Below are 57,555 nucleotides of genomic sequence, written 5' to 3' on the forward strand. Positions count from 1 at the left end.
CGTGTCGCCCTGGACGAGGTACTCGACCGTCCCCGCGCCGTAATAGCCTGCTTCGCGGCAGATCTGCTTCGCCGACTCGTGGATCTTGGACCGCACGGAATCGGACAGGAAGGGTGCGGGGGCTTCCTCCACGAGCTTCTGGAAGCGGCGCTGCAGCGAGCAGTCACGAGTACCGGCGACGACCACATTGCCGTGCTGGTCGGCGATGACCTGGGCCTCGACATGGCGGGCCTTGTCCAGGTACTGCTCCACGAAGCACTCACCACGACCGAACGCCGCGATCGCCTCACGAGTCGCGGACTCGAACAGCTCCGGGATCTCCTCGATGGTGTGCGCGACCTTCATGCCACGACCACCACCACCGAACGCGGCCTTGATGGCCACCGGCACACCGAACTCCTTGGCGAACGCCACGACCTCGTCGGCGTTCTTCACCGGGTCCTTGGTACCCGCGGCCATCGGCGCCTGCGCACGCTCGGCGATATGACGGGCGGTGACCTTGTCACCCAGATCCCGAATCGACTGCGGCGACGGACCGATCCAGATCAGACCCGCGTCGATCACGGCCTGCGCGAAATCGGCGTTCTCCGACAGGAACCCATAGCCGGGGTGGATCGCATCGGCGCCTGACTTGGCGGCGGCATCAAGAATCTTGTCGAACACCAGATAGGACTCCGCCGAAGTCTGCCCACCCAAGGCGAAGGCTTCGTCGGCGAGCTTCACGAACGGCGCATCGGCGTCGGGCTCGGCATACACCGCGACGCTGGAGATTCCGGCGTCCTTGGCGGCCCGGATCACGCGCACGGCGATCTCGCCTCGGTTGGCTACGAGGACCTTTGTGATCTGCGCGTTGGCATGGTTGGGCACTGAGCCTCCTGTGCTCTGGATACTTTCGTCTGTCGGCAGTGTAGGCATCGTGCCAACAATGACCGAACCCGGCTAGGGCTACCAATGAGTAGGCCCAGAGAGTGGGCATGCGACTCTCGAGGCCTAATTTTTAGAACCTGTTCTACCAGACTCCGCTGAAGCCTCCACCGGTAATCCCCCGAAGGGGGTTCGGGCGTTACGAGCTTGCCACGACCGAGGGCGTCACGCCGGGTTCTTCACCGATCACGATGGGCGCCCCCACGGCATTGGCCCACTCGGTCCACGAGCCGTCGTAATTGCGCACCCCGTCCACGCCCAGCAGGTAGGTCAGGACGTACCAGGTCAGCGCCGACCGCTCCCCCACCCGCGAGTAGACCAGCGGCGCGACACCCTCGATCACCCCGCCGTAGATGACGTTCAGCTCGACCCGGGGCCGGAAACGGGCGTCCGCGCCCACCGACGAGGTCCAGGGGATGTTGACCGCGGTCGGAATGTGACCCGCCCGCAGCGCCTGCTCCTCGGGACGGTCCAGCACCACCAGATCGCCGGTGTACTCCTCGAACGCGCGCGAGTCGATGAGCGGCCCGCCCAGGTGCGCCACCACGTCCTGCCGGAAGGCGCGCGCGGACTTGTCGTCGCGATCGGCCACCGGGTACTCGCCCAGCCCGGCCGCGGGCACCTCGAAGGTGGTGTCGCGGGCCTCGGAGATCCAGGCGTCGCGGCCACCGTCCAGCAGGCGCACGTCCTCGTGTCCGAAGAGGGAGAACACCCACAGGGTGGCGGCCGCGGTGCCATTGGATTTATCGCCGTAGACGACCACGGTGTCGCCGCGTTCGATGCCCTTGGCCCGCATAAGGTTGGCGAAGGTCGCGCCGTCGACGACATCGCGGGTACGCGGATCGATCAGCTCGGTACGCCAGTCGATCTTGATGGCACCCGGGACATGGCCGATGTCGTATAGCAATATGTCTTCGTTGGACTCGATGATCTTGAGTCCCGGCGTGCCGATGTTTGCCGACAGCCACTCGGTGGTTACTAGTCGGTGAGGATGTGCGTAGGAGCCGAATGAGTGATGCGGATCCGGAGCGACAGGCACGTTGTGGTCCTTCACGCGTGGTGGGTTAGGTATTGGCTGTTCGATTCTCTGCACCGATCGTAGGCATGTGGCGGTTACGAAACTCGTTTCAGATCACGAATCGGATGATTGGGCGAATTAAGCGCAGCTTCATCCGATAAAGTCTCTCGGAGAGGAGGGGTGAGCTATGTCCGATTCTTGGCCGCGACGGCGACTGCTTGCGATCCTACGTGGCGCCAGCGAGCCTCTCGATGCCCAGGAACTCGCGCGCGTCACCGGACAGCATGTGACAACGGTGCGTTTCCATTTGGATGTGCTGACCCGGGAATCGCTGGTCCGCCAATTCCAGCAGCCGCCGCGCGGCCGCGGCCGCCCGCGCATCGGCTATACCGCTGTACAGCGATCGGTGGGTTATCAGGAATTGGCGCAAGTGCTGGCCGATCAGCTCGGCAGCGACCCGCGCCGCCGCTCGGAAGCCGCGATCAGCGCCGGCCGGGCCTGGGGCTCGAAACTCGAAGCCGCCGACCAGCCCATCGAAACGCTCGAGGACGCCAAGGACCTCACCGTCACCCTGATGTCGGAACTCGGCTTCGCGCCCGAACGCGACCAGGCCGGCGAGACCGAAGAATCCGCCATGATCCGCATGACGGCGTGCCCACTGCGCGAACTCGCCCGCACCCACTCCGAGGTGGTGTGCGGTGTACACCTGGGCCTGATGCGTGAAGCCCTGGACCGCAACGGCGGCCGGGAGAACGTGAACGTGCGCCTGCACCCGTTCGTGGAGCCCGAATTGTGCGTGGCGCGACTGGAATTGCTCCAGGGCCGCCCCGGCGAGGACGCGCGCGAGGGTCAGGCCGAGACCGGCGAGCCCGGATCAGCCACCGGCGAGCCCAGATTGGCGCCCTCGGCCGGGCGGATCGCGCCGCAACTACGCGCGGCCACCGATCCACAGCCGCGCAATGCCGACACCCACCTCGGCAAGCAGTCGACGAACCAGTGGTAGTCCGATACCGATGACGCTCGACGGGTCGCCGTCGATCTTGTCCACGAACCAGCCGCCCATGCCGTCCAGCGTGAAGGATCCGGCCACCTGCAGCGGCTCCCCCGTCGCGATGTACGCGTCGAGTTCCTCCGGCTCGGGTTTGGCGAAATGCACCGTGGTGGAACTGCAGTCGGCGGCCTCGCCGACGATCTCTCCGGCATTCAGCCGCAGCACACAGTGACCGGTCAGCAGATCAGCGCTGCGTCCGGCCATCTCGGCCCAGCGCGCGCGGGCGACCTCGGGAGTCAGGGGCTTGCCCTGCAGAACGCCGTCGACGAGCAGCATCGAATCGCAGCCCACGACAACGGAATCGGTGAAGGCGGGATCACCCGCCAGTTGCCCGGCCACCTCCAGCGCCTTGGCGCGGGCCAGCTCGATCACCACTCGATCGGGTGGGGTGTCCGGGGGAAGAGCCTCGGCCACGGCGTCCTCGTCCACGTGGGACACCCGGACGACCGGCTCGACGCCCGCGTTGCGCAGGACGCCGAGCCGAGCCGGAGATTGTGACGCCAGTACGAAGACGGTCACAAGCCGTCAGTCGCGCAGGTGCGAGAGGGCCGGAAAGGCGTAGGGGGAGAACGGCGAACTGCCGCGGTGCAGCAGGGTCGGGCGACCCCACATGTCCGCCGGGCCACGGTCGGCCGGGGCGGCGGCGGGGGGCCCCCCCGCCGCCCACACCCCCCCCCCCGCGGCGGGGCCGGGCCGCCCCCCCCGGGGCCCCCGCCCGGCCCCTTTCGCATGCCCGCACGCGGGGGCGGTGTGTGAGGTGAAAAGAGGGCGCGCGGTTGCGTTCAGGGCGGATACGTGCTGGTCAGGGGGGTCTCAGGCGATAGCGTCCGGATCGGCGCCCCAGTTGTGTGGGGTGCCCCCTTCCAAGGACATCGTTCCGGACCCCGGCCCTCGGGGCCCGGTTCGAGCTCCTGAACGGGCCGTTCCACCGGGCATGGGCGGCGCTGTGCAAGGGGGCGCCCATGGGACGCCATCGCAAGCCCACCCGCTGGGACCGGATCCGTCTTCGGATGGTCCAGTTCAAGAGGAGGTGGATCTTGCGACTTTTCGGATGGTGAGCGGCCGCCCCCAAACACAGTAGGGGCGGACACTCCGTGATCCATCCAGGAGCCTGCCGCAGTGCCTTCTGCGGTGGGCTCCACCTGCTTCGTACGGTACCGGGGGGATGTGGCCGTCGCCAGTGATTCCGGGGGTGACGCGTCCGTGCGCCCCCTTCACAACCGGTGCGCCGCCCCCGTCGGGGTGGCTCCTCGGGTGTCCAGGAGCAGTTGTGCCTTCACCGACAGGCCCTGGAGGTCGTACACGCGGTGTTGCTGGAGGAGGATCGTGAGGTCGGCGTCGGCGGCTGCTTCGTAGAGGGACTCGGCGCGGGGGACCGGGCGGTCGAGGACGCTCCAGGAGGGGACGTGCGGGTCGTGGTAGCTGACCGCGGCGCCGAGCTCCGTCAGGCGGATCGCGATCTCGCGCGCGGGGGTGTTCTGCCGGTCGGCGAGGTCGGGTTTGTAGGTGACGCCGAGGAGCAGGACGCGCGCCCCGCGGGCGGACTTGCCGTGCTCGTTGAGGAGGGCGGCGGCGCGCTGGACGACGTAGCGGGGCATGCGGCTGTTGACCTGCTCGGCCAGTTCCACCATCCGCAGCGGGCTGCCGAGGTGACCGGTGCGGTTCAGCGGCACGGAGTGGCCGCCGACGCCGGGGCCGGGGCGGAAGGCGTGGAAGCCGAAGGGCTTGGTCTCGGCGCAGCGGACGACGTCCCAGAGGTCGACGCCGAGGTCGTGGCAGAGGACGGCCATCTCGTTGACGAGGGCCATGTTGACGTGCCGGAAGTTGGTCTCCAGCAGATGCACGGTCTCCGCCTCGCGCAGCCCACGCGCGCGTACCACCTTGTCGGTGAGGCGGCCGTAGAACGCGGCGGCCGACTCGGTGCAGGCGGGGGTGAGGCCGCCGATGACCTTGGGGGTGTTGACGGGGGTGAAGTCACGGCGGCCGGGGTCGACTCGGCTGGGGGAGTACGCGAGGTGGAAGTCGCGGCCCGCGCGCAGACCGGACGTCTCCTCCAGCAGCGGCCGCAGGAACTCCTCAGTCGTCCCCGGGTAGACGGGGGACTCCAGGATCACGGTGGTGTGCGGGCGCAGATGCCCGGCGAGGGTGCGGGCGGCCGCCTCGACCTGGCTCAGGTCGAGCCCGCCGTCCGCGTCGCGCGGGGTGGGTGCGCAGATGACGGCGGTGCGCACCCTGCCGAGCAGCGCGGGATCGGTCGCGGGCCGGAAGCCCCCCGAGAGCATCCGGCGCAGTTCGGCGGGGCTGATGGAGCCCGCCTCGGGGCCGGTGCGGTAGCCGAGCGTGGGGATGCCGGCGGCCACGGCGGCTTGGGCCAGGGGCAGGCCGAGCGGCCCGAGTCCGATCACGGCGAGGTCTGCGGGCATGGCGTGAGGCGTCCTTCCCAGTAACCGAAGCGGGCCAGGTGCGCAAGCCCTGTGGACAGGACGAGCGAACCCAATGTCACACTAGGAGTAAATATGACCGATATGCGGGATTGGTCGGCTGTGTTCGGTGGTGTTTCCCGAGTTTTCGGGCACTCGGCGACGGTCCCGCAGGGGTTGTCCACAGGCTGGGGGTGCGTGGTGGCCGAAGTCGGACGATCCGGCCAGAATCTGGGCATGGGGACAAGGGACGCGGCCTCGCCCTGACGGCGCGGCCCATGCGAGGCGACAGCGGGAGGCAGCGGTGAGGACAGCGACACTGGGACCGGCGCAGCGAGCGCGGTCACTGGCGGCCATGGCCGAGCGCGAGCTGGACGTGCTGGTCGTGGGAGGCGGAGTGGTCGGCGCGGGCACCGCGCTCGACGCCGTCACCCGGGGCCTGTCGACCGGCCTGGTCGAGGCGCGGGACTGGGCGTCGGGCACCTCCAGCAGGTCCAGCAAGCTGATCCACGGCGGCCTGCGCTATCTGGAGATGCTCGACTTCGCCCTCGTCCGCGAGGCGCTAAAGGAGCGCGGCCTGCTGCTGGAGCGGCTCGCGCCCCACCTGGTCAAACCCGTGCCGTTCCTCTACCCGCTCCAGCACAAGGGCTGGGAGCGGCTCTACGCCGGTTCGGGCGTCGCCCTCTACGACGCCATGTCCATGGCCCGCGGCCACGGCCGGGGCCTGCCGATGCACCGGCACCTGAGCCGCCGTCACGCCCTGCGCGTCGCCCCCGCCCTGAAGAAGGACGCCCTGGTCGGCGCCCTCCAGTACTACGACGCCCAGATGGACGACGCCCGCTTCGTCGCCACCCTGGTGCGCACCGCGGCGGCGTACGGCGCGCAGACGGCCAACCGGGCGCGGGTGACGGCCTTCCTGCGCGAGGGCGAACGGGTCGTCGGCGCGCGCGTGCAGGACGTCGAGGGCGGCGGCGAGTACGAGGTGCGCGCCCGCCAGGTCGTCAACGCCACCGGCGTGTGGACGGACGACACCCAGGCGATGGTGGGCGAGCGCGGGCAGTTCCACGTCCGCGCCTCCAAGGGCATCCACCTCGTCGTCCCCCGGGACCGCATCCACTCCACCACCGGGCTGATCCTGCGCACCGAGAAGTCGGTGCTGTTCGTCATCCCCTGGGGCCGGCACTGGATCGTCGGCACCACCGACACCGGCTGGGACCTCGACAAGGCCCATCCGGCGGCCTCCAGCGCCGACATCGACTACCTGCTGGAACACGTCAACTCCGTCCTCGCGGTGCCCCTCACCCGCGACGACGTCGAGGGCGTCTACGCCGGTCTGCGCCCTCTCCTCGCGGGCGAGTCCGACGCCACCAGCAAGCTGTCGCGCGAGCACACCGTCGCCCACCCCGTGCCCGGCCTGGTCGTGGTGGCCGGCGGCAAGTACACGACGTACCGAGTGATGGCCAAGGACGCCGTCGACGCCGCCGTGCACGGGCTGGACCTGCGGGTCGCCGACTGCGTCACCGAGGAGGTGCCCCTGCTCGGCGCGGAGGGCTACCAGGCCCTGTGGAACGCGCGGGCGCGCACCGCCGCCCGGACCGGACTGCACGTGGTGAGGGTCGAACACCTCCTCAACCGGTACGGCTCGATGGCCGGGGAACTCCTCGACCTCGTCGCGGACGACCCGTCGCTGGGCGAACCGCTCCAGTCCGCCGACGACTACCTGCGCGCCGAGATCGTCTACGCCGCCTCCCACGAGGGCGCCCGGCACCTCGACGACGTGCTGACCCGGCGCACCCGCATCTCCATAGAGACCTTCGACCGGGGCACGCGCAGCGCGCGGGAGGCGGCCGAGCTGATGGCGCCCGTCCTCGGCTGGGACAAGGACCAGATCGAGCGCGAGGTCCAGCACTACGAGAAGCGTGTGGAGGCCGAGCGGGAGTCCCAGCGCCAGCCCGACGACCTGACGGCGGACGCGGCACGGCTCGGGGCGCCGGACATCGTCCCGCTGTGACCGGCCCGGAGCCTGTCCGGAACTCGGCGGCGGGCGGGGCGGGTTCGGGGAGGCGCGGATCCGCACCGCGCCTTCTGGCCGGAACACGCCGGCGCTCATGTGCCGTCAGGGGCCCCCTGGGCGTCGGGCACTTGTCGGGTAGGGGACAATGGAGGCTCTGTCAGGGCGGGTTGCATGAGGGGACGCATGTCGGAGGCGGAGCGGGCGGGGACATCCCGTCAGGACAAGAGTGCACGTCTCCTCGCCGGGCGGTACCGGCTGGGAGACGTACTCGGCCGCGGCGGCATGGGGACGGTGTGGCGCGCGGAGGACGAGACCCTCGGACGCACGGTCGCCGTCAAGGAGCTGCGGTTCCCGTCGAACATCGACGAGGAGGAGAAGCGCCGGCTCATCACGCGGACGCTGCGCGAGGCCAAGGCCATCGCCCGTATCCGCAACAACAGCGCGGTGACCGTCTTCGACGTCGTCGACGAGGACGACCGGCCGTGGATCGTGATGGAGCTCGTCGAGGGCAAGTCGCTCGCCGAGGTCATCCGTGAGGACGGCGTGCTGCGGCCGAGGCGCGCCGCGGAGGTCGGACTCGCGATCCTCGACGTGCTGCGCTCGGCGCACCGCGAGGGCATCCTGCACCGCGACGTGAAGCCGTCGAACGTGCTGATCGCGGAGGACGGCCGGGTCGTCCTCACCGACTTCGGCATCGCGCAGGTCGAGGGCGACCCGTCCATCACCTCCACCGGCATGCTCGTCGGCGCGCCCTCCTACATCTCCCCCGAGCGCGCCCGCGGCCACAAGCCCGGACCGGCCGCCGACCTGTGGTCGCTCGGCGGTCTGCTGTACGCGTCGGTCGAGGGCAGCCCCCCGTACGACAAGGGCTCCGCGATCGCGACGCTCACCGCGGTGATGACCGAGCAGCTGGAGGAGCCGAAGAACGCCGGCCCGCTGAAGGACGTCATCTACGGTCTGCTCACCAAGGACCCCGAGCGCCGGCTCGACGACGCCGGGGCGCGGGCGATGCTCAACGCGGTGATCCACGCGCCCGACCCGGACGACGAACCGGCCGACGCGACCAAGCTCGTGCCGCTGCCGATCCAGCCGGACGGCCCGGACGGCAGGGGCGGTTCGGGCGGCTCCGGCGGTGCGGAGGCGGCCGAGAAGCTGCGCGGGGCGTTCCGCTCCGTGCGCAAGGCCGCCGTCGCGGCCGGGGCGGCCACCTCGGCGGCCGCGGCGCGCGCCAAGTCGGCCAACGGGTCGGCGGGGTCCGGCGGTTCGGCGGGTTCGTCGGGCGCGACCGGTTCGGCCGGTTCGTCCGGCTCGGGAGCCGTGCGGGCCGGTGACTCCACGAAGGGCGGCGAAGGGGCCGGTTCCGGTTCAGCTTCCCGTTTCGACTCCGGTTCCGGTTCGGGTGCCGGATCTCGTTCCGGTTCGAAATTCGGCTCGGGGTCCCGTTCCGGGGCCGCCGGGTCCGTGCCCTCTGCCGCGGCTGCCTCGTCGGCGGCTGCCGCGCCGCGGTCCGAGGCCGGTGCGCGGACCGGCGCGGCCACGGCCACGGCGGCGTCCGGATCCGCGTCCGCCCCGGTGTCAGGATCCTCCGGGACGGCTGCCGGCGGTACGGGCGACGGCCGGACGGGCGGCCGCAGTTCCGGGTGGCCCGTGATGACGCCGCCGGACCTTCCGCCGCGGCCCGTGCCCAGGGCGCCGATCACCGACGTGGTGCCGAAGCGGACGCTGGTCATCATCGCCGTGGTGGTCGTGCTGGCGGTGCTCGGCACCGTGCTGGCCGTCGTCCTCAGCGGGGACGACAAGCCGAACGGCGCGAAGGCCGGCGGCTCCCCGGCCGGTGTGAGCGCCGGCGAGTCGACGGGCAGGAGCCCGAGTCCCGACACCAAGGGCGACGAGGCCGACGGCACCCGAACCGACGGCGCGACGGGCCGGCCCGCGTCCAGCGGCACGGGTTCCGCGGCCGCCCCCAGCGGCGCCGCCGGGACCGGCGCCTCCGGCGGCGCGAGCCGGGCGGTGTCGACCCACAACGGCTCCCAGGGCTACTCCATAGGCCTGCCCGCCGGGTGGAAGTACCAGGAGGCGAGCGACGCCGGCGACCGGTTCACCGGGCCCGACGGACAGAAGCTGCTCGTCGCCTGGACGACCACGCCCAAGGACGACCCGGTCGCGGACTGGAAGAACCAGGAGCGCTCCATGAAGCGCTCGCAGTACCAGAAGATCCGCATAGAGAAGGTCGCCTACCGCGGCTGGAACACGGCCGACTGGGAGTGGACCTACACGGCGGACGGCACCGGCTACCGCACGATCGACCGCGGGTTCGTCGTCAGCGCCAGTCAGGGATACGCACTGATGTACACGGCGAAGTCCGCCTCCTGGGAAGGCGAGCTGCGCCGGAGCACCTGGACCACGCTGACGGAGACGTTCCAGCCGAAGAAGTAGGACGCGGGTCCGCCGTGTGCGGTGCGTGAGATCTGGGCATCCCTCCTTGCGAGTTGCCTCCGGCACGTATCGTGAGTGGCTGCGGACCGTACGCATCCGGCTGTTCGGCCGGATCCGGCCGGAACGGACCGCGGGACGAACGGAATTGATCGACCGGGCGGCCGGGGGAGGCATCGTGGACGACTATGCGGGACGGGTGCTCGCCGACCGCTACCGCCTGCCGCTGCCGCCCTCCGACGAGTACGAACTCGCCGAGACCCGCGCCTTCGACACCTACAGCGGCCAGGAAGTCCTGGTCAGGCAGGTGCCGTTGCCCGAGGTCGTCGAGGCGGAGGTGCTCGACGCGGACGGGCTGCCCGACGGGTTCACGGCGCGTACGCCCGGCGCGCGACGGCCTGTGGGGCGCGCGGGGGCCAGTACGCGCCGGCCCGCCGATCCGGTCGTACGGCGCGCGGTGGACGCGGCGCAGGCCGCGGCGGGCATCCCCGACCACCCCCGGCTCGACCAGGTCTTCGACGTGTTCGCCGAGGGCGGCTCGCTGTGGGTGGTGAGCGAGCTGGTGGCGGCGCGACCGCTCGCGGCGCTGCTCGCCGAGAGGCCGCTGACGCCGTACCGGGCCGCCGAGGTCGCCTCCGACGTGCTGATGGCGCTGCGGGTGCTGCACGCGCACGGCTGGGTGCACCGCAACATCACCGCACGCACCGTCCTCGTGTGCGACGACGGCCGGGTGATGCTGACCGGCCTGGCGGTCGGCGCGGCGGAGGAGGCGCTGTGCGGGTACGACCCGGTGCCGCAGGAGGAGACCGAGGACACCGGAACGGGGCCGGACGCTCTGCCGGGTGGGAGGCCGGGACCCGATCGAGGCCCGGGCGCCGGTCCGGCCGGCCCGGGAGGGCACGCGAGGCCGCTTCCGGGCGGGCACCGGGCGGGTGAGCTCGCGGGCGGCGCCGACGCGGGCGACCCCGAGGCCGCGCGCCGGGCGGCGATCGAGGCGCGGGCGGCCGGAGGGCTGCCGCCGGCCGGCCTGGAGCGGGCCGACGCCGACGGGGTGTCCGGCGGACCGGCCCCCGCGCCACCGGAGACCGGCGGGGACATCCGCGCCGCGCGGGCCGGGGCGATCGCCGCGTACCGGGCGGGCGCGCGGGCCGCGGCCCGGGTCCAGGAGGCCCAGCAGAGCGGGCGGGCGGCGCTGCCGGGAGCGCGTACGTCGTCCGAGGGCAACACCCAGGCGGCCGGCGCGCCGTACGCCCTCGGAACCGGCCGGGAGCAGTCACCCGGAGGTCCGGGGCAGATCGCCGCCCCCTACGGGACGCGCGGGGCGCACGCTCCGGGCGCGGCGGCGATCGGGCCGGTTCCCGTGCCGCCGCAGGGCGTCGCGGCCGGGGGCGAGGGTCTCGCCGGCGCGCGCTGGGACGAGCCGGCGGCAGGGGCCGGGGCGCGGCGGGGGCCCGCCACCGCGCTGGCCGCCGAACGGGCACGGCAGGCGCGGATGGCCGTCGTCGGCCCCGTGACCGAACGCTGGGCGCCGGAACAGGCCGGCCCCGTGCACGAGAACTGGCAGCTGGCAGCCCCCATCGGGCCCGCGACCGATCTGTGGGCGCTCGGCGCGCTCCTCTTCAGGTCCGTCCAGGGGCATGCTCCGTACCCGGAGGACTCGACGGCGGAACTGGTGCAGTTGGTGTGCGCCGAACCGCCCGCGTTCGCCGAGGAGTGCGGCCCGCTCCGTCCGGTCGTGGAGTCGTTGCTGCGTCAGGACCCCACCGAGCGGCCCGAATTCGAGGAGCTGAGCGGCTGGCTGCGCTCGCTGGTGCGCTCGGCCCCCGAGCCCGAGGCGGGCACGTACGTGGTCGCCGCGCCGCCCCGCGACCCGCGCCGGCTGCCGATCGTCCGCCGCAGGGGCGAGCTGGTGCGCAGGCGGCGCGCCGGTCTGCCCGCGACCAGCGGACGGCACAAGCGGGCCCGCGAGGAGACCGGCCGGTCGCCCCGCAGCCTGGGCCGCACGCTGCTGCTGCTGATACTGCTGGCGATGGCCGCGGCGATCGCGTACGCCGTGCTGTTCATGCCGAAGGCCGGCGAGAAGAACGCGGGAGGCTCGCCCGGGGCCGACCGCACCGGGGCCGCCGGCCGGGCCGAACAGGCGCCCGACGCGAGCAGCGCGCCCCGGCCCGACGAGAACTCGCCGTCGGCCGACGAGAGCGCCTCCGGCCCGGCCTCCGCAGGCTCGGGCGGGTCCGGAGGGACGGCGACGCAGTCCGGTCCGGGAGGGTCCGCGGCGGGCGCCGCCCAGGGCTTCACCGTGCGCAAGGACGCGGAGGGGTTCCAGGTCGCCGTCGCCAACGGCTGGGACCGTGCGCCCAGGAACGGGCGCGGTCAAGTGGTGTACTCGCACGGGAGTTTCGAGCTGATCCTCGTCCCCGGCCGGGACACCGCCGCCCGGTTCGGCGGCGACCCGATGGTCTACCAGCGGGAGAAGGAGAGCGAACTCCAGCCGTACCGCGACTCCAGCTGGGCCACCGCGTCGGGACTGCGGACCATCCAGGTGGGCGGACGGACCATGGCCGAGGGCCAGTTCACCTGGACGGGGGCCGGCGGACGCGAGCTGTTCGTGCGCAACCTCGCGCTGCTCCTCGACGGGCGCTACCACGTCGTCCAGGTGCGCGGCCCGGCGGCCGAGCGCGACGAGGTGACCCGACTGTTCGAGCAGGCGTCGGCGACGTACCGGTACACCGGCTGAGCCGGACGGGACTTTTGAAACAGGCCGAGGCCCGATCGGTTCCCGTTCCGGCCAGGAAGCGACAACCGTCACAGTGCGGTTTCCTTGCCACCCCGCTTGTTCCCCGAATGGGTGACGGTCTTTACGCTGACCCTGTCAAGAACATTGCGGGGCAACGTGAATCAGATGCAGGGCTCGCTCATCGCGGGCCGCTACCGGCTCGCCGACGCGATCGGCAGCGGCGGCATGGGCCGTGTGTGGCGTGCGCACGACGAGCTGCTGCACCGTGCCGTCGCCATCAAGGAACTGACCGCCGCGCTGTACGTCTCCGAGAGCGACCAGGCCGTCCTGCTGGCGCGCACCCGGGCCGAGGCCCGCGCGGCCGCACGGATCAACCACTCGGCCGTCGTCACCGTGCACGACGTGCTCGAACACGACGGCCGTCCCTGGATCGTGATGGAGCTGGTCGAGGGTCGCTCGCTGGCCGACGCGGTCAAGGAGGACGGGCGCGTGGAGCCCGCCGAGGCCGCGCGGATCGGCCTGTGGGTGCTGCGCGCGCTGCGCGCCGCGCACACCGCCGGCGTGCTCCACCGTGACGTCAAGCCCGGCAACGTGCTCCTCGCCCACGACCGGCGGGTCCTGCTCACCGACTTCGGCATCGCCCAGATCGAGGGCGACACGACCATCACCCGCACGGGAGAGGTCGTCGGATCCGTCGACTATCTCGCGCCCGAGCGGGTCCGCGGCCAGGACCCCGGCCCGTCCTCCGACCTGTGGGCGCTCGCCGCGACGCTCTACACGGCGGTCGAGGGCCGCTCGCCGTTCCGCCGCACCTCGCCGCTGACCACCCTGCAGGCGGTAGTCGAGGAGGAGGCCGAGGAGCCGCGCCACGCGGGCCCGCTCGAACCCGTGATCACCGCCCTGCTGCGCAAGGACCCGGCCGACCGGCCCGACATGGCCGAAGCCGAACACATGCTCGCCGAAGCGGCGGAGGGCCGCCGTCCGAGCGGCGCCCAGGCGTTCGTGCCGACGCGGTTCACCGGCGACGGGACGGGCGGCCACCGGGCGGGCGGCACGGGCGTGGGTGTGGGCACGGGCGGTCACCCGGGGCCCGGTACGGCAAGCCCGTACGGCGCTGCGTCGTCGCAAGCGGCGGCCGCTGCTGCGGGCTCCGCCGAGGCTCCCACCCGGCACCGGCACGACACCCAGCCCCACTCCCAGCCCGTTCACCAGCCGTACCGGACGGTGCAGACCGCCGTCGGCCAGGCCGTCCCGGACGGCCCGGGACCGGTGCCGCCGGTGGCGCTCCACTCCTCGCAGGCCCCTGCCGAGCCGACGCGCTCCTCGCGACGCCGGAGACTGCGCAACCTCACGCTCGTGGTCGTCGTCGCCGCGCTGGTCGGCGGCGGTACGGCGCTGACGTTGCAGAAGTGGGACGAGGGCCGGCGCTCGACCGAGGGTTCCGCCACGCCGAGCACCTCGCCGGCGCCCACCGGCAAGCGTGCCGAGCAGGGCGCGGTGCCCGACTCCTGGGAGAAGGTCACCGACCCCCTGGGCTTCGGGCTCTCCCTGCCTCCGGGCTGGAAGCGCCAGATGTTCCAGGACGCCGGCGACCTGAAGCAGATCGACTACACGCCCGACGGCGGCGAGCACTTCGTCCGCATCGCCATCGACGCCTCGCCGGACTTCGCCGACCCCCTGGCCCACCAGCTCGACCTGGAACAGCAGTTGCAGCGCCTGGTCGACTACCAGCGGGTCACCCTGGAGCGGAACCTCTACCGCGACCGTGACGGCGCCGAGTGGGAGTACTCCTGGACCGCGCAGGCCAAGGACACGAAGTTCCCCGGCCCGCGGCGTGCGGTCGAGGAGACGTACATCGCCCGCGACGGCACCGAATACGTGATCTACATGTCCTCGCCGGCCGAGGACTGGGACACCGCGGCCCAGCAGTTCAAGTCCGTGCTGCGGAGCTGGCGGGAACCGGCGGGCGCTTCCTGAGCCGGAGCGTGCGCCGCCCCCCGCTCCGCGCCCTCCGGCCGTGTGCGTGACTTGGCCGGTCGCCGCCCCGGAGGCGTGCCGTCCGGTGCGGCATGATGGGGCGCATGGGGACCGAGGGGGACGACGGCCGGGTCATCGCCGGCCGCTACCGGCTGGAGACGAGGCTCGGGCGCGGTGGCATGGGCGTCGTCTGGCGGGCGACCGACCGGCTGCTGGGGCGGCGCGTCGCCGTCAAGGAACTGGTCCAGGACGACGCGCTCTCCGCGGCGGAGGCCCGCGGCCGCCGTGACCGGACGCTGCGCGAGGCCCGCGCGGTCGCCCAGCTGAGCCACCCGCACATCATCGTCGTGCACGACGTCGTCGAGGAGGACGAACGTCCGTACATCGTGATGGAGTTGATCGACGGTGGCTCGCTCGCCGACCGGATCGCCGAAGGCGGCCCCGTGGAGGCGCGCGAGGCGGCCCGGATCGGCGCCGACCTGCTCGGCGCCCTGAGCGCCGCGCACGCCGCCGGCGTGCTGCACCGGGACATCAAGCCCGCCAACGTCCTGATCGAGTCCGCCACCGGCCGCGCCGTCCTCACCGACTTCGGGATCGCGCAGGTGGCGGGGGCCACGACGCTCACCGAGACCGGGTCGTTCGTCGGCTCGCCCGAGTACACCGCGCCCGAGCGGATGTCCGGCGAGCGGACCGGCCCGGCGTCCGACCTGTGGTCGCTGGGAGCGCTGCTGTGCACCGCGCTCAGCGGTGAATCGCCGTTCCGCCGCGACTCGTTGGGCGGCATCCTGCACGCCGTCGTCTTCGCCGAGATCCGTACGCCCCCGCAGGCCGCGCCGCTGCTGCCCGTCGTGCGGGGGCTGCTGGAGCGCGACCCCGACCGGCGGCTGGACGCGGCGGAGGCGGAGCGCCTGCTGCGCGCCTTCCTGGACACCGGGCGCACGCCGGCGACGGACCGGGACACCGGGCGTACGCCGTCGATGTGGCGCAACACCGGGCGCACGGCGTCGGCCTGGCTGCACACCGGGCGGACGTCGTCGGCGCGGGCGGCGGTCGGCTACACGCCCACCCAGGCCGACGTGCCGCTGCGGCAGCCCCCGCTCCCCGAGGAGGAGGGCCCCGGCCGGGAACGCTCCCCGCGGGGCGTGCTGGTGGCGGCGCTGTTGGTCGCCGCGATGGCGGGGGCCGGGGTGTCCGCGGCGGCGCTGCTGGTGGACGGGGGCGGCAACGACGTCGGCCCGGCCGCGAGTTCCCCGCCGGGACGGCCCACGAGCGCCTCGCCCACGGGGGCGTCACAGGCGGGGTCGCCGCCCATGGGATCGTCCTCCATGGGTTCGTCGTCCGCAGGATCGTCCAGGGGGACGGACGCCACTGGCGCGGGCCCCTCGCGGACGGGCGGGGCGTCCGGCAGGGAGCGGCCCTCCGCGCCCTCCGGGTACCGCGTCGCCGACGACCCGGCGGGGTTCGCGCTGGCCGTGCCGGACGGGTTCACCCGCGTCCCGCAGGGCGAGCGCGTCTTCTACATGTCATCCGGTGACAGGTTCCGCCTCGGCATCAAGATCTCCGCGCCCCAACGGGGCGGCCCACTGGGCGTGATGCGGCGCTCGGCCGCAAAGGGAGGCCAGAACTACCCCGGTTACCGCGACGGACACGTCACCGAGACCACGCGCGACGGACGTCCCGCCGCCCTCTGGGAGTTCACCTGGGACGGCTTCAGCGTGACGGAGGGTCGCCGTCACACCTACGACCTGTGCTGGGAGGAGGACGGGCGGATGTACGACGTATGGGTGTCGGCGCCGGTCGGCGAAGTCCGGCAGGCACGGGAGTACTTCGACGTCGCGGTCGACACGCTGGTCCCCGCCTGACCCCCGTGTGCCCGTCCCGCTGCCCGGCGACGCCCGACACGTCGTGACGGTCTACGCCGGGCCCGTCGTGGTAGTCATGAGACATGACTGACGACGGGGAGCCCGGAGACGACAAGGGCCGGATAGTCGGCGGGCGTTACCGGTTGCTGGAACGCATCGGTTCCGGTGTCACGGGCACAGTCTGGCGTGCGCACGACGAGGTCGACGAGCGCGAGGTCGCCGTCAAACGACCGCACTCGCCCGACGATCCCGAGGACGAGGAACAGCGCAGAGCCGCCCACCGTCTGTACCGGGAGGCGCGCGCCGCCGCCCGCGTCGACCATCCCTCCGCGGTCGCCATCCACGACGTGGTGATGGAGGAGGACCAGGGCCGCCAGGACGCGATGCCCTGGATCGTCATGGAGTCGATCCGCGGCGAGTCCCTGGACGAGGTCCTGCGGCGCGGCCCGCTGAAGCCGTCCGAGGCCGCCCGTATCGGCCTCGCCGTCCTCGGAGCCCTGCGCGCCGCGCACGCCGTGGGCATCGTCCACCGCGACGTGAAACCCACGAACGTCCTGCTCGCCCCACCCGACCGGGTCGTCCTCACGGACTTCGGCATCGCCGACGCCCAGGGCGAGGACGCGCCCGTGGACGGCGGTGGCCGACTCGTCGTGGACCACGGCGAGTTCGTCGCGCCCGAGCGGACGTGCGGGCTGGGTGCCGCCGGGCCCGCCGCCGATCTGTGGTCGCTCGGCGTCCTGCTGTACGCCGCCGTCGAGGGGCGCGCCCCCACTCACGCGGGCTCCGCGGACGGGCGGCCCGAGCCGAAGGAGGCCGGCCCGCTGGGCCCGCTCCTCGTACGGCTCCTGGAGCGGGACCCCGAGCGCAGGCCCTCCGCGACGGAGGTCGCCGCGGTGCTGGAGGCGGTGGCGGAGGGGCGGACGCCGCCCGCGCCCGGCCCGCGCCCCAGGAGCGCCAGGAGCCTGAGGAATCCCAGGGGGCAGAGGCAGCCCAGGAGCCCCAAGGGGCCGAGGCGGCGCAAAGCGGAGCCGTCGTCCGACCCGCACGCGGGGCCCTCCGCGGGACAGGCGGCCGCCCCGCTCCCCTCCCGGCCCCCCGCCCCGTCGCCGCCGCGCCGCCCCCTGCACAGCCGCCCCCTGCCCCTGACCCTCCTCACGCTCCTCCTCGCCGGAGGCGCCTGGCTCGGGGCGTCCTTCGTGGGCGAGCCCGACAGCGGGGCGAGCACCGAGCGAACGGGTTCCTCCACCCCCTGGGTCGCCCACCCCGAACCCGCCATGGACGCCGTCCTCTCCCTCCCCGCCGGCTACCGGGAGACAGCCCGGCAGGGCGACGGCGGGCGCGAGCCCCGGGTGGTCGTCTACTCGGCCGGAGCCGTCGTCGTACGGCTCACGCAGTGGGATCGTGCGCCCGCCTCCCCGGCGGAGCGGGCCGCGCAGGCGGGCGAGGCGTGGCGCCACGCCGGGGGAGGCGCGCGGACCACGACCACGTCCACGAGCTTCCGCGGCCAGGAGGCCGTCCTCGCCGACACCACCCGCGGTCCGGCCGGCCGCGCGGCCCGCGTCCTCGAACTGTTCGTCCGCACCGACGACCGACGACTGTACGAACTACGCGTGGACATGCCCAAGGGGACGGCGGACGAAGGACGCGGCGCCGCGGTCTTCCGGTCGGCCCGCGACCGCCTCCGCGTCGGTGAGCACTGATGCACGCCGCCTGATCAGCGGCTTTGCTGCCAGTGACCACTGGCGTCGTGTGCGCACCCGGTGAACGACTATTACCGACGGGTACCAAAAGGCCTTCGAGCGTCATACCCTGCGCCTCATGACGGACTCGCAGGCCCCGGACAGCACCGGCACCAAGACCCCGGCCGGTACCAATCCCCTCGCCCCCGCCCCCATCGGCGTCCGCACCGCCGCGGACGTGGTCACCCCCCAACTCGTCGCCCACCTCACCAAGGGCGTCGTGGGCTCCGGGCGCACGGCCAACCACACGCCCTTCACCGGTGAGAAGCTCGCCGACCTGCCCGAGTCCACCCCGCAGGACGTGGAGAAGGCGTACGAGGCGGCCCGCGCCGCCCAGCGGGTCTGGGAGCGGGTCCCGGTGCGCGAGCGTGCCGCGGTCCTGCTCCGCTTCCACGACCTCATCCTGGAGCGCCAGGGCGAGGTCCTCGACCTGATCCAGCTGGAGACCGGCAAGGCGCGGCTGCACGCCCACGAGGAGGTGCAGGCGGTCGCCGTCGCCGCCCGGCACTACGGCCGCAAGGCCCCCGCCTACCTGAGGCCCAAGGGCCACGCCGGCGCCATACCGACGCTGACGAAGGTCACCGAACTGCGCCACCCGCGCGGGGTCGTCGGCCAGATCGCCCCCTGGAACTACCCGCTGGAGCTGTCCGTCGGCGACGCGCTCCCGGCGTTCGCCGCGGGCAACGCCGTCGTCATGAAGCCGGACACCGAGACCTGCCTGACCGCTCTGTGGGCACGGGACCTGCTCATCGAGGCCGGCCTGCCCGAGGGCGTCTTCCAGATCGTCCTCGGCGAGGGTCCGGTCGTGGGGCCCGAGGTCGTCAGGCACGCCGACTACGTCTCCTTCACCGGCTCCACCCGCACCGGCCGCGAAGTCGCGCAAGGAGCCGCCGCCCGTCTGATCGGCGTCTCGCTGGAACTCGGCGGCAAGAACGCCATGCTGGTCCTCGAGGACGCCGACATCGAGAAGGCTGCCGCGGGCGCGGTCCGCGCGTGCTTCTCCTCCGCCGGCCAACTCTGCATATCCATCGAGCGGTTGTACGTCCACGAGTCGATCGCCGACGCCTTCCTGGAGCGCTTCGCAGCCCGCACCCGGGCCATGCGGCTCGGCAGCTCCCTCGCCTACGGCGCCGACATGGGCTCGCTCGCCGGGGAGCGCCAGCTGAAGGCGGTCGAGCAGCATGTGGAGGACGCCCTCGCCAAGGGCGCGAAGGCGGTGGCGGGCGGTGCGGCGCGCCCCGACATCGGCCCGTACTTCTTCGAGCCGACCATCCTCGACGGCGTCGAGGACTCCATGAGCGTGTGCACGGAGGAGACGTTCGGGCCGGTCGTCTCCGTCTACCGCTTCAAGAGCGACGACGAGGCGGTCGAGCGCGCCAACTCCACGCCGTACGGGCTCAACGCCTCCGTGTGGACGACGAGCGCGCGCCGCGGCCGGGACGTCGCCGCCCGGCTGCGCACCGGCACGGTCAACGTCAACGAGGGCTACGCGCCCGCCTACGGCAGCGTGCAGTCCCCCATGGGCGGCATGAAGGACTCCGGTCTCGGCCGCCGTCACGGCTCCGAGGGCATCCTCAAGTACACCGAGGCGCAGACGGTGGCCCACCAGCGCCTGCTGCCGATGGGGCCCTCGCTCGGCATGGACGACGAGAAGTACGCGCAGTTCATGAGCCGCAGCCTGAAGCTGATGAAGACCCTCCGGTTCAAGTAGTCCGGCGGCCCTAGGGCCACCGCCCACGACCCGTTCGGCAGGAACACCCGTTCTCGACGAGGAGAGCACGTGCCACAGGACACCTACGACTACGACGTGGTCGTCGTCGGTTCAGGCTTCGGCGGCTCGGTGACAGCCCTCCGCCTCACCGAGAAGGGCTACCGCGTGGGCGTCCTGGAGGCGGGCCGCCGCTTCACCCGCGCCACGCTGCCGAAGAACTCCTGGGACCTGAAGAACTACCTGTGGGCGCCCCGGCTCGGCCTGTACGGCATCCAGCGCATCCATCTGCTGGGCAACGTCATGGTCCTGGCCGGCGCGGGCGTGGGCGGCGGCTCCCTCAACTACGCCAACACCCTCTACGTCCCGCCGAAGCCGTTCTTCGAGGACCCGCAGTGGCGTGACATCACCGACTGGCAGGACGAGCTCCGGCCGTACTACGACCAGGCCCGACGGATGCTCGGCGTCCGTCTCAATCCGACGACCACCCCCTCCGACGTGCACCTGAAGGCGGCCGCCGAGCGGATGGGCGTCGGGGACACCTTCCACATGGCGCCGGTGGGCGTGTTCTTCGGGGACGGGCAGGACGCCGACGGGTCGGCGCGGGCGAAGCCGGGGGCGGAGGCGCCGGACCCCTACTTCGGCGGAGCGGGTCCCGCCCGCAAGGCCTGCACGGAGTGCGGCGAGTGCATGACCGGATGCCGGCACGGCGCGAAGAACACCCTCAACGAGAACTACCTGTACCTCGCCGAGAAGGCGGGCGCGGTCGTGCACCCGCTGACGACGGTCGTCTCGGTCACGGACGACTCGCGCGGCGGCTACGCGATCGCCACCCTGCCCACCGACGACCGCCGCAAGGGCGAGGGGCGGACCTTCACGGCCCGCAGGGTCGTCCTCGCCGCCGGCACCTACGGCACCCAGACCCTCCTGCACCGCATGAAGCAGAGCGGTCGGCTCCCCTACCTCTCCGAGCGGCTCGGCGAGCTGACCCGCACCAACTCCGAGGCCCTGGTGGGCGCCCAGACCGACGACCGCCGCTACCGCAGGGCGACGGGCCACAAGAAGGTCGACTTCACCCGCGGCGTCGCCATCACCTCCTCCATCCACCCCGACGACAACACCCACATCGAGCCGGTCCGCTACGGCAAGGGCTCCAACTCGATGGGCGGCCTGTCCATCCTCCAAGTGCCGTACGCCGAGGGCTCGTCGAGGGTGGCCGGCTGGCTGGCGCACGCCGCCCGTCACCCCCTGCTCGTGCTGCGCTCCCTGTCCAACCGACGCTGGTCCGAGCGGACCATCATCGGCCTGGTGATGCAGTCCCTGGACAACTCGCTCACGACGTACCTGAAGCAGTCCGGTGCCGGCAAAGGCCTGCTGACGGCACGTCAGGGGCACGGCAGCCCCAACCCCAAGCAGATCAGGGCGGCTTCGGAGGCGGCCTCCGCGATCGCCGCCGACATCAACGGCTTCGCCGGCTCCAACGTGGGCGAACTGATGGGCACACCGCTCACCGCCCACTTCCTCGGCGGTTGCCCCATCGGCGCCTCCCGCGAGAGCGGCGTCATCGACCCCTACCACCGTCTCTACGGCCACCCCGGGATCTCCGTCGTCGACGGCGCCGCGGTCTCGGCGAACCTGGGCGTCAACCCGTCGCTGACGATCACCGCCCAGGCGGAGCGCGCGATGTCCTACTGGCCCAACAAGGGCGAGGAGGACGCGCGTCCGGCGCAGGGCGCGGCGTACGAGCGGCTGAAGCCGGTCGAGCCGAAAAGGCCGGCGGTCCCGTCGGACGCCTTCGGTGCGCTGCGGCTGCCGTTCCTGGGCATGCCGGCGGTACCGCCGAAGAAGTAGCGGGGCGGGGCGGCCGGCGCGGGGGCGCAGGCACCGGCGCAGAGCGAAAGAGGGACCTGCGCCCCCCTCCGAGTGCAGGTCCCTCTTCGTCCGGGGCCGGCTCTCAGAGCCGGCTCGGGGTCACGCCGTCGTCTTGCGGCGACGCACCGCGAACACCACGCCCGCGCCCGCGACGACGGTGACGCCGCCGACCAGGGCGATCACCGGCAGAGCGGAGCCGGAGCCGGTCTCGGCGAGGCTGCCGCTGATCGGCTTGGCGCCGCCCTGGACCTTGGTGCCCTCGGTGCCGGTGGGCTTGTTCCCGTTGGGCTCGGCGTCGTCGACGTCCCCCGGCTCGCTGCCGGCGGCGAGGATCTCGACGTCGTAGAAGTCACCGTTGCCGTAGCACGCGGAGTCCTTGCCGGCGTAGACGGCCCCGCTCAGCGCGAACGCCAGGCCGGCGGGCGCCGACGCCTTGACCTGGATCCGCAGGTCGAGGGAGGCGGAGCTGTCCTTCTCCAGCACGTCCAGCAGGCCCGCGAAGGTGCCCGTGAGGTCGACCTGCTTGCCGTTCTCACCCTCGTAGGAGTCCTGGTAGGCGTCGGTCCACTTGCCGTCCTCCTTGACCTGGATGACGGCGAGGTTCTCGGCCAGGGAGGCGTCCGTGTCGTCGCCGTACTCGAGCCCGACCTCCATGTAGACGTTCTTGAGGTCCTTGGCGGAGTCGTTGTTCACGACGTACTCGAAGTCGTGCCAGCCCGAGCCGGCGACGATCTTGTTCGGCAGACCCGTGACCTCGGCCGAGAGGTTCTCGTCGAGCTCCATGTCCTCGCAGTCGGTCTCCGGGTCGAAGTCGCCCTCGTCACCGGCCGGGGCGCTCGCGGACGGCGACGGCTTGGTGCTCGACGAGCTCGACACCGAGGCGGACGGCGAGCCTGCGGTGTTCCCGCTCTGCGACGCCGAGACGGAACCGGAAGGGCTCGAGGACGTGGACGAGGAGGCGCCGGCGCTCGATCCCTCGGAAGGGGAGGCGGAGGTGGTGCTGCTCTCGGACGAGGACACGCTCGGGGACGGTGAGCTGTCGTCGGCGACGGCTGTGGGCGCGGACAGCAGGGCGAGCGGTGCGATGGCAGCGGTCGCCGCCATGGTGACCATGGCGCGGCGGAGCTTCATGAAGACCTCGTGTTGAGCGGGAGTGGCCCTTGTGCAGTAGGTGTGACCGGTGAAAGCTGTGAACAGTTGTGCTGTTCTCACGCGATCTTTATATGGCGCGCATCACACGGCGGTCGTCCGGTGTGACGCGACCGGTGCCGGCGCGCCCGGTGTCGGCGCAAGGGCTGTCCGGACATGGCGAAGGGCCCCGCGGGACGGATCCGCGGGGCCCTTCTTCCGTCAGCACCGGCGTCAGGGCAGCGCCGGTGCCTGGGAGCGGCGCCGGGGGGTTGCGCCGCTGGTATGAGTGTCGTCCCCGGTACGGGGTGACGATCTGGGGGAGTTGGGGCTGTTCAGGGCCTTCTGTGCATCGTGCTGGACGAATGCGTCGCCCGCAACCGTTTGACCCGCCCCTTGTGCATTTTTGCATTTTCCGCCGGTCGGCCCCGGGCGTCCCCGGGGCCGACCGTTCTCTTGGGTGACCGGGCTGCTGTCCCCTGCCGTCCGGTCACATCCCTGGAGCGAGGTCCCACGACGCACGACAACGATCCGTGCGTCTCATCGCTCCAGTGAGCCACGCGTGGTTCTTCCGGGCCCGTACCTGGCTGGAACGGACACCGGGACCAACGAACCCGTCGCGGCCCGGTCACGTGCCGTACGGGTGAGAGCGGTCCCGAACTCAGATGCGACCGCGGCACAGTTCGAGGAGCGTCATCGCGAGCGACGTGCCGGGCTTGCCGAGGGCCTCGCTGTAGTGGTTGAGGATCTCCATCTCGCGGGACAGGTTCACGCGCCGGCCGCCGGAGGCGAGCCGGGCGTCCTGGATCACGGCGGAGACGGCCATCCGTTCCCGGATCAGGCCGATGATGCGGTCGTCGAGGGCGTCGATGCGCTCACGGGCGCCGCTGATCACGTCGGCGGCCTCGGAGGTACGGGCGCCGGTCACGTCGAGGACGGTCATGGGGGCTCCTGGGGATAGAGGGCGGCCCTGGCCCGGCAAGCCCCGGAGAAACGCCAGACGCCCCGGGCCTTGTCGGCCCGGGGCGCCTGGGGAAGTCGCTCGTCAGTTGCTTCGAGCAGCACGACCATGGCAGCCGGCGGGCCGGGTGCCATAGGTAAAGACGAAGGTCGTGTGCGCGAGCATGCGGCCAGTATGCCACGGCCGTTCCCCGACCGGCCGGTGAGCGGGTGGGCGGAGCCCCCGGTGAGCGGGACGCTCCCCACGGCCACCCCGGTAGAATTGGCCAGCACAGAGACCCCGCCCCACCGCCGGAAGGCTCCCGTGTCATCAGCGACTCCCGCTGCCGCCGCCCCCGACACCGTCCTGGTCGTCGACTTCGGCGCGCAGTACGCCCAGCTCATCGCCCGTCGAGTCCGCGAGGCGCGCGTCTACAGCGAGATCGTGCCGAGCACCATGCCGGTGACGGAGATGCTCGCCAAGAACCCGGCGGCGATCATCCTCTCCGGCGGCCCCTCGTCCGTGTACGAGGAGGGCGCTCCCCGCCTCGACGGCGCGCTCTTCGAGGCCGGCGTCCCCGTCTTCGGCATGTGCTACGGCTTCCAGCTGATGGCGCAGGCCCTCGGCGGCACCGTCGACAACACCGGCGCCCGCGAGTACGGCCGTACCGACCTGCACGTCTCCAAGTCGTCGTCCACCCTCTTCGAGGGCACCCCGGCCGAGCAGGCCGTGTGGATGTCGCACGGCGACGCCTGTTCCGCCGCCCCCGAGGGCTTCTCCGTCACGGCGTCCACCGACGTCGTCCCGGTCGCCGCCTTCGAGAACGACGAGAAGAAGCTCTACGGCGTCCAGTACCACCCCGAGGTCATGCACTCCACGCACGGCCAGCAGGTCCTGGAGCACTTCCTCTACCGGGGCGCGGGCCTCAAGCCGGACTGGACCACGGGCAACGTCATCGAGGAGCAGGTCGCCGCGATCCGCGAGCTGGTCGGCGACCGGCGTGCGATCTGCGGTCTGTCCGGCGGCGTCGACTCCGCCGTGGCCGCCGCCCTCGTCCAGAAGGCCATCGGCTCCCAGCTGACCTGCGTCTACGTCGACCACGGGCTGATGCGCAAGGGCGAGACCGAGCAGGTCGAGAAGGACTTCGTGGCCGCGACCGGCGTGCAGCTGAAGGTCGTGGACGCGGAGGACCGCTTCCTCGACGCCCTCGCCGGGGTCTCCGACCCCGAGGAGAAGCGGAAGATCATCGGCCGCGAGTTCATCCGGGTCTTCGAGCAGGCGCAGGCCGAGATCATCGCGGACGAGGGTCCGGCCGTGGAGTTCCTGGTCCAGGGCACCCTGTACCCGGACGTCGTCGAGTCCGGCGGCGGCACCGGCACCGCGAACATCAAGTCGCACCACAACGTGGGCGGTCTGCCCGAGGACCTCGAGTTCAAGCTGATCGAGCCGCTGCGCAAGCTGTTCAAGGACGAGGTCCGCATGGTCGGCCAGGAGCTCGGCCTGCCGGAGGAGATCGTCCAGCGCCAGCCGTTCCCGGGTCCCGGCCTCGGTATCCGGATCGTCGGCGAGGTCACCAAGGACCGCCTGGACCTCCTGCGCGACGCCGACGCCATCGCCCGCGAGGAGCTGACCGCCGCCGGCCTCGACCGTGAGATCTGGCAGTGCCCGGTGGTCCTGCTCGCGGACGTCCGCAGCGTCGGCGTCCAGGGCGACGGCCGCACCTACGGCCACCCGATCGTCCTGCGCCCGGTCTCCTCCGAGGACGCGATGACCGCGGACTGGTCCCGTATCCCGTACGACGTGCTGGCGAAGATCTCCACGCGGATCACCAACGAGGTGCGTGACGTCAACCGAGTCGTCGTCGACGTCACCTCGAAGCCTCCGGGCACCATCGAGTGGGAGTGAGCCCTCCGGGGTCGTCGGCGCGTGTCAGGTCCGCTTGAGAGTCCGCACCGGCTCTCCGGGCTTCCAGACCTGGACGACCAGATACGTGTCGTCCTCGACGTAGGTCCGCACGACCTCCGTCACCTCGGTGCGGAAGAGGTGGAACGGCTCCGGCGGTCCCACCTCTTCCACATATCCGGCCTTCGCCGCCTCCTCGTCCCCGACCTCGACGGCCCGCCCGCTGATCCGGACGTCGCCGCCGCCCATGCCGGTGCCGTCCCCGGGGTTGGCCTGGAGCGAGAACCGCGGATCACGGCGCAGATCGAGGGCCTTGAGCGAACGGGTCATCATGCCGAGCCACAAGTGCCCGCCGAGGAATCGGACTTCCAGTCCACTGGTGCGAGGCGAACCGTCCTTGCGCAACGTCGCCAGCACATGATGGACGAAGCCCCCGAACCGCTCCTCCACCACCGCCGCCAACTCAGGCGCCTCCGCGGCGAACCCCGCCCAGCTCACCGCCTCGCCATCAGGCGTCCCACTGTTCGATGTCATACGACGAGTCTGCCGCCAAAACCCGGCCATCCCTGTCGGGTATGCGCCCCGCCGAGGGGTAGGCGACTCTCAGTCGAGGGGCATGACATGCCTCAGAGCTGACGGGAATCATCATCTTTACATAACGACCCTGCCCTTTTGCTCTGACCGACGGTAACTTCCGCCCCGTAAGGCCACCCAGTCTGGAGGACCGATGCACGGGCCCACGCCGCCTGCCCCGCTGCCCACCGACCGGTTGCGGTTCGCGATGCCGCCGATGCACGAATCGGTCGAGGACGAGCGCCGGCACCGCAAGGAACGGCTGGCCGGCGCGGTGCGGATCTTCGGCAGGCTCGGCTTCGAGGACGGGGTCTCCGGGCACATCACCGCACGCGACCCCGAGTACAGCGACTGCTTCTGGGTGAACCCGTTCGGCATGCCGTTCAAGCACGTCACCGTGAGCGACCTGGTGCTCGCCAACGCCGACGGCCAGGTCGTCGAAGGCGGCTACCACGTCAACCAGGCCGCCTTCACCGTGCACGCCCAGGTCCACGCCGCACGGCCCGACGTCGTCGCCGTCGCCCACTGCCACTCCGTGCACGGACGCGCCCTGGCCGCCCTCGGTGAACTGCTCGACCCGATCACCCAGGAGAGCTGCGCCTTCTACGAGGACCATGCCCTCTACGACGCCTACACCGGCGTCGCCGTCGACGCCGAGGAGGGCCGGCGCATCGCGTCCGCGCTCGGCAGCCGCAAGGCGCTCGTGCTGCGCAACCACGGCCTGCTCACCGTCGGCGACTCGGTGGACGCGGCCGCCTGGTGGTTCGTGTCGATGGAACGGTCCTGCCAGGTCCAGCTCACCGCCCGCGCCGCGGGCCGCCCGGTGCTGATCGACCACCGGGCCGCCGTCGCCACCCGGGAGCAGCTCGGCGGTGACCTGGTGGCATGGATCAACTACCAGCCGCTGTGGCAGGACATCAGCCGCAGCGAACCGGACCTGCTGTCCTGACCCCCGGCCCGCGCCCGGCGCCCACCCCGCCCGGCGCTCTCCCGGCCTGGTCAACACCGTGAATCCCCCTTCACCCCCGCTGACCAGACCCGCCGAAACCGGACGGGGCGCCGTAGGGCACAATTCGCTCTCATCGCAGGCGAGTTGTTCAGCAGGGCCGTGGCCGGAATCTTCGAGGGCCGCAGGTCGTGAAGGTCGCGGGGAAGGCAGGGATCGGACATGGCGGTCCAGGAGGCGAGACAGGGCCCGGACACGGGCGCGCACGCCGGCGGCTGCACCTGCGGGGACTGCCCGCACGGGGCACGAGAGGGCCACCGGCGCGCGGTGGCCGCGTTCCTGTCCCGGCGCGACGAGTTCGCCGCCGGGCAGGGCCTGCCCGCCGCCGTCGCCCACTCGGTCTCCGCCTCGCGCCAGTGGGTCTCCGAGGAACTGGCCCAGTCGGCGGAGCTCGTCGCCGAACGCGGCCGCGCCGAGGGCCTGGCCTGGCTCGCCCGCCTCTGGCTGCGCACGACGTACACGGTGTGGGCGGCGGTCCTCGCGCTGCTGCTCACGCAGTGCCTCACCGCGGTCGGCGCGGGCTGGAGCGATGCCCGCACCGCCGGACTGCTCGCAGCACTGACCGTCGCCGGCGCGCTGACCGCGGCCTCCTGGTTCCACCGGACGCGCGGCGGAGCACTGGCCCCCGTCATCGGCGAGGACAACCGCCTGTCCACCTCCCGCGCGGTCGCGGCCGCCTGGGTCCTGCTCGTCGCGTACGCGGTGCTCGTCCTCGCCGGACGGCTCGCCGCCGCCTCCGGCCCGCGCGAGCGCGACGCGCTGATCTCCGGTCTCGCCCTCGCCCGCGGCGCCGGCGTGGTGACCGTCCTCGCCGTGGTGTGCGGGATCGCCGTGCTGGTGCGTCGGGTGGTCGGCCTGCGCGTCCTCGGCCAGCGCCTGCAGAAGGTCCGCGCCCACCGGCCGCGCGCCGCCGACCTGCTGACCGACGACTCCGGCCGCGGCGCCTTCGCCGACATCCAGTACGTCGTGATCAGCGCCGTCGCCGTGGTCTTCGCCGCCGTACGTCTCGCCCGCCGCCCCGACCAACTGCCCGACCTGCCCTGGGGGCTCGCCGTGGTGGTGCTGGTCTCCGCCGCGACCTATGTCGCCGGCAAGTACGCGGAGGGCGGCCGCCCCGTCATCCTCTCCATCGTCCGCTCCCGCGAGGCCGGCGACCTGGACGCCCCGATCCGCACCGGCGACGACATCGAGATCCGCGGCGCGGGCTTCGTCCCGCCCGGCGCGCAGACCGCCGACCGTCTCTCCCGCATGGTCGTGCGCGTCGGCACGGTCCACGTCCATGTACCCCTGGTTCCCGTCACGGGCGGCTTCAGCAACCCGGCCGACGCGCTGCTCACCGTCCCGGTCCCGGCGGACGTCGAACCGGGCCGCGTGGAGGTCCAGGTGGTCACCGCCGCCGGCGTGGAGACGAACCGCTACACGATCGACGTGACGGACTGACCGGCCCCCACGACCACGACGCGTGGGAGGGAGCGCCCGCCGGCGTCGCAACGCGTCGAGAATCCACTGCCGCAATTTGAGCGCACCTCCCATTTCGTACGTAAGGTCTTTCGAGGGGTCCACCACGTCGGGCGAGAGGCGGCTACGGGCGATGACGCACAGCATGCGGACGGACACACACCCTCCCTACCTCGACGGGGGAAGCGACTGGCGGGACACCGCTACCCGGTACGCCCTCCTCCCGCTGCGGGTCTTCCTCGGCATCACGTTCATCTACGCCGGTCTGGACAAGCTCACCGACAGCGCCTTCGTGCAGAGCAGCGGCGCCGGCTCCATCGGTGACACCATGCGCGCGGTCCGCGACTCCTCGGCCATCCCGGCCCTCGTCGACCTGGCTCTGAAGAGCCCGGCCGGCTTCGGCTATGCCATGGCCTTCGGCGAACTCGCCGTCGGCATCGGCACCCTCCTGGGCATCCTGTCCCGGCTGGCGGCCCTCGGCGGAGCCCTGATCTCCCTCAGCCTGTGGCTGACGGTGAGCTGGGCGTCGGACCCCTACTACTACGGCAACGACCTCGCCTACCTGATGGCCTGGTTGCCCCTGGTCCTCGCCGGCGCTCCCGTCCTCTCCGTGGACGCCGTCTGGCGCACGAGGAAGCGACAGCGGACGGGCGGCTACTGACCACTCAGGCCGGCATCCGCCGGACAGACCCTCCTGCTCAGCCGACCGTTCCCGAACCGGTCCCGGGCGCCGCCGGGGCCGGTTCGCGCCGTCTGCGCAGGGACCGGCTCACCCCTCCTGTGACCCCCGCGAGGAACAGTCCGCCCACCACGACCGGGACGACCACGAACCACGGGGTCTCCCACAGGCCGCCCGCGTCCCCCGCGTAGAGGACGCCCACCAGGGTGAAGACCACGCCGGCGACCAGCCGGCCCGGCCGGAACTCATGACGCAGCACGGGCCACCTCCGCCTGTCCCACCGCGACCTGGAGGTCGAGGTCGATCGTCCCGGCGCCCTGACCGCCTGATGCCGGCGACAGGGTCACCTGCTTGTGCCGTCCCGGTTGCACGTCCACGTCCTTCTCGTCCTCGCCCGGCAGCTGGATGTCGCCCAGGCCCACGTCGACGCTCAGCCTCACTGTCACCTCCGGCGGCACGATCACCTTCAGCCGCCCGACCCCCAGCTCGGCGCCCGTACGAAGGGTCTGCCCCTTCGCCAGGTCCAGCCGCGCCAGGTCCAGGACGGCGTCCCCGGTGCCGAGGTCGTAGTCCGCCTGGACCTCCGTCACCGACGCGGGCCGCCATGTCGTGTGTGTCCACCGAGTGCCGATGTCCTTGGGCAGGACGGCCGCTCCGGCCAGCAGGCCGGCCGTGAGGACCGCCAGGAACATCGACCCGGCGCCGGTGCGCCCGAGGTACGAGCTGACCGCGATGCCCGCGCCCAGGACCACGAGCCCGGTGGCCAGACCTGCCTGGAGGCTGGTGCCCAGCGGATGTTCGTCCCAGGTGAGCCGGGTGACGAGGCCGCCGGCGAGGGCGGCGAGCAGGAACAGCCAGCCGCCGATCCCGCGGGGTCCGCGCGGCCGCAGCACCGGGGCCGGCGGGCGGATGGACAGGTGGGGGATCTTGTGCCCGACGAGTCTGACGTCGAAGACCGTGGTGGCGTCCGGGGTGTGCGGGTCCTGCGGGCCCCACAGATAGCCCGTGCCGCCCTCGTGCGTGCCGTCCTTGACGATGGGGTCGCGCCACCAGGACGAGTAGGCGGCCGGAGCCGGCGGCGCCTTGGCCTCCGGCGGGGCGTCGGCCACGGCCTGGGCGGCGAGCGGGTCGGGGTCGGAGGAGTCCCGGTGCTGAGACCAGTACGCGGCGCCGGCGAGCAGCAAGGAGAGGATGACGGCGAAACTCAGCACGCCGCCGTTGTTCAGCATGGACAGGAACACCCCGCAGCCGACCAGCGCGAACAGCAGGGCCGTCAGCGCCTGTCCGTCGACCCGGCCGGTGAGGAGCTTGCGCACCTCGTTCTGGTCGTCGCCCGAGTACGGGACGAACAGCCAGGCGAAGCCGTAGAAGATGAGGCCGATGCCGCCGGTCGCGGAGAGGACGGCGAGCGTGATCCGGAAGATCACCGGGTCCATGTCGCACTGCCGCCCGAGTCCCGCGCACACGCCGGCCAGTAGCTTGTGCTCGCGGTCGCGGCGGAACCGGTGCGGAAGGCGGCCGACGGGGTCCGGGTCGCCGGGCGGGCCGTGGACGTCGGTGGGCTTGCCCCGGTCGCCGGGGCCTCCTGCGTCGCTGGGGCCTCCTGCGTCGCCGGGGGCGCGGGACCCGGTGCCTTCACCGGTGCCTGCGCGGGCGCCCGGCTGCGTGGGTGCGGTCGCCTGCCCGTGTGCGCGCGGTTCCTCACCTGCGGCGCCGGATGCGCCGGTGGACGGGTCGGCCGCGTCGGGCGCGGCGCCCCCGTCGGGCACGGCGTCCGCGGCGTGCTGGTGATCTGTCATGACTCCATGGTGGCGGGCGAGCCGCCTCCGCGGCAGTCGGAATGACCCTGGTCGGACCCTGATTTCGGCCCTGAGAGCCGGCCCGGGAGGCGTTCGACCCGTGACGGTGGCGAAGATCAGGGGCGTCTCGGGGGCCAACCCTGATGCCCCTGTCCGACCGCCGTGTGAACATCGTTGGCATGCCGGAAGCCGCAGCAGCGCCACTCGTCGAACCGCGGCCGCCGCGCAAGCTCTACCGCAGCAGCGACGGACGCTGGCTGGGTGGTGTGGCGCGGGGGCTCGCCGGGCATCTCGGACTGCCCGTGATCTGGGTGCGGCTCGTCTTCGTGGGCCTGTTCATGGCCGACGGCCTCGGCGCCCTGCTCTACGCGGCCTTCTGGTTCTTCGTGCCGCTCGGGGTCGGCGGAGTCGGCGACCAGAAGGCCCCCTCTCTCGTCGCCACCGAGACCGCGCCCGACGGCCGCCGCCGGCTCGTCGCCCGCAAGCCGGACAAGGGCCAGATCGTCGCCCTGCTCCTCATGGTCGTCGTGGCCATGGTCTTCGTCGGCAATGTGAACCTGGGCGGCGGCGCCAAGGCGTATCTGGTGCCCGTGGTGCTCGTCGGCGCGGGCGTCGCCCTCGTCTGGCGGCAGGCGGACAACGCCCGCCGGGCCCGCTGGGTCGAGGTCGGCCGCAGACGCCGTACGCTCACGCTCCTGCGCGCGGGCGCCGGCGTCCTCCTGGTCGCGGCCGGCGTGTCCGGGATCTTCGTGCTGCAGGGGTCCGCCGCCCACCTCGGTTCGGTCCTGCAGGCGGCCCTCGCGGTCCTCGTCGGCATCACCCTGCTCGCCGGGCCGTACCTGGTGCGGATGACGCAGGACCTGTCCGAGGAGCGGCTGATGCGCATCCGCGCGCAGGAGCGCGCGGAGGTCGCCGCCCACGTCCACGACTCGGTGCTGCACACGCTCACCCTGATCCAGCGCAACGCCGAGAACGCCGGCGAGGTGCGCCGCCTCGCCCGCGCCCAGGAACGCGACCTGCGCACCTGGCTCTACAAACCCGAGGGCACCGGCAAGGACGAGGCGGACGAGCCCGACACGGTCGCCGAAGCGGTCCGGCGCAGTGCCGCGGAGGTGGAGGACAAGCACGGCGTGCCCATCGAGGTCGTGATCGTGGGCGACTGCCCGCTCGACGAGGGGGTGGCCGCGCAGATGCAGGCCGCTCGCGAGGCGATGGTGAACGCCGCCAAGTACGGTGGCGAGGGCGGCGCCGTGCAGGTCTACGCGGAAGTAGAGGGAAGGACGGTCTTTGTGTCTGTCCGGGACCGCGGTCCCGGATTCGACCTCGACTCGATACCCGCCGACCGCATGGGCGTCAGAGAATCGATCATCGGCCGTATGGAGCGCAACGGCGGCACCGCGCGGCTGCGCGCGGTGCCGGGGGGCGGCACGGAGGTCGAACTGGAGATGGAGAGGGCGGAGAAGACGTCATGAGCGACCCCAGCGAGGCCACCGAGGCGAACGGAACGGCGGGAGCGGCCGGGGCGGCCGAGCCGGCGCGGTCCATCGGTGACGGCGACCGCGACGGCGGGGGAGGACGCCGGGTGCGGGTGGTCCTCGTCGACGACCACCGGATGTTCCGCACCGGCGTCCAGGCCGAGATCGGCCGGACCGAGGAGACCGGCGTCGAGGTCGTCGGCGAGGCCGCGGACGTCGACCAGGCCGTCACGGTGATCACCGCGACCCGGCCGGAGGTCGTCCTCCTCGACGTGCATCTGCCGGGCGGCGGCGGTGTCGAAGTGCTGCGCCGCTGCGCCCCGTTGATGGCGGACGCCGAGCAGCCCGTGCGGTTCCTCGCCCTGTCCGTGTCGGACGCGGCGGAGGACGTCATCGGGGTGATCCGCGGCGGCGCCCGAGGCTATGTCACCAAGACGATCACCGGTGCCGATCTGATCGACTCCGTCTTCCGGGTGCAGGAGGGCGACGCCGTCTTCTCGCCGCGTCTCGCCGGGTTCGTCCTCGACGCCTTCGCCTCCACCGACGCCCCGCCGGTCGACGAGGACCTCGACCGCCTCACCCAGCGCGAGCGCGAGGTGCTGCGCCTGATCGCCCGCGGCTACGCGTACAAGGAGATCGCCAAGCAGCTGTTCATCTCCGTGAAGACGGTCGAGTCCCATGTGTCGGCGGTCCTGAGAAAGCTCCAGCTGTCGAACCGGCACGAGCTGACGCGGTGGGCGACGGCACGGCGGCTGGTGTGAGGTCGGCGGCGGGCACCGGCGCCAGCATCCGCAGCGCCCACCGGTAGTGCCGGACGGCTTTCACCACGCCGATCAGGCCCGCCAGCCACAGGATGGTGCCGGCGCCCACGCGCAGGGCGACGTCGGCGTGCGCCGACCGGCCGGTCCCGGCGCCCGCGGCAGAGGTGAAGGACGCCCACAGGCCGATCGCGCCGACGGTGAGGGAGGACAGCAGCCAGAACAGACTGAGACCGGGGGAACGCAGACGGGCGTCGGACAGCGGATGGCTGTCCAGGGCGAGCCAGGCGTCGAGGAGTCGGCGCAGTTGCAGGTCGCGGCGCACGGCGAGCGCTACGGCGACGACGGAGGGGGTCAGTGCGGCGAGTCCGAGAAGGGCGAAGACCGGGCCGAGGAGGAAGCCCGTCGGGTCCCGCTCCTCGAACTGCTTCAGCGGCAGGACCAGCAGCGCCCAGCCGATGATCGCCGCGAGCGCCAGCAGCCACAGCAGCAGGACGCGGTGCACACCGAGGCTGTGCCCGTGCAGCTCCTCCAGCGCCCGCTCCCGGTCGGCCAGCAGCGCCGACCGGTCGGGCCAGGACCGGATGTGCGGCGGGGGAGGGGGAGGCGGCAGCGCGGCTGGAGACATCGGGCCTCTTTCGAGCGGGCCAGGGGCGTGAGCGGCAGGCGCGAGACGGCGGTCTGCCCGACGCCGACGTACAGGCGTGGTGCCGTTCGCTTCGCGCGCTGAACCTACCGCGTCGCATGCCCATGCCACGCAGACCCGACGGTCGGTCGACGTCGGGTCGCAGCCCGGCCACCCGGCCCCGGCCGCCCGGCGTGTTGCCCGGGAGGCGTCCAGGTGTTCTCACACCACCCGTGTCGCCCCCGCGAAGGGCATCTCGTCGAGGGGGGCCACGCGTACCGGGGCAGAGGGGTTGGGGGCGTGGATCATCTTGCCGTCGCCGACGTAGATGCCGACGTGGGTGACGCCGGAGTAGAAGAACACCAGGTCACCGGGGCGCAGTTCGGAACGCGGGACACGGTGGCCGGCGTCGATCTGCGCGTACGTCGTGCGGGGCAGGGCGACGCCCGCGGAGCGGTAGGAGGCCAGGACGAGCCCCGAGCAGTCGAAGGCGTTCGGGCCGGTCGCGCCCCACACATAGGGGCTGCCGAGCTTGGAGTAGGCGTAGGACACGGCCTCCGCCGCACGGGAGTTGGGCGCCTTCGCGGTGGCGGAGCCGAGGGCCGGGAGGGCGTCGCGGGCGCCGGCGGAGCCGCGTGAGACACGCGTGCCCGTGCCGCCGCCCGGCTCCTCGTCGTCGAACTCGGCCCGTTCCCGCGCCGTGAGCCGGGCCAGCAGGTCGCGCGCGGCGTCCAGCTTGCCGGTGATCGTCTTCTTGTGCCGCCGCAGTTCGGCCTGGCGCTTCTTGAGCGAGGTCAGCTCCACTCGCGCGGCGCCGCGCAGCTGCTCGACCTCGCGGAACTGCTCGCGGACCCGGGCGACGGCGCCGGACTGCCGGTCGCCGGCCCGCTCGGCGAAGGCGGCGCCGTCGAGGTAGGCGTCGGGGTCGTCGGAGAGGAAGAGCTGCATCGCGGGATCGAGGCCGCCGCCGCGGTACTGGGCGGCGGCGATCGTGCCGAGCGCCTCGCGCGCCGTGTTCAGCCGCAGTTCCCTGCGGGCGGCCTCGTCCTGTAAGCCCTTCAGCCGCCGTTCGGTGGCCGTCGCCTTCTCCTGTGCCCCGTTGTACTTCTCGGTGGCGGCCTCCGCCTCCTGGTACAGCTTGTCGACCTTGGCCTTCACCTGCGCCGGGGTGGGCTGGGGAGCGGCGATCCCCGCCCCTTCGAATGCCGTCGCGCCCGCCGCGCCGGCGAGGGCGATGGTGGCCGCCGTTCGGACCGTATGGCCGCCGAGCGAGCGCTGTCTCGGCTTGCGGTGCGCTGCCACGTGGGACTGCACGTCCTTTCGTACGACCGCCTCGTCGGTACGGCCGTCGGCTGGGGCCGGGCCGGGGGCCCGTGCCCGCCGTGGGGAGCGGACGGACGTACAGCCGCGGGGAGCGGCTGACGCGTCCGGCGGCGGCCCGCTCAGGGAAGCGGACGCACCGCCGGACTTTCGGCGGTGGTGGCCGACTGCCGTCCCTGGTCCGGACGGCGGTGGGGAGCCGGTCACCTGGGGGAGGACGCTAGGCCCGGCGATGTCGGGTCGGTAACGAGATGTACGGAAGTGACACCAGTGGACTGAAGGGTGACCGGACATGGTCGTCGGGCCGGTCCGAAGCCGTCGGTTTCGCGCACTGCGCTGACCGATGCGGCGCTTTCGGGGCAGATTCCGACGGCGGGCTGCTATGCGGCGCATATATGCGAGACCCGCGCGAGGGGTGGGCGCGGGTGCGCGAGGGGTGGGCCGGTGTCGGGCGGCGACCGCACCGCTGACTAGCATCCGGCTCCATGGACGTACTCATCCATCTCTTCGTCGGCCTGCACATCATCGGCATCGCCGCGCTCCTCGGCGGCTTCCTCACCCAGATGAAGGCGATGGGCCGGGGCACGGCCCGTTTCGTCCCCGCGATGCTGCACGGCGCGGCGACGATGCTGGTCACCGGTGTCGTCCTGGTCGGCCTCAATCAGGCGGACGACCAGGCCGTCAACAACATCAAGATCGGTGTGAAGCTCGCCCTGCTGGTCGTGATCCTCGGTCTCGTCTATGTGAAGCGGGACGAGGAGAGCGTGGAGAAGCCGCTGTTCGGGCTGGTCGGGGCGCTGACCGTGGCCAACGTCTTCATCGCGGTCCTCTGGACCTGACGCGGCGCGGGCCGCTGCCACGCCCGGCCGGCGACCCCGTGCCCGCGCCGAGGCCTCCGGCTCAGGCCGGCCGGACCACGCTGTGGATCGCGGACTCCCCGTCGTAGAACACCGACTCCTCGCGCACGTACGCCCCGGGCTTGGGCGCGTGGATCATCATGCCGTTGCCGATGTAGAGGCCCACGTGGGTGACGTCGTCGTAGAAGAAGATCAGGTCGCCCGGCAGGGCGTCGGCCAGGGAGACCGTCGTGCCGGCGCCGACCTGGTCGTAGGTGGTGCGAGGGAGGGAGACTCCGGCGGCCTTCCACGCGGCCTGGGTGAGACCGGAGCAGTCGTAGGAATCGGGCCCGGTGGCGCCCCAGACGTACGGCTTGCCGATCTGCGCGCGGGCGAAGCTGAGCGCCTTCCCCGCCTTGGTGCCGTACGAGGCGTCGGCGGTCGAGGAGGAGGCTGACGACGAGGGCGCCGAAGGCGCCGAGGGCGACGACGAGGGCGTGTCCGAGCCCGCGGAGCCGGCGCTCTCCTCCTGCGCCGCCCGCTCGGCCGCCTGCTGCCGCGCCAGCTCCGCCGCCTTGCGGGCGGCCTCCTGCTGTCTGCGCTTCTCGATCTCGGCGAGCCGCGCCTTCTCCTGCGCCGTCAGCTGCGACAGCAGCACGCGCGCGTCGCTGAGCTTCTTCTGGACGGTGGCCTTGGCGGTCTTCAGGTCGTTCTGGGAGGTGGTGAGCGTCTGAAGGCTCCGGGACGCCTCCTGCCGCTTCTTCATCGTCGCCGACTGCTCGGTGACGTAGGCGTCGACCGACTCCTTCTGGCGGCTGGTCAGCCGGTCCATCAGCTGCGTCTGGTCGAAGTAGTCCTGCGGGGTGTCCGCGAGCAGGAAGGTCGCGGTGTCGGGCGTGGAGGCGCCGGTGCGGTACTGCGCGGCGGCGAAGGAACCCAGCTCCTCGCGCGCCTCGTTGAGCTTCTCGGTGCGCCGGGCGACGTCGTCGAGGAGGCCGTCCACGCGCGTGCGTTGCTGGGCCGTCTTCTCCTTGGCGGCGTTGTACTTCTCGGTCGCCGACTCCGCCTGCCGGTAGAGGTCGCCGACCTTCTTCTCGACCTCTTCCAGACTCGGCTTGCCGTCGGCGGAGGGCGCGGCCTGGGCCGTCTGCGAGAGCAGCGCCACGGAGGCGAGGGCGGCGGTGGCGAGGGCGGGGGTGCGTATGCCCGCTACGCGCGTAACCGGCGAGCGTGGCTTGCGGTGCTGCGACGCCAAGGGAGGCGACTCCTTCCGTGCTCCGCCTACCGGGTTAGCTGTCGGGTTCGGGCGGGTGCTTCGGAAGGGTTGCCCTACGGCCGCGCCCTCGCGGGGCGGGCGGCCGATTCACCCCAAGGTCTCGGTGGGTCCCCGGCTCCGGCTGCCGCGAGGGCGCGCGCCGGACTCGGCGGAGGCCGCGCGGTCCGGCGGGGTTCGCCGGTGTGGGGCGTACGGCCTTCCCGGCACGGTAGCCAACTGGTGTGGCCCCTGTGAAGGTTGATGGGTGATATGCCCCGATACATTTTCGTGACTCTCAGTCAGGGCTTCGGCGTTCTGTGATCGATACGGCGGGTTCGGTGACCTTTTCCATGCTCTGGGCGATTGATTCATCATGTTCATGCCCGTCGAGCGGTGATGTTCCCGGGACGGCGGCGGGTTGTCGGTGCGGCACCCTAGACTCGGAGAGCGATGAGCAGCCTCTTTGACGACAGCTTCCTGGCGGACCTCCAGGCCCCGCGCGGCCATGAGGAGGAGCCCCCGCCTCCGCCCGAGGACGATCACGCTCCGGAGTCGGTTCCGGACGATCTGTTCGGCGGGAAGTTCGACGTGCCCCCGGACCGGGACGCCCACTACCGTGACGGCGCCCCCCGCCCGGTCATCGACGCCGCCGCGCTCCTGGACGGGCTCAACGACAACCAGCGCGCCGCCGTCGTCCACGCCGGCGCGCCGCTGCTCATCGTCGCCGGCGCCGGCTCCGGCAAGACGCGTGTGCTGACCCACCGCATCGCCCACCTCCTCGCCGAGCGGGACGTCCACCCCGGGCAGATCCTCGCGATCACCTTCACCAACAAGGCCGCGGGCGAGATGAAGGAGCGCGTCGAGCAGCTCGTCGGCCCCCGCGCGAACGCGATGTGGGTGATGACGTTCCACAGCGCGTGCGTGCGCATCCTGCGCCGCGAGAGCAAGAAGCTCGGCTTCACCTCGTCGTTCTCGATCTACGACGCCGCCGACTCCAAGCGACTGATGGCCCTGGTCTGCCGCGACCTGGACCTCGACCCGAAGCGCTACCCGCCCAAGTCCTTCAGCGCCAAGATCAGCAACCTGAAGAACGAGCTGATCGACGAGGAGGACTTCGCTGCCCAGGCCGCCGACGGCTTCGAGAAGACCCTCGCCCAGGCCTACGCGATGTACCAGTCGCGGCTGCGGGAGGCGAACGCCCTCGACTTCGACGACCTGATCATGACGACGGTCAACCTCCTCCGCGCGTTCCCCGACGTTGCCGAGCACTACCGCCGCCGCTTCCGGCACGTCCTGGTCGACGAGTACCAGGACACCAACCACGCCCAGTACGCCCTGGTCCGCGAGCTCGTCGGCACCTCCGAGCACCCCGTCGACGTGCCGCCCAGCACCTACGACGTGCCGCCGGCCGAGCTGTGCGTCGTGGGCGACGCCGACCAGTCGATCTACGCCTTCCGCGGCGCGACCATCCGCAACATCCTCCAGTTCGAGGAGGACTACCCGGACGCGACGACGATCCTGCTGGAGCAGAACTACCGCTCCACCCAGACGATCCTGTCCGCCGCCAACGCGGTCATCGAGCGCAACGAGTCCCGCCGCCCCAAGAACCTGTGGACCAACGCGGGCGAGGGCGCGCGCATCACCGGCTATGTCGCCGACACCGAGCACGACGAGGCGCAGTTCGTCGCCGACGAGATAGACCGCCTCACGGACGCGGGCGACGCGAAGGCCAAGGACGTCGCCGTCTTCTACCGCACCAACGCGCAGTCCCGTGTCTTCGAAGAGGTCTTCATCCGCGTCGGCCTGCCCTACAAGGTCGTCGGCGGCGTCCGCTTCTACGAGCGCAAGGAGGTCCGGGACGTCCTGGCCTACCTGCGGGTCCTCGCCAATCCGGAGGACTCGGTGCCGCTGCGCCGCATCCTCAACGTGCCCAAGCGCGGCATCGGCGAGCGCGCCGAGGCCATGGTCGACGCCCTGTCCCAGCGGGAGAAGATCAGCTTCCCGCAGGCTCTGAAGCGGGTCGACGAGGCCTACGGCATGGCCGCGCGGTCGACCAACGCCGTGAAGCGGTTCAACGTGCTGATGGACGAACTGCGCACCATCGTCGAGTCGGGCGCGGGACCGGCCACCGTGCTGGAGGCGGTCCTCGAACGCACCGGCTACCTGGCCGAGTTGCAGGCCTCCACCGACCCGCAGGACGAGACGCGCATCGAGAACCTCCAGGAACTCGCCGCGGTGGCCCTGGAGTTCGAGCAGGAGTCGGGGGAGGCCGAGACGCCCGCCTCGCTCGCCGAGTTCCTGGAGCGGGTCGCGCTCGTCGCCGACTCCGACCAGATCCCCGACGAGGACGAGGACGGCTCGGGCGTCATCACGTTGATGACCCTGCACACGGCCAAGGGCCTGGAGTTCCCGGTCGTCTTCCTCACCGGCATGGAGGACGGCGTCTTCCCCCATATGCGCGCCCTCGGCCAGACCAAGGAACTGGAGGAGGAGCGCCGCCTGGCCTACGTCGGCATCACCCGCGCGCGTGAGCGGCTGTACCTCACGCGGTCCGCGATGCGCAGCGCCTGGGGCCAGCCCTCGTACAACCCGCCCTCCCGGTTCCTGGAGGAGATCCCGGCCACGCACGTCGACTGGAAGCGCACCGGCGCGACCTCGCCCCGGTCCTCCGGCGGCCCGGTGTCCTCGGTGGCGGCCTCGCTGTCGTCGTCCCGCTCCCGGTCCTCGGCAGCCGGCGCGTCCGGCTTCGCCACCCGGCGCACGGCGGACAAGCCGGTCGTCTCCCTGGCCGTCGGCGACCGTGTCACCCACGACCAGTTCGGGCTCGGCACGGTCGTCGCCGTGAAGGGCACGGGCGCGAACGCCGAGGCCACGATCGACTTCGGCGACGTCAAGCCCAAGCGGCTGCTGCTGCGGTACGCGCCGGTGGAGAAGCTCTGACATGACGGAGAGCCCCCGCCGCGACGGAGTCCGTCACGGCGGGGGCTCACCGAAAGGCGGTGCCGGAAGGGCCTGGCTCGCCTACGTCGGGTCCAGGCCGTGGCTGCGCAGCCACGGAAGGGGGTCGACCGAGCTGCCCCCGCCGGGCCGGACCTCGAAGTGCAGGTGCGGACCGGTCGAGTTGCCGGAGTTCCCGGAGTACGCGATCGGCTCGCCGGCCTTCACCTTGATCCCGGAGGAGACGCGGTAGCTGGAGAGGTGGCAGTACCAGGTCTCCGTGCCGTCCTTCGCCGTCAGGATCAGCATGTTGCCGTAGGCGACGTTGTACTGAGTGCGCACGGTGCCGTCGGTCGCGGCCATCACGGTCGTGCCGTAGGAGACCGGGAAGTCGATGCCGGTGTGCTGGGACATCCAGTTGATGCCGGACTGGCCGTACAGGGCGCTGAGCCCGTGCGCGGCGACCGGCAGGGCGTACTTGGGGCGCAGCCGCTCCTTGCGGGCCGCCTCCGCGATCGCCTTCTTGCGGTCGGCCTCCTGCTGCGCCTTGAGGTCGATGCGCTCCTGGGTGCGGCTGACGCGGTCGCCGAAGTCGTCGGCCTCGGCGCTCAGCGTCTGGAGCTGCGCGTCCAGCTTGTTGTTGGCGGCGGACGGCTTCACCGGCTGCGCCTCGGCGGCGGACGCCGTGGTCTCCGTGTCGTCGCCGCCGGTCAGCGTGCCGACGGAGGCGGCGGCGATCCCGGCGACGCCCATCACGCAGGCCGAGGGGACGGCCACGGTGAGGAGCGCGGAACGCTTCGCGGGCGAGCGGCGCCGGGAGCGGTTGGCGGCGCGGGCGGCGACCCGGGAGGCGGGGGCCGGAGCGGTCTCCTCCTGGTCGTCGAGGAGGGGGGCGTCGGGGACGGCGGTCAGCTCACCGGTGGCGGCCGGGTCGCCGTCGTCGTAGGCGAGAGCGTCGTCGTACGCGCCGTTCTCGTCGTACGAACCCGTCTCGTCGTACGCGCCTGGCTCGACGGCTTCGAAAGTGGAGGTGGCCTGCTGGTCGAACGGCACCTCGTGCTGGTGCTCGTACTCCTCGGCGCCCGGGGCGGGGACACCGCCGTCGGAGTTCCACTGGGTGGCGTCGTAGGCGCCGGTGTCGAAGGCCTGCGTGCCCCATTCCCACTGCTGGGTCTGGTCGGCCGGGCCGCTCGACCGCTCGGGCTGCTGCCAGGCGCTCGCGTCCCACTGGCCGCTGGTGTCGGGGGCCGGGGACTGCTGCGGGATGGCGGACAGCTGCTGGTCCGTGGACCAGGCGGTCGTGTCGTAGGCGCCCGTGTCGTAGGCGGCGTGGTGCTGGGCCGCGTACGGGTCGTAGTTCAGGCTCTGGTGGCTGCCCGTCGCCCAGTGCGTGGTGTCGTACGCGCCGGTCGCGGAGCCGTCGTCCGGCATGACGCCGTAGAGGGGGTCGGCCGCGTAGTGCCCGGAGGGCTGGGCCTCTCCGTCGACGGCGACGGCGTCGAAGCCCTGGTACGAGGTGAAGCCGTCGTACGGAGCCTCCTGGGTGCCGTAGGACGCGTAGTGCGCGGAGTCGGCGTCGGAAGCCGGAGCCGGGGTGGTCATGGTCCCCGACGGATGACGGTCGTTCACCAACTTCTCTCTCGCCTCGACAACAGGGGCTGCCAGAGCAGTGCGGCGACTGTACCCGGCGGTATGCGGGCGCGACAATCTTCCGCAGGTTTCGTGCCCGAGTGAAAGGGGCATTCGGCCCTGTTTCGGGGGAGGGCGGGCGCGGGTTTGGCCCTATGTTCGAAAACTGTTCGACGTTGTACGACCGTCAGGACGGGCGTTCGGTCGTCAGGCGACCGTCAGCCCGTCCGTGTGCGGGGCGGCCGCCGCGGCCGCCGCGCGGTCGAGGTCGAGGGCCTGCCGTATCCCGGTCGCCACGGCCGGATGGACGGGCAGCGCGAGATGGCCGATGCCGCTCACCTGGACGTTCTGCGCGCGGAGGTCGGGGTGGTCGAGACGGGCGCTCTCCAGCGGGACCATCAGATGGTCCAGGTCGCTCCAGAAGCTGACGAAGTTGGTCCGGCACCCGGGTGCGGGGCGGGACAGCTCCTCCATCACCTCCGACTCGGGGCGCATCTGGCGCACTATGGGATGCGCGTTTGCCAGCGGCGCCACCCGTGTGCCGGCGTGCGGAGTGCCGAGCGTGACCAGCGTGCGCACCCGGCTGTCGCCGCCGAGGCACTGCACGTAGTAGCGGGCGATCAGACCGCCCAGGCTGTGCCCCACGACGTCCACACGGCCGCTGCCCGTGCGCTCGCAGATCTCCTCGATGTGCCGTCCCAGCAGCTCGGCCGCCGTGCGGATGTCGCAGGTCAGCGGGGAGTAGTTGAGGGACTCCACGCGATGCCTGCCGTGTTGGGCGAGGCTGCGGCGCAGCAGCACGAACACCGAGCGGTTGTCGATGAAACCGTGCAGCAGGACGACGGGCGGCGCGGCTTCGGTCGGCAGCCGGGCCGGATCGCTCGCGTCGTCAGCGGTGGGCAGCGGAGGAACGACTTGTCCGCGGCGCTCCTGGACGATGCCGGAGGGGTACAGGAGGAGGTGCCCGGCGAGGATCGCGAGCTCCAGGGCCGTCGCCTTCAGAAGCGTCACGGAGAGCCCCGCCAGTCTGCTCGGCAGCAGACGCTGACACAGCGGAAACAGGGGCTCCAACGCCCGGGTGACCTGCATGGCCGACCTCCTGTCGGCACGCTGGGGACGCCTCTGTCCCCCGTGTGCCCTCGTGGAAGTCGCGGTGCGGGCCTCTCGTGCCCGCCGGTGCGCGCGCCGCCACGGCGCGCCTTGCGCCTCGGCGGTGCGGCGACCTCGTGTGCGGCTCCCGGTGCGCGAGTACCCCCCTGATGCGAAAGGAACCCCGCGCGGCGAACGTGTACGTGTCCCACCGTGTGATTTCCCCCTCGCCGCATCCCAGAAACTGCCGGGTGCGGGATGCTGGAGATAACGTTCGTTCACTTCGAAATGGCTTCATGGAGGCAGTGATGGGTGTGGCAGCCGGTCCGATCCGCGTCGTGGTGGCGAAGCCGGGGCTCGACGGCCACGATCGTGGAGCCAAGGTGATCGCGCGCGCTCTGCGCGACGCCGGTATGGAGGTCATCTACACCGGCCTCCATCAGACGCCCGAGCAGATCGTCGACACCGCGATCCAGGAGGACGCCGACGCGATCGGCCTGTCGATCCTCTCGGGGGCGCACAACACGCTTTTCGCCGCGGTGATCGAGCTGCTCCGGGAGCGGGACGCGGCGGACATCCTCGTCTTCGGCGGGGGGATCATCCCGGAGGCGGACATCGCGCCGCTGAAGGAGAAGGGCGTCGCGGAGATCTTCACGCCGGGGGCGACGACGACGTCGATCGTGGAGTGGGTGCGGGAGAACGTGCGGCAGCCGGCGGGGGCGTAGGGCTGTCCCCGGGGCGGCGAGGCGTACGCGGGGGCGTGCGGGGCGGTTCGTGTGCGGGCGGTTCGTCCTGCGAGGCGGTTCGTCCTGTAGGGCCAGGGCATTCCTCGGACGGGTGGGGGCGTCGTGACCGGTGCCGTCATTCCGGTCCGGGCTCCTGCGGCGTCATCGGCTCCGCTGGCCGCAGCTCCGCCGCCATCACCGCCCGCAGCCGCAGCGTCGTGCCCAGCCGCTGGAAGGCCTCCGTCCAGTAGCCGCCGGCCCCCGGCGACGCGTCCTCCGGTTCGTCCGGGGTGGTCAGCAGGCCGTCCAGGCGGACCGCCTCCGCCGGGTCCAGGCAGCGCTCGGCCAGGCCCATCACCCCGCTGAAGCTCCACGGGTAGCTGCCCGCGTCACGCGCGATGTTCAGTGCGTCGACCACCGCCCGCCCCAGGGGCGCGGCCCAGGGCACCGCGCACACACCGAGCAACTGGAACGCCTCCGACAGGCCGTGCGCCGCGATGAAGCCGGCCACCCACCCGGCCCGCTCGTCCACCGGCAGCGTCCCCAGCAGCTTGGCCCGCTCGGCCAGCGAGACCGCGCCCGGCCCGCCCGCCCCGGGCGCCGACGGAGCCCCGAGAAGCGCCCGCGACCAGGCGGCGTCCCGCTGCCGGACGGCCGCCCGGCACCACGCCGCGTGCAGCTCGCTCATCCAGTCGTCGGCGACCGGCAGCGCCACGATCTCCTCGGGCGTACGATCGCCCAGGCGCGCGGGCCAGGCGGCTAGCGGGGCCGCTTCCACCAGCTGGCCCAGCCACCAGGACCGCTCGCCCCGGCCCGACGGAGCCTTGGGGGCCACGCCGTCGCGTTCCATGGCCGCGTCGCACTCATGCGGCGCCTCGACGACGAGCGTCGGTGTGTCACGGGTGGGGTCGAGGGCCACGCACGCGCCGGCCCGCACCGCCATCCGAGCGGCGAGCGCCGAGCCCGGCAGCGCCGACAGCAGCTCCGCCGCCGTGGCCCGGACGTTGCGGCTGCGGTCGGCGAGGGCCTGCTCCAGGAACGGCTCGTCCCGCGGGCCCAGGCCGGTGCGCAGCGAGTCGAGGAACATCAGCCGGTCCTCGGCGCGCTCCGTCGGCCAGGTGGCCGACAGCAGGGTGCGGGCCGCGTCGGGGTCGCGGGCGCGTAGCCCTGCCAGGAGGGCGACCCGCTCGGCGAACAGCCCTTCCCGCCAGAGCGCTGTGACCCGGTCCGGTGCCTCCGGCCCCGGCAGGGACGCGCCGGCGCCGGGCGTGGCGCGCAGAGCGAACCGCCAGTCCGGGTTGAGCCGGGCCAGCCACAGGGCGCGCGAGCCCGCGAACTCCAGGACCGCCGGACGCAGGTCCGTACGGGCCCTCGCCGCGTCGAGCAGGGCGGGCAGTGTCTCGGCAGGTGGCGCGAAGCCGTGTGCGTTGGCCGCCGCGAGCCATTGGGGGAGCAGCTCCATGAGATCGGGCGCGCTGCCCCTGCGGCCGCCTCCGCCCGCGCCGGGGCGGTCGGCCAGGAGGAGGGCGAGTCTGCGGGCGGCGGGGGCGGGCAGCCGGGGGCGGGGGTCGGCCGGGGCCGGCTCGAGGCGGGGCGCCGCAGGGCCCGGCCGGAGGCCGGCTCTCCGCCGTACGGTCTCGGCGGCGGCGGCGTCCAGCAGGGCCGTCGGGTGGGCTTGGCCGGCGGTCGGCGTCCGCCGGTCTGTGCCCAGGAGGGCTGCGGTGAGGAGGTCTTGCCAGGTGGGCGGGATGCGCTGGGCGTGGGGCATGGGCAGGGTCGGCCTTTCCGTCGGGGCCGGAGGTGGGGAGGTGGTCGGTGTGGTGGGTGCTGCCGGGGTGAGGGGGCGGCGTCGCCGGGTGCGGCCGGGGTGGGGGTGGGCCGGCGTTGCCGAGTGCCGCTGCGCCCGCCCCCTCGCTCTCGGCTTCGCTCGGACTGACCGCGGCTCTCAACCTTGGGCGGTCAGCACAGGGGGGTCGGTGGATGAGGGGGTGGCGGCCAGGCCGTGAGGGGGGTGAAGCCCTGGTGGCCGCAGGTGCCGAAGATTGTGAGGGGGGCGCCGGACGAGAGGGCGATCAGGCGCCACAGGGCGGGGCGGGTGACGGCGGCCGGGGTGAGGGGGAGGGCCGTGTCGCCCCCGGCGTCCGCCAACTGCCAGGAGTCGCCGGTCGGGGTCGGTATGACGTCGTCCAGGGTGACCGGGACGGAGTCCAACCAGGGGTCGTCGCGGAGGGCGTCGCCGTAGCGGGCGGTCGCTTCAAGCGTCGTCATGCCGGGAGGGCGGGCATCGGCCGGGGCGGGCGGGGCGAACCGCTCGCCGAGGGAGGCCCGGAGCCGTCCGGCGCCGGGATGGCCGCGGTGGAAGGTCAGTTCCGCGTCCAGGGTCATGCCGACCGGCAACGACACCTCGGGGGCGCGGCCGGCGGCGCCGTAGGAGAGCAGGAGCGCCGTGCGGGACGAGGCGGCGCCGTGCAGCCAGACGCGGCGGGTGGTCAGCTTGGCGTCACCGGTGTCGTACTGGGCGAGGACCAGCCAGTCGTCGCGCAGCGGGGCGCCGGCCGCGGTGGAGGGCAGGCCGACGCGGGTGCGGACGGTGGCGGCCAGCGCGTCCGGCAGTCGCGCGCGCCGCAGCCAGCCCTGGTCGAGGAGGTGCAGCAGCGCGCACTCCTCCAGCAGCCGCGCCGGCCAGCCGGGCCCCGAGGAGGGGATCGCCCCCAACTCACGGACCCGTGAGGCCAGCCCGGGCGCCTGGGCGTCGATCATGCGCGCCGCCGTCTCCTCCCACAGCTCGTATCCCGACCGCTCGGCCGTGGCCAGGCCGGAGCGCAGGAGGTCGGCGAGCCGCTGCTCCAGCTCCGTCACCCCCGCCGTGATCCGCTCGGCGCGCCGTTCCGCCCGCCGCCGCGCCCCCTCCGGATCGGCGGGCCCGGTCCCGGAACCCCGCGGACCCGCCGTCCGTTTCTCCGGCGTGCGGTCGCGCCGTGCCGACGTCCATCGCTCGGCCCAGTCCGGCGCCCGCCCCGGCGAAGCCGCCACCTCCCCGCCCGACCAGAGCAGGAGCAGCCCCAGCGCGTGCTTGCAGGGGAGCTTCCGGCTCGGACAACTGCATGAGTACGCCGGACTCGACGCCTCCCTCACATCCACGACCGTCCGGTGCGGCGTGCTGCCGCTCCCCTTGCACACCCCCCACACCGCCCCCTCCTCCGCACACCCCGTCTCCGACCACGGACCTGCCGTGCCGAGTTCCCTTCCCGCTGCGCGTGACGTGGCGTCAGGCGCCAGTGACAGCACCTGTTCCGCTGTCCAGCGCACCCCCTGCTGAGTCATGCCCCCGACGGTAGATCCCGCCACTGACAATCGGCCCGGCCGCGACCTCCGCTAGCACGTTTGGGCAGGTCACATCGCGTTGTCAGTGGCGTGGTGCACGGTGGACACCAGATCCGAACCGGCCGAACCGGAGGGGGACCAGATATGTCCGTGGGACTGAGTGAGCGGCGTCCGGCCGACGTGTTGCGGCCGCACGCCGAGGCCGCCTTCGCCGAGGAGCTCGCCGCGCTCGCCGCGCAGGACGACCGCCCCCGCCCGGCCCGCTGGAAGCTGTCGCCGTGGGCGGTCGCCACCTACCTCCTCGGCGGCGCCCTGCCCGACGGGACCGTGATCACACCGAAGTACGTGGGGCCGCGCCGCATCGTCGAGGTCGCCGTCTCCACGCTGGCCACCGACCGCGCCCTCCTCCTGCTGGGCGTGCCCGGCACGGCGAAGACCTGGGTGTCCGAGCACCTGGCGGCCGCGGTCAGCGGCGACTCGACGCTGCTCGTGCAGGGCACGGCGGGCACGCCCGAGGAGGCCATCCGCTACGGCTGGAACTACGCGCAGCTCCTCGCGCACGGCCCGAGCCGGGACGCCCTCGTCCCCAGCCCCGTCATGCGGGCGATGGCCGAGGGAAGGACGGCGCGCGTGGAGGAGCTGACCCGCGTCCCGGCCGACGTGCAGGACACGCTGATCACGATCCTGTCGGAGAAGACGCTGCCGATACCGGAGCTGGGGCAGGAGGTGCAGGCGGTCCCCGGCTTCAACCTGATCGCCACCGCCAACGACCGCGACCGCGGGGTCAACGAGCTCTCCAGCGCCCTGCGCCGCCGTTTCAACACGGTGGTGCTGCCGCTGCCCGCGAGCGTGGAGGCCGAGGTCGACATCGTCACGCGGCGCGTCGACCAGATCGGCCGCTCCCTCGACCTGCCGGCCGGGACCGACGGCATCGACGAGATCCGCCGGGTCGTCACGGTCTTCCGCGAACTGCGCGACGGGATCACCGCCGACGGCCGGACGAAGGTCAAGTCGCCGAGCGGCACGCTGTCGACGGCGGAGGCCATCTCCGTCGTCACCGGCGGGCTCGCCCTGGCCGCCCACTTCGGCGACGGCGTCCTGCGCCCGGCCGACGTCGCCGCGGGCATCCTCGGGGCCGTCGTCCGCGACCCGGCCGCCGACCGGGTGGTGTGGCGGGAGTACCTGGAGGCGGTGGTCCGCGAGCGGGAGGGCTGGACCGACTTCTACCGCGCCTGCCGGGAGGTGAGCGCATGAGCGCGACCTACGGCGCCCACGGCGTCCGAGGCCTGCACATGCCCGAGTGCGACCGACAGCGGCGCGCCTGCGAGGGCGACGGTCCGGCGGGCACGCGCGGGCGGAGGAGGCCCGGATGAGGGACGTCGCGGAGCGGCCGCTGCTGCTCGGTGTGCGGCACCACGGGCCCGGTTCGGCCCGGGGGGTGCGTGCCGCACTGGAGGCGGCCCGGCCCCGGACGGTGCTGATCGAGGGCCCGCCGGAGGCCGACGCGCTGATCGCGCTGGCCGCCCACGAGGACATGCGGCCGCCGGTCGCGCTCCTCGGGCACGCCGTGGACGAGCCCGGACGGTCGGCGTTCTGGCCGATGGCCGAGTTCTCCCCCGAGTGGGTCGCGTTGCGCTGGGCCCTGGAGCACGGGGTGCCGGCCCGGTTCATCGACCTGCCGGCCGCCCACTCGCTGGCCTGGGACAAAGAGGAGGAGGGGGAGGACGGGGGAGTCGAGGGCCTGCGCGTCGACCCCCTCGCGGCGCTCGCCGGCACCGCCGGTCATGACGATCCCGAGCGCTGGTGGGAGGACGTCGTCGAACACCGCTCGGCGGGGGAGCGGGACCCGTTCGCGCCCTTCGCCGCGCTGGAGGAGGCCATGACGGCGCTGCGGGAGGCGTACGACGGCACTGGCGGCGTCGACGACGACAGGGACGCCCTGCGCGAGGCGTCCATGCGGCTCCGGTTGCGGGCGGCGCTGCGGGAGCACGGGGCCGGCGGGGTGGCCGTGGTGTGCGGGGCCTGGCATGTCCCCGCGCTGCGGCGGCGGACGACCGTCGCGGCCGACCGGGCGCTGCTGAAGGGCCTGCCCAGGGTGAAGGCCGACCTGACCTGGGTGCCCTGGACGCACCGCAGACTGGCGCGGGTCGGGGGGTACGGCGCGGGGGTCGACTCGCCGGGCTGGTACGCACACCTGTTCGCCGCGCCGGACCGGCCCGTGGAGCGCTGGCTGACGAAGGTCGCGGGCCTGTTGCGGGAAGAGGACCGGATCGTGTCCCCGGCGCACGTCATCGAGGCGGTGCGGCTCGCCGAGGCGCTCGCCGCGCTGCGCGGCCGTCCGCTGCCCGGCCTGGGGGAGACGACGGACGCCGTGCGGGCGGTGCTGTGCGAGGGGTCCGACGTGCCGCTGGCCCTGGTGCACGACCGGCTGGTCGTCGGGGACGCGCTGGGGGAGGTGCCCGCCGGGGCGCCGGCGGTGCCGTTGCAGCGCGACCTGGACAGGACGCAGCGGCGGCTGCGGCTGAAACCGGAGGCGCGTGAACGGGAGGCGGAGCTCGACCTGCGCAAGGACAACGACGCCGAGCGCAGCCGGCTGCTGCACCGGCTCAGGCTGCTGCACGTCCCGTGGGGCCGGCCGGCCGCCTCGCGTGGGAGCACGGGAACGTTCCGGGAGACGTGGCGGCTGCGCTGGGAGCCGGAGCTGTCGGTGCGGGTCGCCGAGGCCGGGGTGTGGGGGACGACCGTCCTCGCCGCCGCGACCGCCAAGGCGCAGGCCGACGCCGTCGCCGCCCGGGACCTCGCCGAGGTGACCGCGCTCGCCGAGCGCTGCCTCCTGGCCGGCCTGCCGGACGCGCTGCCGACCGTGATGCGGGTCCTCGCCGACCGCGCCGCGCTCGACGCCGACGTCGGCCACCTCGCCCAGGCTCTGCCCGCCCTGGTCCGTGCCCAGCGCTACGGCGATGTGCGCGGCACCGACACCGGTGCGCTGGCCGGCGTCGCCGCCGGGCTCGCCGAGCGGGTCTTCGTCGGCCTGCCCCCCGCGTGCGCCGCGCTGGACGCCGAGGCGGCCGAGGAGATGCGGCGCCACGTCGACGCGGTGCACGGGGCGGTCGGGCTGCTGGCGGAGACGGCAGGACCGGGAGAGAGAAGTGGTGACGCCGCCGGCACCCGTCAGGGCGGGCTGCGCCGACGCTGGCTGCGGGTGCTGCGCACGCTGGCCGCTCGGGACGCGGTGGCCGGGGTCGTCCGGGGGCGGGCCGTCCGGTTGCTGCTGGACGAGGGGGAGGTGGCGGGCGAGGAGGCGGCCCGGCTGATGGGGCTCGCGCTGTCGCCGAGAACGCCGCCGGCGGACGCGGCCGCCTGGATCGAGGGCTTCGTCGGAGGCGGCGCGGGCGGCGGGCTGCTCCTCGTGCACGACGAACGGCTGCTCGCGCTGGTCGACGCGTGGCTGACGGGAGTCTCCGTCGAGGCGTTCACGGACGTGCTGCCGCTGCTGCGGCGGACGTTCGCGGCGTATGAGACGGGGGTGCGCAGAACGCTCGGGGAACTGGTGCGGCGCGGGCCCGAGCAGCGGGCGGACGTGGTGGGAGCGGCGTCCGGGACACCCGGCTTCGCCGCCGAAGCCGACGGGGAGCGGGCGGACGCCGTGCTGCCGGTGGTCCGGCTGCTGCTGGGCGACGACGACCTGGTGGAGGTGGGCGCATGACGAGGGGGCCGGTAGGGACGGCAGAACCGGCGGGGGCCGATCGGGAGAGGGAGGCGGGGGGCGCCCCGGCGGAGCGGCTGCGGCGCTGGCGGCTCGTGCTGGGCGGCGACGAGGCGGACGGCACCGCTCACGCGCTGTCAGGGCGTGACGCGGCCATGGACGGCGCGCTCGACGCGCTCTACGGGGAGCAGGGAAGGAAGGCGAGGAAGGCAGACGCACCGCGGTCGGGGAGGGACCGTTCGGCGGGGCTCGGGGCTTCGGCGCCCGCCGTGGCGCGCTGGCTCGGGGACATCCGCGCCTACTTCCCTTCCTCCGTCGTCCAGGTGATGCAGCGGGACGCCGTCGACCGGCTCGGACTGTCCGCGCTGCTGCTGGAGCCGGAGATGCTGGAGGCGGTGGAGGCGGACGTGCATCTCGTCGGCACGCTGCTCTCGCTGAACAAGGCGATGCCGGAGACGACGCGGGAGACGGCGCGGGCCGTCGTCCGCAAGGTGGTCCAGGAGCTGGAGAAGCGGCTCGCCACCCGCACCCGGGCCACGATCACCGGCGCTCTCGACCGCAGCGCGCGGGTCGCCAGACCCCGGCACCACGACATCGACTGGAACCGCACGATCGCCGCCAACCTCAAGCACTACCTGCCCGAGCGGCGCACGCTCGTGCCCGAGCGGCTCGTCGGGTACGGGCGGGCGTCGCGGTCGGTGAAGAAGGAGGTGATCCTCTGCGTCGACCAGTCGGGGTCCATGGCGGCCTCGGTGGTGTACGCCTCGGTGTTCGGGGCGGTGCTGGCGTCGATGCGGTCGATCAGCACCCGGCTCGTCGTCTTCGACACGGCGGTCGTCGACCTCACCGACCAGCTCGACGATCCCGTGGACGTCCTGTTCGGCACCCAGCTCGGCGGCGGCACGGACATCAACCGGGCGCTCGCCCACTGCCAGGCCCGGATCACCCGTCCGGCGGACACGGTGGTGGTGCTCGTCAGCGACCTGTACGAGGGCGGCATACGGGACGAGATGCTGAAGCGGGTCGCGGCGATGAAGGCGTCGGGCGTGCAGTTCGTCGCGCTGCTCGCGCTGTCGGACGAGGGGGCGCCGGCCTACGACCGGGAGCACGCGGCCGCGCTCGCGGCACTGGGCGCGCCGGCGTTCGCCTGCACACCCGACCTGTTCCCCGAGGTGATGGCGGCGGCGATCGAGAGACGTCCGCTGCCGGTGCCGGACCCGGAGGGCGCCGCGGCGCCGCGCGGCTGACCTGCCTGGAGACCCCGCGGGGCCCGTCGCGGGCTCACCGGGGCGGCCCCGGCTCGGTGAGCCCCCTCCCTCCCGGCACGGGGTGCCAGTGAGCCCGGCATCATGTGACAGGTATCACCGCTCAGGTGTGACCCTCGATTTAGAGGCCTCCCGGAAGCAGAGATAACCTGCGAGACGGACATGCCGCGCGCTCGGACACCGTGTGCGCCTCCCTTGTGACAGACAGCGGACGTCACGTTGCCCTCGCGGCACGCCCACGCAGACAACGAACCGCGAGATCACTGATAGGGACGGAAGCGCGTGGACCTGTTCGAGTACCAGGCGAGGGACCTCTTCGCCAAGCACGATGTACCGGTGCTGGCCGGTGAAGTCATCGACACGCCTGAGGCGGCCCGCGCAGCCACTGAGCGTCTCGGTGGCAAGTCCGTCGTCAAGGCCCAGGTGAAGGTCGGCGGCCGCGGCAAGGCCGGCGGCGTGAAGCTGGCGGCGACCGCCGACGAGGCGGTCGAGCACGCGACCAACATCCTCGGCATGGACATCAAGGGCCACACGGTCCACAAGGTGATGATCGCCGAGACGGCCCCGGAGATCGTGGAGGAGTACTACGTCTCCTTCCTCCTGGACCGCGCCAACCGCACCTTCCTCTCCATCGCCTCCGTCGAGGGCGGCATGGAGATCGAGGAGGTGGCGGAGACCCGCCCCGAGGCCGTCGCCAAGACCCCGATCGACGCCAACGTGGGTGTGACCCCCGAGGTCGCCCGCCAGATCGTCCAGGCCGCGAACTTCCCGGCCGAGGTCGCCGACAAGGTCGAGAACGTCCTGGTCACCCTGTGGAAGACCTTCATCGAAGAGGACGCGCTCCTCGTCGAGGTCAACCCGCTGGCCAAGGTCGCCTCGGGTGAGGTCATCGCCCTGGACGGCAAGGTCTCCCTGGACGAGAACGCTGAGTTCCGTCAGCCGGAGCATGAGGCCCTCCAGGACAAGGACGCGGCCAACCCGCTCGAGGCCGCCGCCAAGGAGAAGAACCTCAACTACGTCAAGCTCGACGGTGAGGTCGGCATCATCGGCAACGGCGCGGGTCTCGTCATGAGCACCCTGGACGTCGTCGCGTACGCCGGTGAGAAGCACGGCGGCGTGAAGCCGGCCAACTTCCTCGACATCGGCGGTGGCGCGTCCGCCGCCGTCATGGCGAACGGCCTGGAGATCATCCTCGGCGACCCGGACGTCAAGTCCGTCTTCGTCAACGTCTTCGGTGGCATCACCGCCTGTGACGAGGTCGCAAACGGCATCGTCCAGGCGCTGCAGCTGCTCAAGGACAAGGGCGAGGAAGTCACCAAGCCCCTCGTCGTCCGTCTGGACGGCAACAACGCCGAGCTGGGTCGCAAGATCCTCTCCGACGCCAACCACCCGCTGGTCCAGCGCGTGGACACCATGGACGGCGCGGCCGACAAGGCCGCCGAGCTCGCGGCTGCGAAGTAAGGGACGAGGGACTAAACAGCCATGGCTATCTTCCTCAACAAGGACAGCAAGGTCATCGTCCAGGGCATGACCGGTGCCACGGGCATGAAGCACACCAAGCTCATGCTGGCCGACGGCACGAACATCGTCGGTGGCGTGAACCCCCGCAAGGCGGGCACGTCCGTCGACATCGACGGCACCGAGATCCCGGTCTTCGGCACGGTCGCCGAGGCCATGGAGAAGACGGGCGCCAACGTGTCCGTCCTCTTCGTCCCGCCGGCCTTCGCCAAGGCCGCCGTCGTCGAGGCCATCGACGCCGAGATCCCGCTCGCGGTCGTCATCACCGAGGGCATCGCCGTCCACGACTCGGCCGCGTTCTACGCGTACGCCGTGTCCCAGGGCAACAAGACCCGGATCATCGGCCCGAACTGCCCCGGCCTCATCACGCCGGGCCAGTCCAACGCCGGCATCATCCCGGGCGACATCACCAAGCCGGGCCGTATCGGCCTGGTGTCGAAGTCCGGCACGCTGACGTACCAGATGATGTACGAGCTGCGGGACATCGGCTTCTCGTCGGCCGTCGGCATCGGTGGCGACCCGGTCATCGGCACGACCCACATCGACGCGCTCGCCGCGTTCGAGGCCGACCCCGACACCGACCTGATCGTGATGATCGGCGAGATCGGCGGCGACGCCGAGGAGCGTGCCGCGGCGTACATCGCGGAGAACGTGAAGAAGCCGGTCGTCGGCTACGTCGCGGGCTTCACCGCGCCCGAGGGCAAGACGATGGGCCACGCCGGCGCGATCGTCTCCGGTTCCTCCGGCACCGCCCAGGCGAAGAAGGAGGCCCTCGAGGCCGCCGGCGTCAAGGTGGGCAAGACGCCCACCGAGACGGCGAAGCTGGCGCGGGAGATCCTCGCCGGCTGACGTCCGGCTGCGCCGAGCTTGAACCGCGCGAGTTCAGCGTGAGCGGGCCCGCTCCCCTGTGGGGGCGGGCCCGTCGGCGTTTTCCGAGGCATTGTCGCCCGAGGGGCGCCCGGGGCCGGCGGAAGCTACCGCGGTTGCGGGCTCAGCCTTTGGGGGCCGTTGAACAGCTGGGCTCTGAGTTTGGCTCTCAGGGCCAGCTCCGTGGCGGACAGCGGGCCGGGCGCCGCTCTCGGAGGGACTCCGGGGACCGTCCGGCCCGGGGGGACCGGTGGTTCATAGCGGGTCGGGGCCGTGTACAGGGCCAGGACGGTCACGCTGATCAGGGCGACCGTGAAGGTGATCGCCGCTCTCGTCCACAGCCGGGCCCGGCGTTCGCCGCCCATGCGGACGACGGCGGGTCTGGCGGCGCGCAGGCGCTCCGCGGACGCCACCTCCGCCAGCCGCCGGCGCAGCAGTCCGGGGGCCGCCAGATCGGGCAGGCGCGCGACGACCGCCTCGCGGGCGTGCAGCAGACGGCTCGCGGTGGCGGGCGTGCTGGCCTCCGTCTCCGCCGCGGTCTCCGGCAGCCCGAGGCCGATCCCGTCGTACAGCAGGAGGGTGCGGCGGTAGGACGGTGGGAGGGACAGCAGTACGTCCATCAGCGCACGGTCGGCGGGGATGGCGGGCGGGGGCTCGGGGTTGCGGAACCGGGGGCGGAACTGGTGCCAGGGGGAGAGGGCGTACTCGTGGGTCGTCGCCCGCACCCAGCCCGCGGGGTCGGGGTCGACGGCCACCTCGGGCCAGCGGTGCCAGGCGGCCTGGAAAGCCTGTTCGACCGACTCGCGGGCGAGTTCACGGCGGCCGGTGAGGAGGTAGGCCTGCCGGACGAGGGAGGGGGCGCAGTGGGCGTAGAGGGCGTCGAAGGCCTCGGTGGGGGTCTGGGCGGCGGCGGGGGAGCCGGCGGCGCAAGAACCGGCGGCGGACTGGGCGACGGGGGAGTCCGCGGGCGCTCGGTCTTCACGGTGCGGTCTCTTCGTCCGTGCGTCCGGCCGTGTTCCGCGGGTGGTCTCCGGGGGGAGCGCCGGCGGGCAGGCGAGCGTGGCGAGCAGCTTCGCGTACGCCTCTCTTCTGCTGCCTTGGGGAGTCGTACGGCCGGCCTCCCACGATCGCACCGTCTCCCGGCTGACGCCCAGTCGGGCGGCGAGCTGAGCCTGCGTCAGCGAGGCGTGCTCGCGCAGGCGTCGGCGTTCCTTGGGCGGGGGGAGCGGGGTGCCAGGGCTCTGTGTCGTCACCGGTCGCCCCTCCGTCCAGAAAAGTACATAAACGTATATTGAGCGACACAACGGCAGTTCGCCTATTACGACGGGAAGGCGCGTGTCGTTGGGACCATGACGGGCGTGATCCGAAAGCCCCTTCGCCGACCGTTGCCGTCGCCGTCGCTTCTGCGCGCCCGGCTGCTCGACCGTTCGCCCGCGGGCCTGGGCGCCGGGCTGCTGGGCGGAGCTCTGGCCGCCGGGCTGGGGCTCGGCGCGCTCGCCGTGCTCGTGACGATGCTGTGGATCAGTTCGCCGTATCCCGATAGCGGGCCGGGGAGCGCGTTGCGTGTGGCGGCCTCGCTGTGGGTGCTGGCCCACGGGGCCGAGCTGGTGCGCACCGAGACGTTGTCCGGGGCGCCGGCGCCGATGGGGGTCACGCCGTTGCTGCTGCTGGCGCTGCCGGTGTGGCTGGTGCACCGGGCGGCGCGGGACGCGGTGGACGGCGGCGGGGGCGGGGGCGGGGCGAGCGGGAGCGTGCCGCTGGTGAGTCCCCGGACGGCGTGGGCGGGGGTCGTCGCCGGCTACCTCGCGGTGGGTGTGTGCGCCGTGGCGTATGCGGCGGGCGGGGTGCTGCGACCGTCGTGGGTGTGGACGGCGGTGTGTCTGCCCGCGCTCGTGGCGGCGGCGGCGGGGGTGGGGGTGTGGACCGGGTACGGCCGGCCGTGGGGGCCGGTGGAGCGGGTGCTGCGAGGGGTCGTGGGGGTGCGGTGGCTGTTCCTCGGGGCCCAGGACGGCGCGGCCGGGGCGGCCGGGGCCGGCGGCCGTGTCGCGCTGCGGGCGGCGGGGCTCGGCGTGGCCGTGCTGGTGGGGGGCGGGGCCCTGTTGGTGGCGGTGTCGTCGCTGTGGCACCTGGGGACTGCGCGGGGGGCGTTGGTGCAGCTCACCGAGGGGTGGTCCGGGCGGTTCGCGGTGTTGCTGCTGTGTGTGGCGCTGGTGCCCAACGCGGCGGTGTGGGGGGCGGGGTATGCACTGGGGCCCGGGTTCGTGTTGGGGGCGGGTCACGTGGTGGGGCCGCTGGGGTCGGCGCCGGCGCCCTTGCTGCCGCCGTTTCCTCTGCTGGCGGCGGTGCCTGCCGAGGGGGCGGGGGGTTGGGTCAACTGGGTCGCCGGTGTGGTGCCGGGGGTGGCCGCGGGGTTGGTCGGGTGGGTTGTGGGGCGGGCGGCTCGGGGGGCGGGGGATGCCGATGCCGTTGGCGAGGCCGGCGGTTGCGGTGAGCGGTGGGGTTTCGGGAGGACTGTGGGGGTGGTGGTGTGGTCGGGGGTGGTGTGCGCAGTGGGATTCGCCTTGCTGGCGGGGCTGGCAGGCGGGCCGTTGGGGGTGGGGGCGCTGGCTCGCTTCGGGCCGGTGTGGTGGGAGGTGGGGGGTGCGGTGGTCTTGTGGGTCGTGGGGGTGGGGGTGCCTGTGGGGGTGGCGGCACGGGGGGTGCGGCGGCGTACGGGGCCCGTGGCGGAGGAGGTGGCGGAGAGCGTCCGGGACGACGACCTCTATGACTTCGTGGAGGAGGGCGGGGTGGGGTTGTGACCGCCGGATGGGTCTCGCCCCCGCCGCCCCTTCCCGTCCCGACCCCGGGAGCTGCCGCCCCCGGACCCCCGCGTCGGCTTTGCTCCTGGCTCCGGCGGTGGCTCTGCTCGCGGGTTCCCGCCGGGTGCTCACGCCGGGCGGTTACGAGGCGGACGCCGTCACGTCCGCCGCGCGGTGTCGGCTCTGCT

At 72.7% G+C, this 57,555-nt stretch carries 42 protein-coding genes and 1 riboswitch; of the genes, 25 read left to right on the top strand and 17 right to left on the bottom strand.

The window, feature by feature from the left end; translation table 11 throughout:
- Together ACIRS4_RS18755 and ACIRS4_RS18760 are read right to left on the bottom strand one after the other, a co-directional pair.
- A partial coding sequence (locus tag ACIRS4_RS18755) for a biotin carboxylase N-terminal domain-containing protein (protein WP_404197458.1) occupies window positions 1–843 on the bottom strand: 843 nt, incomplete at its 3' end.
- Window positions 844–1,063: 220 nt separating this feature from the next.
- Entirely contained in the window at window positions 1,064–1,978 is a 915-nt protein-coding gene (locus ACIRS4_RS18760; protein WP_404196835.1) for a sulfurtransferase, read from the bottom strand.
- A 151-nt stretch (window positions 1,979–2,129) separates the two neighbouring features.
- On the opposite strand from ACIRS4_RS18760, the gene ACIRS4_RS18765 reads away from it, so the two are divergent.
- Window positions 2,130–2,945: a helix-turn-helix transcriptional regulator gene (locus ACIRS4_RS18765; RefSeq protein WP_404196838.1), complete on the top strand. Its 816-nt coding sequence runs from the start codon at window positions 2,130–2,132 to the stop codon at window positions 2,943–2,945.
- Here ACIRS4_RS18765 and ACIRS4_RS18770 read toward each other — a convergent pair.
- Both ACIRS4_RS18770 and ACIRS4_RS18775 read right to left on the bottom strand, forming a co-directional pair.
- Window positions 2,871–3,512: a Maf family protein gene (locus ACIRS4_RS18770; RefSeq protein ID WP_357098483.1), complete on the bottom strand. Its 642-nt coding sequence runs from the start codon at window positions 3,510–3,512 to the stop codon at window positions 2,871–2,873. The two genes, ACIRS4_RS18765 and ACIRS4_RS18770, sit on opposite strands and share 75 nt — an antisense overlap.
- A 695-nt stretch (window positions 3,513–4,207) precedes the next feature.
- Window positions 4,208–5,416: a nucleotide sugar dehydrogenase gene (locus tag ACIRS4_RS18775; RefSeq protein ID WP_404196841.1), complete on the bottom strand. Its 1,209-nt coding sequence runs from the start codon at window positions 5,414–5,416 to the stop codon at window positions 4,208–4,210.
- A gap of 301 nt (window positions 5,417–5,717) precedes the next feature.
- On the opposite strand from ACIRS4_RS18775, the gene ACIRS4_RS18780 reads away from it, so the two are divergent.
- The 8 genes from ACIRS4_RS18780 to ACIRS4_RS18815 all read left to right on the top strand — a co-directional run bounded on the left by ACIRS4_RS18780 (window position 5,718) and on the right by ACIRS4_RS18815 (window position 21,734).
- Entirely contained in the window at window positions 5,718–7,424 is a 1,707-nt protein-coding gene (locus ACIRS4_RS18780) for a glycerol-3-phosphate dehydrogenase/oxidase (protein ID WP_404196843.1), read from the top strand.
- Window positions 7,425–7,610: 186 nt separating this feature from the next.
- Window positions 7,611–9,863: a serine/threonine-protein kinase gene (locus ACIRS4_RS18785; protein WP_404197461.1), complete on the top strand. Its 2,253-nt coding sequence runs from the start codon at window positions 7,611–7,613 to the stop codon at window positions 9,861–9,863.
- Window positions 9,864–10,038: 175 nt separating this feature from the next.
- Window positions 10,039–12,597 carry a protein kinase gene (locus ACIRS4_RS18790; RefSeq protein ID WP_404196846.1) on the top strand — a complete coding sequence of 853 codons (2,559 nt, stop codon included), beginning with the start codon at window positions 10,039–10,041 and terminating at the stop codon, window positions 12,595–12,597.
- A gap of 165 nt (window positions 12,598–12,762) precedes the next feature.
- Window positions 12,763–14,574: a serine/threonine-protein kinase gene (locus ACIRS4_RS18795; RefSeq protein WP_404196849.1), complete on the top strand. Its 1,812-nt coding sequence runs from the start codon at window positions 12,763–12,765 to the stop codon at window positions 14,572–14,574.
- A 104-nt stretch (window positions 14,575–14,678) separates the two neighbouring features.
- Window positions 14,679–16,436, top strand: coding sequence for a serine/threonine-protein kinase (locus ACIRS4_RS18800; protein WP_404196851.1), 1,758 nt, complete (start codon window positions 14,679–14,681; stop codon window positions 16,434–16,436).
- 83 nt (window positions 16,437–16,519) lie between these two features.
- Window positions 16,520–18,136 carry a serine/threonine-protein kinase gene (locus ACIRS4_RS18805; RefSeq protein WP_404196854.1) on the top strand — a complete coding sequence of 539 codons (1,617 nt, stop codon included), beginning with the start codon at window positions 16,520–16,522 and terminating at the stop codon, window positions 18,134–18,136.
- A gap of 118 nt (window positions 18,137–18,254) precedes the next feature.
- On the top strand, window positions 18,255–19,886 hold the full coding sequence (locus tag ACIRS4_RS18810; RefSeq protein ID WP_404196856.1) for a succinic semialdehyde dehydrogenase: 1,632 nt from the start codon (window positions 18,255–18,257) through the stop codon (window positions 19,884–19,886).
- Window positions 19,887–19,955: 69 nt separating this feature from the next.
- Window positions 19,956–21,734, top strand: a complete 1,779-nt coding sequence (locus ACIRS4_RS18815; protein WP_404196858.1) for a GMC oxidoreductase — start codon at window positions 19,956–19,958, stop codon at window positions 21,732–21,734.
- 120 nt (window positions 21,735–21,854) lie between these two features.
- On the opposite strand, the gene ACIRS4_RS18820 is transcribed toward ACIRS4_RS18815, so the two are convergent.
- Window positions 21,855–22,538, bottom strand: coding sequence for an LAETG motif-containing sortase-dependent surface protein (locus ACIRS4_RS18820; RefSeq protein ID WP_404196861.1), 684 nt, complete (start codon window positions 22,536–22,538; stop codon window positions 21,855–21,857).
- On the opposite strand from ACIRS4_RS18820, the gene ACIRS4_RS18825 reads away from it, so the two are divergent.
- Window positions 22,537–22,902, top strand: a complete 366-nt coding sequence (locus ACIRS4_RS18825; protein WP_404196864.1) for a hypothetical protein — start codon at window positions 22,537–22,539, stop codon at window positions 22,900–22,902. The two genes, ACIRS4_RS18820 and ACIRS4_RS18825, sit on opposite strands and share 2 nt — an antisense overlap.
- A gap of 642 nt (window positions 22,903–23,544) precedes the next feature.
- Here ACIRS4_RS18825 and ACIRS4_RS18830 read toward each other — a convergent pair.
- Window positions 23,545–23,826 (bottom strand): chorismate mutase, encoded by a 282-nt coding sequence (locus tag ACIRS4_RS18830; RefSeq protein WP_404196867.1) that lies wholly within the window; start codon window positions 23,824–23,826, stop codon window positions 23,545–23,547.
- A 321-nt stretch (window positions 23,827–24,147) separates the two neighbouring features.
- On the opposite strand from ACIRS4_RS18830, the gene guaA reads away from it, so the two are divergent.
- Window positions 24,148–25,728 carry a glutamine-hydrolyzing GMP synthase gene (gene guaA / locus ACIRS4_RS18835; protein ID WP_404196869.1) on the top strand — a complete coding sequence of 527 codons (1,581 nt, stop codon included), beginning with the start codon at window positions 24,148–24,150 and terminating at the stop codon, window positions 25,726–25,728.
- Window positions 25,729–25,752: 24 nt separating this feature from the next.
- Here guaA and ACIRS4_RS18840 read toward each other — a convergent pair whose 3' ends face one another.
- Complete coding sequence (locus tag ACIRS4_RS18840) at window positions 25,753–26,259, bottom strand: pyridoxamine 5'-phosphate oxidase family protein (RefSeq protein ID WP_404196872.1); 507 nt, start codon at window positions 26,257–26,259, stop codon at window positions 25,753–25,755.
- 193 nt (window positions 26,260–26,452) lie between these two features.
- On the opposite strand from ACIRS4_RS18840, the gene ACIRS4_RS18845 reads away from it, so the two are divergent.
- The 3 genes from ACIRS4_RS18845 (at window position 26,453) to ACIRS4_RS18855 (ending at window position 29,423) form a co-directional block, all read left to right on the top strand.
- Entirely contained in the window at window positions 26,453–27,247 is a 795-nt protein-coding gene (locus tag ACIRS4_RS18845) for a class II aldolase/adducin family protein (protein WP_404196874.1), read from the top strand.
- Between the two features lie 219 nt (window positions 27,248–27,466).
- Window positions 27,467–28,744 carry a hypothetical protein gene (locus tag ACIRS4_RS18850; protein WP_404196876.1) on the top strand — a complete coding sequence of 426 codons (1,278 nt, stop codon included), beginning with the start codon at window positions 27,467–27,469 and terminating at the stop codon, window positions 28,742–28,744.
- A 151-nt stretch (window positions 28,745–28,895) separates the two neighbouring features.
- Window positions 28,896–29,423: a DoxX family protein gene (locus tag ACIRS4_RS18855; protein WP_358798764.1), complete on the top strand. Its 528-nt coding sequence runs from the start codon at window positions 28,896–28,898 to the stop codon at window positions 29,421–29,423.
- Between the two features lie 37 nt (window positions 29,424–29,460).
- Here the strand turns inward: ACIRS4_RS18855 and ACIRS4_RS18860 are convergent, their stop codons facing one another.
- Complete coding sequence (locus tag ACIRS4_RS18860; RefSeq protein WP_404196879.1) at window positions 29,461–29,700, bottom strand: hypothetical protein; 240 nt, start codon at window positions 29,698–29,700, stop codon at window positions 29,461–29,463.
- Window positions 29,687–31,240, bottom strand: a complete 1,554-nt coding sequence (locus ACIRS4_RS18865; RefSeq protein ID WP_404196881.1) for a PspC domain-containing protein — start codon at window positions 31,238–31,240, stop codon at window positions 29,687–29,689. Before ACIRS4_RS18865 ends, ACIRS4_RS18860 begins: the two co-directional genes overlap by 14 nt.
- Window positions 31,241–31,419: 179 nt before the next feature.
- Between ACIRS4_RS18865 and ACIRS4_RS18870 the strand changes: the two genes are divergently transcribed.
- Both ACIRS4_RS18870 and ACIRS4_RS18875 read left to right on the top strand, forming a co-directional pair.
- Window positions 31,420–32,712, top strand: coding sequence for a PspC domain-containing protein (locus ACIRS4_RS18870; protein WP_404196884.1), 1,293 nt, complete (start codon window positions 31,420–31,422; stop codon window positions 32,710–32,712).
- The gene (locus ACIRS4_RS18875; RefSeq protein ID WP_404196887.1) at window positions 32,709–33,476 is read left to right on the top strand and encodes a LuxR C-terminal-related transcriptional regulator; all 768 of its coding nucleotides are present in this window, start codon (window positions 32,709–32,711) and stop codon (window positions 33,474–33,476) included. The genes ACIRS4_RS18870 and ACIRS4_RS18875 overlap by 4 nt, the downstream gene beginning before the upstream one ends.
- Here the strand turns inward: ACIRS4_RS18875 and ACIRS4_RS18880 are convergent.
- Complete coding sequence (locus ACIRS4_RS18880) at window positions 33,367–34,101, bottom strand: hypothetical protein (RefSeq protein WP_404196890.1); 735 nt, start codon at window positions 34,099–34,101, stop codon at window positions 33,367–33,369. The genes ACIRS4_RS18875 and ACIRS4_RS18880 overlap by 110 nt on opposite strands.
- Window positions 34,102–34,320: 219 nt before the next feature.
- Window positions 34,321–35,400 (bottom strand): NlpC/P60 family protein, encoded by a 1,080-nt coding sequence (locus ACIRS4_RS18885; protein ID WP_404196893.1) that lies wholly within the window; start codon window positions 35,398–35,400, stop codon window positions 34,321–34,323.
- 503 nt (window positions 35,401–35,903) lie between these two features.
- On the opposite strand from ACIRS4_RS18885, the gene ACIRS4_RS18890 reads away from it, so the two are divergent.
- Window positions 35,904–36,257: a hypothetical protein gene (locus tag ACIRS4_RS18890; protein ID WP_351095349.1), complete on the top strand. Its 354-nt coding sequence runs from the start codon at window positions 35,904–35,906 to the stop codon at window positions 36,255–36,257.
- Window positions 36,258–36,318: 61 nt separating this feature from the next.
- Here ACIRS4_RS18890 and ACIRS4_RS18895 read toward each other — a convergent pair whose 3' ends face one another.
- Window positions 36,319–37,509, bottom strand: coding sequence for an NlpC/P60 family protein (locus tag ACIRS4_RS18895; RefSeq protein WP_404196895.1), 1,191 nt, complete (start codon window positions 37,507–37,509; stop codon window positions 36,319–36,321).
- An 8-nt stretch (window positions 37,510–37,517) separates the two neighbouring features.
- A riboswitch (cyclic di-AMP (ydaO/yuaA leader) is annotated at window positions 37,518–37,691 on the bottom strand.
- A 268-nt stretch (window positions 37,692–37,959) separates the two neighbouring features.
- Here ACIRS4_RS18895 and pcrA point away from each other — a divergent pair.
- The gene (pcrA, locus tag ACIRS4_RS18900) at window positions 37,960–40,449 is read left to right on the top strand and encodes a DNA helicase PcrA (protein WP_404196898.1); all 2,490 of its coding nucleotides are present in this window, start codon (window positions 37,960–37,962) and stop codon (window positions 40,447–40,449) included.
- A gap of 81 nt (window positions 40,450–40,530) precedes the next feature.
- Here pcrA and ACIRS4_RS18905 read toward each other — a convergent pair whose 3' ends face one another.
- Window positions 40,531–42,189: a M23 family metallopeptidase gene (locus ACIRS4_RS18905; protein ID WP_404196901.1), complete on the bottom strand. Its 1,659-nt coding sequence runs from the start codon at window positions 42,187–42,189 to the stop codon at window positions 40,531–40,533.
- A 93-nt stretch (window positions 42,190–42,282) separates the two neighbouring features.
- Entirely contained in the window at window positions 42,283–43,164 is an 882-nt protein-coding gene (locus ACIRS4_RS18910; RefSeq protein ID WP_404196904.1) for an esterase/lipase family protein, read from the bottom strand.
- A 308-nt stretch (window positions 43,165–43,472) separates the two neighbouring features.
- On the opposite strand from ACIRS4_RS18910, the gene ACIRS4_RS18915 reads away from it, so the two are divergent.
- Entirely contained in the window at window positions 43,473–43,889 is a 417-nt protein-coding gene (locus tag ACIRS4_RS18915) for a cobalamin B12-binding domain-containing protein (protein ID WP_130441207.1), read from the top strand.
- Between the two features lie 136 nt (window positions 43,890–44,025).
- On the opposite strand, the gene ACIRS4_RS18920 is transcribed toward ACIRS4_RS18915, so the two are convergent.
- Together ACIRS4_RS18920 and ACIRS4_RS18925 are read right to left on the bottom strand one after the other, a co-directional pair.
- Window positions 44,026–45,657: a DUF5691 domain-containing protein gene (locus ACIRS4_RS18920; protein WP_404196907.1), complete on the bottom strand. Its 1,632-nt coding sequence runs from the start codon at window positions 45,655–45,657 to the stop codon at window positions 44,026–44,028.
- A 191-nt stretch (window positions 45,658–45,848) separates the two neighbouring features.
- Window positions 45,849–47,213, bottom strand: a complete 1,365-nt coding sequence (locus ACIRS4_RS18925) for an SWIM zinc finger family protein (protein WP_404196910.1) — start codon at window positions 47,211–47,213, stop codon at window positions 45,849–45,851.
- A gap of 144 nt (window positions 47,214–47,357) precedes the next feature.
- Here ACIRS4_RS18925 and ACIRS4_RS18930 point away from each other — a divergent pair, with 144 nt between their 5' ends.
- From ACIRS4_RS18930 to sucD, 5 genes are all read left to right on the top strand, one after another.
- On the top strand, window positions 47,358–48,467 hold the full coding sequence (locus ACIRS4_RS18930; protein WP_404196914.1) for an AAA family ATPase: 1,110 nt from the start codon (window positions 47,358–47,360) through the stop codon (window positions 48,465–48,467).
- Between the two features lie 115 nt (window positions 48,468–48,582).
- Window positions 48,583–50,919 (top strand): DUF5682 family protein, encoded by a 2,337-nt coding sequence (locus tag ACIRS4_RS18935; protein WP_404196916.1) that lies wholly within the window; start codon window positions 48,583–48,585, stop codon window positions 50,917–50,919.
- Window positions 50,916–52,166: a VWA domain-containing protein gene (locus ACIRS4_RS18940; protein WP_404196919.1), complete on the top strand. Its 1,251-nt coding sequence runs from the start codon at window positions 50,916–50,918 to the stop codon at window positions 52,164–52,166. Before ACIRS4_RS18935 ends, ACIRS4_RS18940 begins: the two co-directional genes overlap by 4 nt.
- Before the next feature lie 300 nt (window positions 52,167–52,466).
- The gene (gene sucC, locus ACIRS4_RS18945) at window positions 52,467–53,645 is read left to right on the top strand and encodes an ADP-forming succinate--CoA ligase subunit beta (protein ID WP_404196922.1); all 1,179 of its coding nucleotides are present in this window, start codon (window positions 52,467–52,469) and stop codon (window positions 53,643–53,645) included.
- Between the two features lie 21 nt (window positions 53,646–53,666).
- On the top strand, window positions 53,667–54,551 hold the full coding sequence (gene sucD, locus ACIRS4_RS18950; protein ID WP_404196925.1) for a succinate--CoA ligase subunit alpha: 885 nt from the start codon (window positions 53,667–53,669) through the stop codon (window positions 54,549–54,551).
- Window positions 54,552–54,676: 125 nt separating this feature from the next.
- Here the strand turns inward: sucD and ACIRS4_RS18955 are convergent, their stop codons facing one another.
- Window positions 54,677–55,822 (bottom strand): helix-turn-helix domain-containing protein, encoded by a 1,146-nt coding sequence (locus ACIRS4_RS18955; RefSeq protein WP_404196928.1) that lies wholly within the window; start codon window positions 55,820–55,822, stop codon window positions 54,677–54,679.
- 96 nt (window positions 55,823–55,918) lie between these two features.
- Between ACIRS4_RS18955 and ACIRS4_RS18960 the strand changes: the two genes are divergently transcribed.
- Window positions 55,919–57,367, top strand: coding sequence for a DUF6350 family protein (locus ACIRS4_RS18960; protein ID WP_404196931.1), 1,449 nt, complete (start codon window positions 55,919–55,921; stop codon window positions 57,365–57,367).
- Window positions 57,368–57,555: the final 188 nt, after the last annotated feature.

It is taken from the genome of Streptomyces sp. NPDC101166 (assembly GCF_044768125.1).
Lineage (GTDB): Bacteria > Actinomycetota > Actinomycetes > Streptomycetales > Streptomycetaceae > Streptomyces.

Coding starts and splice junctions, on each gene's coding strand:
- ACIRS4_RS18765 (WP_404196838.1), top strand. CDS start 2,130: ATGTCCGATTCTTGGCCGCGACGGCGACTGCTTGCGATCCTACGTGGC.
- ACIRS4_RS18775 (WP_404196841.1), bottom strand. CDS start 5,416: ATGCCCGCAGACCTCGCCGTGATCGGACTCGGGCCGCTCGGCCTGCCC.
- ACIRS4_RS18785 (WP_404197461.1), top strand. CDS start 7,611: ATGTCGGAGGCGGAGCGGGCGGGGACATCCCGTCAGGACAAGAGTGCA.
- ACIRS4_RS18795 (WP_404196849.1), top strand. CDS start 12,763: ATGCAGGGCTCGCTCATCGCGGGCCGCTACCGGCTCGCCGACGCGATC.
- ACIRS4_RS18800 (WP_404196851.1), top strand. CDS start 14,679: ATGGGGACCGAGGGGGACGACGGCCGGGTCATCGCCGGCCGCTACCGG.
- ACIRS4_RS18805 (WP_404196854.1), top strand. CDS start 16,520: ATGACTGACGACGGGGAGCCCGGAGACGACAAGGGCCGGATAGTCGGC.
- ACIRS4_RS18810 (WP_404196856.1), top strand. CDS start 18,255: ATGACGGACTCGCAGGCCCCGGACAGCACCGGCACCAAGACCCCGGCC.
- ACIRS4_RS18825 (WP_404196864.1), top strand. CDS start 22,537: ATGTCCTCGCAGTCGGTCTCCGGGTCGAAGTCGCCCTCGTCACCGGCC.
- ACIRS4_RS18820 (WP_404196861.1), bottom strand. CDS start 22,538: ATGGAGCTCGACGAGAACCTCTCGGCCGAGGTCACGGGTCTGCCGAAC.
- ACIRS4_RS18830 (WP_404196867.1), bottom strand. CDS start 23,826: ATGACCGTCCTCGACGTGACCGGCGCCCGTACCTCCGAGGCCGCCGAC.
- ACIRS4_RS18840 (WP_404196872.1), bottom strand. CDS start 26,259: ATGACATCGAACAGTGGGACGCCTGATGGCGAGGCGGTGAGCTGGGCG.
- ACIRS4_RS18845 (WP_404196874.1), top strand. CDS start 26,453: ATGCACGGGCCCACGCCGCCTGCCCCGCTGCCCACCGACCGGTTGCGG.
- ACIRS4_RS18850 (WP_404196876.1), top strand. CDS start 27,467: ATGGCGGTCCAGGAGGCGAGACAGGGCCCGGACACGGGCGCGCACGCC.
- ACIRS4_RS18855 (WP_358798764.1), top strand. CDS start 28,896: ATGACGCACAGCATGCGGACGGACACACACCCTCCCTACCTCGACGGG.
- ACIRS4_RS18865 (WP_404196881.1), bottom strand. CDS start 31,240: ATGACAGATCACCAGCACGCCGCGGACGCCGTGCCCGACGGGGGCGCC.
- ACIRS4_RS18870 (WP_404196884.1), top strand. CDS start 31,420: ATGCCGGAAGCCGCAGCAGCGCCACTCGTCGAACCGCGGCCGCCGCGC.
- ACIRS4_RS18875 (WP_404196887.1), top strand. CDS start 32,709: ATGAGCGACCCCAGCGAGGCCACCGAGGCGAACGGAACGGCGGGAGCG.
- ACIRS4_RS18880 (WP_404196890.1), bottom strand. CDS start 34,101: ATGTCTCCAGCCGCGCTGCCGCCTCCCCCTCCCCCGCCGCACATCCGG.
- ACIRS4_RS18890 (WP_351095349.1), top strand. CDS start 35,904: ATGGACGTACTCATCCATCTCTTCGTCGGCCTGCACATCATCGGCATC.
- pcrA (WP_404196898.1), top strand. CDS start 37,960: ATGAGCAGCCTCTTTGACGACAGCTTCCTGGCGGACCTCCAGGCCCCG.
- ACIRS4_RS18905 (WP_404196901.1), bottom strand. CDS start 42,189: ATGCCCCTTTCACTCGGGCACGAAACCTGCGGAAGATTGTCGCGCCCG.
- ACIRS4_RS18910 (WP_404196904.1), bottom strand. CDS start 43,164: ATGCAGGTCACCCGGGCGTTGGAGCCCCTGTTTCCGCTGTGTCAGCGT.
- ACIRS4_RS18915 (WP_130441207.1), top strand. CDS start 43,473: ATGGGTGTGGCAGCCGGTCCGATCCGCGTCGTGGTGGCGAAGCCGGGG.
- ACIRS4_RS18920 (WP_404196907.1), bottom strand. CDS start 45,657: ATGCCCCACGCCCAGCGCATCCCGCCCACCTGGCAAGACCTCCTCACC.
- ACIRS4_RS18925 (WP_404196910.1), bottom strand. CDS start 47,213: ATGACTCAGCAGGGGGTGCGCTGGACAGCGGAACAGGTGCTGTCACTG.
- ACIRS4_RS18930 (WP_404196914.1), top strand. CDS start 47,358: ATGTCCGTGGGACTGAGTGAGCGGCGTCCGGCCGACGTGTTGCGGCCG.
- ACIRS4_RS18935 (WP_404196916.1), top strand. CDS start 48,583: ATGAGGGACGTCGCGGAGCGGCCGCTGCTGCTCGGTGTGCGGCACCAC.
- ACIRS4_RS18940 (WP_404196919.1), top strand. CDS start 50,916: ATGACGAGGGGGCCGGTAGGGACGGCAGAACCGGCGGGGGCCGATCGG.
- sucD (WP_404196925.1), top strand. CDS start 53,667: ATGGCTATCTTCCTCAACAAGGACAGCAAGGTCATCGTCCAGGGCATG.
- ACIRS4_RS18960 (WP_404196931.1), top strand. CDS start 55,919: ATGACGGGCGTGATCCGAAAGCCCCTTCGCCGACCGTTGCCGTCGCCG.